The following is a 57,671-nucleotide window of genomic DNA, read 5'->3' on the forward strand; positions in this document are numbered from 1 at the left end:
CCACCCGAGTTCCGGGGGCCCTTCCCGACCCCGACCGCGACCTCGTTCCGCCCGTTTCCCACGTCCGCCCTGTGCCGCTGCTCTGTGCTGCTTTGCTTCTGCGGAGGGTACTTCAGCTTTCAGGCCGCGGCTCCGCGGGCCCAGGACGTCAACTCGTCGCCGCGCAGCGCCAGAAGTCCCGCATCAGGGGCGTCGGGACCGGGTCCGTCATCGCGGTCTGGGTGAGGAGGACGGCGACCGTGCCCGTCCGCGGCACGATGTGGGCCGTCGTGCCGGTGCCGCCGACCCAGCCGTACCGGCCCGGCACGTTCCACGGGTCGATCGCTTCGACGTCGACGCTGCCGCCGTATCCCCAGCCCTGGCCCTCCAGGAAGAGCGCGCCGATCTCCCGCTGCTCCGACGTGAGGTGATTGGCCGTCATACGGCTCACCGAGGTGTGGGACAGGATCCGGCGGCCGTTCGCCTCGCCCCCGTTCAGCAGCAGGCGGGCGAAGGCCAGCCAGTCGTCGGCCGTGGACACCAGCCCGCCGCCGCCCGACGGGAACCGCGGCAGGCCGCTCCACTCGCCGTCCGGGGTGTCCGCGAGTTCCAGCGCGCCCGTGCCGTCGGGGCGGTAGGCGGTGGTGAACCGGTCCCGCTTCTCCTTCGGGACCTCGAACGCGGTGTCCTTCATGCCCAGTGGCTCGAAGAACCGCTCGGCGAGGAAGTCGGGAAGGGCTCGGCCCGAGGCCCGCGCGATCAGCACGCCCTGCAGATCGGACGCCGTGCCGTACAGCCAGGCCTCTCCCGGCTGGTAGAGCAGCGGGACGCGGGCCAGGTCCGCGAGCCAGACGTCCGGCTCGGGGTACGCCTGCGGCTGCCGGCCGTCCTTCTGGACCGCGAACAGCGCCTGGACGGCGGGCAGCGAGAAGTCCGACGGGAAGCCCCAGCCGGGGCGCGAACTCAGCAGGTCCTCCACCGTGATCGGACGGGCCGCCGGGACCACGTCGTCGACCGGCGCGAACGGCGTGCGGACCACCGTCGGCGCCGCCAGCTCCGGCAGCCACTCCGCCACCGGCGATCCGAGGCCGACCGTCCCCTCCTCCACCAGCGTCAGCAACGCCGCCGCCGTGACCGACTTGGTGATCGAGGCGACGCGGAACAGGGAGTCCCGGGTCATCGGGGCGGTGCCGGCGGCGTCCCGCGAGCCGACGGCCACCACCTCCACCTCGTCGCCGCGGGCCACCAGGCCCACCGCCCCCGGCGCCGTGCCGTCGTCGACGTACCGCCGCAGGGTTTCGTGCAGAGCGCTCATGGGCCGGCCTTCCGATGCGAGTCCTTCTCCTGCCTCTCCACCGATACGACCCGCCGGACGCCCGGAAGTCATCGCGACTCGCCGCCGCCTCCCGAGGGATCCACGGTCGCCTGGTGCGCCTGGGCGAGATGCTCCTCCGCCTTCAGCCACGGCAGGAACTGCGCCCCCGTGCGCCAGCCGCACGTCTCGCAGCTGATGGTGCGCTGCACGCCCGCGCGGCGCACCCGGACGACGTGCCGCCGTCCGTGCTGGTCGAAGCGGCTCACCTTGCTCGTGTTGCTCTCCGGCATGACGTCTCCAGCGTCCGAGGGCCATCGCGGCTGCCCCCGCAAGGGCCTCTCGGAGTGTGCAGCACGACCAACATCAACGGGGGTTCCCGGGAGACGACTTGACCAACCCGTTCTCCGACGTCTTCGCGGTGTCCACGCCCGGCCGGCCTCAGCCCACCTTGCGGGGCAGCCGCAGGCTCAGCAGCCCGGTCACGGCCACCCCGGCCAACTGCACGGCCAGCGTGGTCAGCAGGGCGTCCCGCATGCCCATCCCGGGGACCAGGGAGAGGAACAGGGTGCCGAGGGTGGCCACGCCCAGGGCCAGCGAGGCCTGTTGGGTGGTCACCATCACACCGCTGCCGACGCCCGCCCGGGCCGGCGGCACCTCGGACATCACGATCCGCATCACGACGGGCAGTTGGAGCGCCTGTCCCGCACCGGCGACCGCCGCGCCCGGCAGCAGCTCGACGAAGCCGACGTCCGGCCAGTCGGCGCGCACCGCCAGCACGATCAGCACGACGCCCACGCCCTGCAGCACCGCGCCCGCGGTCACCACCCGCGCCCCGAACCGTGCCACCAGGCGCGGCCCGGCCAGCGAGGCGAGGAAGAACATCAGCGCCATCGGCGCGAGTGCGAGACCGGCGCGCACCGGGCCCAGTCCCGCCCCGCTCTGCAAGGCGACGGCGATCACGAACATGAACCCGCTGAAGCCGACCGCGAGCGGCGCCATGATCGTCAGGCCGCGCCGCAGGGTGGTCAGGGCGAACAGACTCGGCGGGACCAGCGGTGTGCGACCCTGCCGGTCGGCCCGCCGCTCCACGGCATAGAACGCGCCGGTGACCAGCGGGAACGCCGCCAGCGACAGCCACGTCCACAGGGGCCAGCCCGAAGCCCGGCCTTCGGTCAGCGGGGCGAGCAGGGTGAGGAGAGCGGCGGCGAGGAGCACGGTGCCGGGTCCGTCCACGGGCTCCGGGCGCTGCGAGCGGGTCTCCGGGACGGTACGGACGGCCAGCAGCAGCCCGACGATCACGAACGGCACGTTGACCAGGAACACGGACCGCCAGCCGCTGCCGGCGATGTCGGCGGCGACCAGTACGCCGCCCAGGATCTGGCCCGCCACCATGGACAGCCCGGCGGTCGCGCCGTACAGACTCATCGCCTTGGCACGGCGCGGGCCCGCGGTGGCCGACTGGATGGTGGCGAGCACCTGCGGCACCATCGCTGCGGCCGAAGCGCCCTGCGCGACCCGGGCCGCGACCAGCGACCACGCGTCGGGAGCGAGCCCACAGGCCAGCGAGGTCAGGCCGAAGGCGGCCATGCCGCCGAGGAAGAGCCGACGCCGGCCGAACAGGTCGCCGAGCCGGCCGCCGAGCACGAGCAGCACCGCGTACGCGAGTCCGTACCCGGCGACGACGAGTTCGAGGACGGACTCGCTCGCGGCGAGGTCCCGGCCCATGGTGGGCAGGGCGACGTTGACGATGAAGAAGTCGATGAGAGGGAGTGCCGCGCCGAGCAGCACCGTGAAGAGTCCGAGCGGGCCGAGGGCGTGGTCCGGCGCAGGGGCGCCGGCGCCCCGACGGGCTGGGGCGGGGACGGTTGCGGGGGTCGAGGTTGTCTGGGTCACGAAGCCGAGCCTGCGCCGCCCCTCAGGCGGGTACCAGAGTCTCCTTATCCTGGTAGAAGGAGTACCTGGCAACAGGATCCGCGCGACGGCAGGCTGGAGACATGACGACCATGGCCCAGGAGACGACGAGCACCGCGACCGCCGCAACGGCGGGGGCGACGCAAGCGGCCGGCACGCCGGGATCGGCTCGGACGCCGGGATCGGCCGGGGCGACGGGATCGGCCGGCACCGCGGGATCGGCTCGAGCGACGGGACCGGCCGCGACGGGCGAAACGACGGGCGGCTCGGAGATCCGGCGCCACGAACTGGCCGCCTTCCTGCGCAGCCGCCGCGAGCGCATCACGCCCGAGCAGGTCGGCCTCCCGCGCGGAGCGCGCCGCCGCACGCCCGGCCTGCGCCGCGAGGAGGTCGCCCATCTCTCTGCCGTCGGCGTCACCTGGTACACCTGGCTCGAGCAGTCCCGGGACATCCACGTGTCGGTCCAGGTACTGGACGCCCTGGCCCGCACGCTGATGCTCGACCCGAGCGAACGGGCCCACCTGTTCCAGCTGGCCGGCGCGACCGACCCGACGCCCGCCTCCTCCTGCGCCGGCGTCACCGACGCGGTGCGACTGATGCTCGACCAGCTCGACCCGCTCCCCGCCTGTGTCCAGAACAGCCGCTACGACATCCTGGCCTACAACCGCACCTACGCCCATCTGCTGTGCGACCTCGACGCGATCCCGCCGCAGGACCGCAACTGCATGGTCCTCATCCACACCCATCCGCAGTGGCGCGAGTCGGTCGTCCACCTCGACGCGTCCATGCGCCTGATGGCCGCGAAACTGCGCGCCTCGATGGCCGGGCACCTCTCCGAGCCCGCCTGGAAGATGCTGGTCAGGCGACTGCAGGCGGAGTCACCGGAGTTCCGTGAGAACTGGGAGCGCTACGAGGTGGTGGTGGGCCGCAGCAAGACCAAGGAGTTCCGCAACCCGCATGTCGGCCTCCTCACCCTCACCCACACCGACCTCTGGCTGAGCCCGGACCACGGGGCGCGCATGGTGACGTACACACCGGTGGACGAGGAGAGCCGGGAACGTCTGGAGAAGCTGCACGTCTACGCCCAGGGCGCGACGCGGTGAAGTACGTGATGGTGCCGGGGGGTTGGCAGGGCGGGTGGGTGTTCGACGCGGTCGCCGCCGAGCTGCGCCGAGACGGTCACCACGTCGAGGCGGTGACCCTGGCGGGGCTGGAGCCGGACGGCCCGGCCGACGTGGACCGTCCGCCGAACCTCGACGACCGCGTCGACCAGGTGACCGAGATCGTCGACGGCGGCGACGGCGGCGGCGGCGACGGCACGCCGGTCGCGCTGTGCGGGCACAGCTACGGCGGGATGGTGATCGCCGGGGTCGCGGACCGGCTCGGCGACCGCCTCGACCAGCTCGTCTTCATCGACGCCTACGTCCCGGACGACGGGGATTCCTGCTGGTCCCTGACCAGCGACCGATTCCGGGAGCTGTTCGTCGCCGGCGCCCGCTCCGACGGCCGATGGGTCGCGGTCCCCGAAGGGCTCGACCCGCGTGCGCGACCGCACCCACTGGCGAGCTTCCTCCAGTCGATCAGGCTGGGAGGCGACCCCGGCCCGTCGCTCGGGCGGACGTTCATCAGCGGTGGCGCGTGGCCGGGCAGTCCGTTCGCGGCGCTGACCGAACGGTTGCGCGACGACCCGGGCTGGCGGGTCCGTGAGATCCCCGTGGGCCACAACATCGCCCGCCGCGACCCGCACAGCCTCGCGGCCGTTCTCGGCGCGTTGCCGCCCCGCTCCGCCTGACGACGCACAGCCGCCGCGCGGCGACCCCGCGCCCGTCCGCCGGTCCGGCCGGACAGGTCCGTAGGCCAGCCCGCACGTCCGTAGGCGGCCATGCGGCACGTCCGTAGGCCCGCACCACGTCCGTAGGCCCGCGGCGCGTCCGCCGGTCGGGCGCTGATGTCTGCCGCCCCGTGGGGGTCGGGTGCTGATGTCTGCCCTGTGGGATCGGGCGCTGATGTCTGCCGGCCCGGGGAGGTCAGGCGCTGACGCCTGCCGCCTCGCGGACGTCCGGGGCCTCCAGCCGCTCCGCGGTGCGCTCGGCCGTGCGCCGGGCCCACCGGCCGGTCGTCAGCGTGCCGAGGACGAGGACGACCGCGCCGCAGCCGGTGAGGATCCACCAGCCGGGGACGGCGGCCTCGGTGAAGGCGGCGCGGTACGACGAGGCGCTCACGCCCGCCGCGAGGACCGCGCCGATCACCGCGACGCCGAGGGTCTGGCCCAGCTGGCGGCTGGTGGAGGCGACCGCCGCCGCCACCCCGGCCTGACTGCGCGGCATGCCCGACACCGCCGTGTTGGTGATGGGCGCGTTCACGAACCCGAAGCCCACCCCGAACAGCACGTATCCGAGGAACAGCGTCGCGTCGGACGTCTCGGCGTCGAACAGGGCGAACAGCAGCCCGCTGAGCGTCATCGCCGTCCCCGCGATCACCAGCGGCAGCCGCGGGCCGCGGGTGCCCACCAGCCGGCCCGACAGCGGCGCGCACAGGAACGTCGGCACCGCCATGGGGAGCATCCACAGCCCTGCGTGCAGGGCGTCGAGGCCCCGCACGTTCTGCAGGTACAGCGTCGACAGGAACAGGAAGCCGCCCAGTGCGGCGAACGCGCTGATCGCGATGACGGTCGCCCCGCTGAACGGTGCCGAGCGGAAGAACCGCAGGTCGATGAGGGGTTCGGCGCGGCGGGGCTCGTACCGGAGCAGCCCCAGGAGGGCGGCGAGAGCGACGGCCGCGAAGGGACCGCTGGTCGCCGCGCCCGCCTCGGGGGCCTCGATGATCGCGTATGTCAGACAGCCGAAGAGGACGATGATCAGCAGCTGGCCGACCGGATCGGGGCGGCGGGCCTTCGGCGCACGCGACTCGGGGACGTACCGCAGGGTCGCCAGCAGGGCCACCAGGCCGACCGGCAGGTTGATCCAGAATATGGAGCGCCAGCCCACCGACTCCACGAGCAGTCCGCCCAGCAGCGGGCCCGCGGCCATCGAGATGCCCACCACCGCGCCCCACACGCCGATCGCGCGGGCGCGTTCGCGCGGGTCGGTGAAGGTGTTGGTGATGATCGACATGGCGACCGGGTTCAGCATCGAGCCGCCCACCGCCTGCACCATCCGCGCCGCGACGAGCAGCTCCAGGTTCGGGGCCAGCGAGCACAGCAGGGAGCCGGCGGCGAACACGACCAGGCCGGCCATGAACACCTTCTTGCGGCCGACGCGGTCGGCGGTCGACCCGGCCAGCATCAGCAGCGCCGCCAGGACCAGGGTGTAGGCGTCGATCGTCCACTGGAGGCCGGCGGTCGTCGCGTGCAGGTCGCGCTGCATGGCGGGCAGGGCGACGTTCAGGACGGTGACGTCCAGGCTCACGATCAGCAGGCTCATACAGCAGATCGCGAGGACCAGGAGACGTCGGCGGGGGCTGAGCTCGGGCATGCGTTCCATCGTACGCCGATATCGATAGTGCGTCTAACTAATGAGTGGTACATGATCCATCGGAGAACAGGAAGCCGGGTACCCCTTCGCGTACGCGACAATGGAGCAATGTCCACGCCCGTGCCCCCCCTGCAGATCGGCCCGCACACCGTCCGGCCGCCCGTCGTCCTGGCCCCCATGGCCGGGATCACGAACGCGCCCTTCCGCACCCTGTGCAGGCACTTCGCCGAAGGCGAAGGCTTCGCCGGAGGCGCAGCGAAGGATGGAGCCGGCGGCGGCAAGGGCCTGTTCGTCAGCGAGATGATCACGACCCGGGCGCTGGTCGAACGCAACGAGAAGACCATGCAGCTGATCCGCTTCGAGGCGAGCGAGAAGCCGCGTTCGATCCAGCTGTACGGCGTCGACCCGGCCACCGTCGGCAAGGCCGTCCGCATGATCGCGGAGGAAGATCTCGCCGACCACATCGACCTCAACTTCGGCTGCCCCGTCCCCAAGGTGACCCGCAAGGGCGGCGGTTCCGCGCTCCCGTACAAGCGCCACCTGCTGCGCGCGATCCTGCGCGAGGCCGTCAGCGGCGCCGGCGACCTGCCCGTCACCATGAAGATGCGCAAGGGCATCGACGACGACCACATCACCTACCTCGACGCGGGCCGCATCGCCGTCGAGGAGGGCGTGACGGCCATCGCCCTGCACGGCCGCACAGCCGCCCAGCACTACGGCGGCACGGCCGACTGGGAGGCGATCGCGCGCCTGAAGGAACACGTCCCGGAGATCCCCGTCCTCGGCAACGGAGACATCTGGTCGGCGCAGGACGCGCTGCGGATGGTCCGCGAGACCGGCTGCGACGGAGTCGTCGTCGGACGCGGCTGCCTGGGCCGGCCGTGGCTGTTCGCCGACCTCGTGGCCGCCTTCGAGGGCCGCCCGGACGACATCGCAGAGCCGTCGCTGCGCGAGGTCGCCGACGTCATGGTCCGCCACGCGACCCTGCTCGGCGAATGGATCGGCGACGAGTCCAAGGGCGTCGTCGACTTCCGCAAGCACGTCGCCTGGTACCTCAAGGGCTTCGCGGTCGGCAGCGAGATGCGCAAACGCCTCGCGATCACGTCCTCCCTCGCCGAACTGCGCGCCGGACTGGACGAACTGGACCTCGACCAGCCCTGGCCCGCCGGCGCCGACGGGCCCCGCGGCCGCACCTCCGGCAACAACAGGGTCGTCCTCCCGGACGGCTGGCTGAAGGACCCGTACGACTGCGCGGGCATCAGCGAGGAAGCGGAACTCGACACCTCGGGCGGCTGAGGGGCCCAGCGGCCCCCGGCCCCTCCCCGCCGGTCAGCCCGTCGGGTGGGGGGTCGAGCCGTAGGCGGTGAGGAACTTGTCGCGGAACGCGCTCATCTTCCATACCGGGGCGTTGTGGGCCGGCTTGAGGCCGTCCGTCCAGTTCCAGCCGGCGATCTTGTCGAGGACCTTCGGATCCTTGGCGATGAGGGAGATCGGCACGTCCCGGCTGGCGTTGTCGCCGCTGACCCGGGCGATCGGCTGGTGGTCGCCGAGGACGACCAGCACCGTGTCGTCGGTGCCGTAGCGCTCGAGCCACTGGGTCAGCGCGGTCACCGAGTACTGGATGGACTTGCCGTACTCCTCCTTGGAGGCGGTGCCGTCGGCGATGACGTCCGACGCCTTCTTGCCGGCCTTCTCGATTCCCTCGAAGACCGAGCCGTCGCCGATGGCGTCCCAGTCCACCATCTTCGGGATCGGGGCCCAGGGCTGGTGGCTGGAGGTCAGGATGATCTCCGACATCAGCGGCTTGTCGCGGTCGGTGCGGCCGTGCTCCAGCCGCTGGAACGCCTCCAGGGCGTACTGGTCGGGCATCGTCGACCAGCTGAACTTCGGCCCCTGATAACCCATCTCGAAAGCGTTGTAGACCTTCTCCAGTCCGTAGTACTTGGCCTCCGGCCAGCCCTTCTGGATGCCCGGCATCACACCGACGGTGTCCCAGGCGCCGGTCTTCTTGAACGCCTTCGTCAAGGACAGGTGGTCGCTGGCCATCACCGAGCGGTAGCGCTGCTGGTTGTCGACCCACAGGCCGGACAGCGTGGTGGAGTGGCCGAGCCAGCTGCTGCCGCCGTACGTGGCCGACGTCAGCCAGCCGCTCTTGGCGTGGAAGCCGGCCTTCGTCAGCGCCTGCGTGCTCGTGCCCAGCGTCCTGTCGACGCCGGGCGCCATGACCGGGTCCTCGATGGCGCTGCGGCCGTAGCTCTCGATGAACGTGAAGATCATGTCCTTGCCGCGCAGGTCCGGCACGAGCTGGTCGGCCGGGGTGGCGCCGAACGTGTCGTGACGGACCTCCTTGCCGAACGTGGCCTCGTCCTTGATGGTCTGCCGCACCTGCCGGGCCTTCTTCACGAGCGTGTCCGCGCTGCGGTGCGAGGCGACGGGCATCCCGGCGATCTGCAGGCCCACGACGGAACAGGTGACCCAGGCCGTGGCCGCGATCAGCGTCGCCCGGGTCGCCCGCCGGGTGTCGCGCGCCATCAGGTTGCCGATCCGGACCGTCGCCAGCGCCATCAGCGCGGACAGCAGCACGACGAGCAGGACGAGGCCGATCGCGGCGCCCACCGCCGTGGCCCGGCCCATCGAGTCGGCCACATACGACTGGGCGTCGTCCAGCAGGCCCCAGTCCAGGACGAGGTCGAAGTCACGGCCCAGATACTCGGTGAACTCCATGTCGAGCACGTTCAGCACGGTCAGCGCGCCGAGGAGCACCCCGCCCAGCACCGCGACCGCCGTCCGCGGCCGCCGGGGCAGCGCCAGCAGCAGGGCCGCCCCGATGATCGCCTCCACGGGCAGCCGCGTGAACCTGTTGACCTCGAGCCCGGCGATCCGGTTGGGCAGCAGCAGAGCCCCGAGCACGAGCCCGAACGCGAGGACGGTCACCGTCCACCACACCACCCGGGCGGCCCGGGGGTGCCGGCTCCGCCACTGCCACCAGCGAGCCTCCGCGACAACGCCCGCCCCGTCCGCGACGTCCCCTGCTGCTTGCACCGCTTCCCCTGCGGGCTGTTCCGATTTCCCTGCGGGCTGTTCCGGTTCCCCTGCGGGCTGTTCCGCTTCCCCCACGGCCCCCGCCGGGCCGGGATCGGTCGTCTCCGCGGGCTCCGCCGCCCCCGCCGTCCCGGTTGCGGGCTCCGCCGCTTCCTCCGCGGGCTCCGCCGGTTCGGTCGTGGACGTCGGCGCCTCCTCGGGGTCCGTCGAGTCGGGAAGCGGGGATGAGGGGGTGGAGGTGGAGACAGGCACCCGAGGGTCCTTCCGTACGAAGCCTGGCGATCGGCGGATCCGAGGCGGGCCGGATCCGCCACAGTTTCGTACGGCCTGCCCCCGGCCCGCGTTCAGCCCCCTCGGCCAGCGCTCGGCAAACACCGCGCAAACGCCACGCCAAACACCTCCGCTCCCGCCCCCGTCACCCCGTCACCCCGTCACCCCGCCACCGCGGCTACGCGCCGCCGACCGCCGTCAGCAGGGCCAGCGGCGCCGCAGCCGACCGGGACTCCCGCGCGCACGCGTGCGGGTACGGCACCGGCACCGCGTGGGTGTCGCGGCCGTAGCCGGCGAGCACCTCGGGGAGCCGGTGGCCCGTCGCGGCCGCCGCGTCGACCAGCGCGTGCGCGACCGTCCGGGCCTCGTCGTGCAGGCCGTAGCGGGCGAGGCCCAGCGTGATCAGCGCGTTGTCGTGCGGCCAGACCGAGCCCCGGTGGTAGGAGAGCGGGTGGTACGCCGGCTGCCCGGCCGCCAGCGTGCGCACGCCCCAGCCGGAGAAGAAGTCCGGCTCGAGCAGGCGCCGGCCCACCACCTCCCCGTACTCCTTGTCCAGCAGCCCGGACCACAGCAGATGCCCGGCGTCCGAGGCGAGCGCGTCCACCTGACGGCCCGCGCCGTCGAGGGCCAGCGCCGGGAAGGAACGGTCCGGCATCCAGAAGTCCTGCTGGAAACGGTCGCGGAGGTCGGCGGCCGCCTGTTCCAGCAGGGCCGCGTACGACGCGTCGCCCCACACCGTGCGCGCCGTCCACGCCGTGCGGCGCAGCGCGTCGTAGGCATACCCCTGCGCCCCGGCCGCCGTCACGGCCCCCGTCGCCCGCACCCCGTCGGCGGAGCAGATGGAACCGGGGGAGTCCTTCCAGTTCTGGTTGGCCAGACCGCCCTGATCGGCCCGGTAGACCAGGTAGCCGCGGGTGGTGAGGCCGCCGTGGTCCAGCATCCAGCCGACCGCCGCCCGAGCGTGCGGCTCCAGCCGCCGGGCCAGCGCGGTGTCCGCGGTCCGTTCGACGTACGCGCCGAGCAGCACGAGGAACAACGGGGTGGCGTCGACCGATCCGTAGTAGCGGCCGAACGGCACCTGCCCGAAGTGCGCGAGCTCGCCGTGCCGTACTTCGTGCACGATCTTGCCGGGCTGGGACACCGTGCGCGGCGACGCCTCGGTGGCCTGGGCCGCGGCCAGCGCCAGCAGCGTGGCGGCGGCCGTGCGGGGACGGTAGGGGAGCGTGAAGAGTGAGGTGAGGAGGGCGTCGCGGCCCAGCAGGGTCAGGAACCAGGGGGCGCCCGCCGCCGGCACGCGCAGCTCCTCGCCGTCCGGACCGTTCGCGAGGACCTGGAGCGCCGCCAGGTCCGCGAGACCGCGGGCACAGGCGGCCGCCAGGTCGGGCCAGCCGGTGGGGAACGCCACCCCCTCGGTGAACTCGTCCTCCAGTGCCTGCAGTTGACCGGCGACCGAGGCCGGCGAGCGAGGCACGCGCAAGGCCCGCCGCTCGCCGTGCGGCCGGGCCATCACCCGCAGGACCAGCTCGGCCGTGCCGTGCGGTTCCAGCTCCAGCCTCCACACCAGACGGCGTGCCCCGGTGCCGGTCTCCTCCACGCCGTCCGGCGCGGGCTCGGCCGTCACCGTCGTGCAGGACGCCCATGCTCCGCGCCGGTAGCCGAACTCCACCCCGTCGTCGAGCACCTGGCGGCGGCGGACGGCCCCGGTCTTCGCGTAGGTGCGGTGGTCGGCGCGCAGCTCGAACTGGTCGGCGAAGTCGGCGTCGGCGGTGACCGCGAGACGTACCGTCGTGGCCACCGGACGGTTGCTGACCACCCGCAGCGACTCCACGAACGAGCTGTCCCCGACGGCCTGTTCGCGGAAGACCGTGCAGGACGGCGGTTCGTCGCGCCCGCCGCGCGGCACCAGCACGCACCGGGCGCCGTCGCCGTCCGTCACCGGCGAGAGCATGTCCGGCACGGCGCCGTCGACGGTCAGCTGCCACCGGCTGAGGTGCCGGGCGTCCCGGACGAACAGTCCCTCCGGGGACCCGGCGGCCGTGCCGGTCCCCCTCACTCCGCTGATGTCCCCGCGGTCGTCCACGGCGGCGAACGTCCCGCCGTACACGAGCAGATGATGCCGGTCCGTCATGCCAGGTCCCCTCCCTTGGTACCGGAGCCCGGCCCGTCCCGGTGGACGAGGTCGAGCGTGAGCGCGGCGGTCCAGCTGAAGCCGGTCGTGCCGCAGGCCTCGCCGGTGTACGGGTCGACGTACTCGGCGAAGTCCGAGGAGCCCGCGAGGTCGAGCACCGCCCGGCGCAGTGCCTCCGCCCCGGCGTGCTCGCCGTGCAGTGCGAGACCCCGCTCCAGCAGCCAGCTCGTGTTGAACCAGGCGGGGCCCCGCCAGTAGCGGTGCGGGTCGAAGGCCTCGCCGAGCAGGTCGTAGCTGGGCACGAGGAGGGTGGTGGAGCCGAGCCCGAAGTGCGGTCCGCGCAGGGTCCGTACGAGGGCGGCGGCGACGTCGCGCGGCAGGCCGGGCACCAGGAGCGGGACGAGGCCGGATACGCCGCGTTCCGGCACCAGCCCCCCGCCGTTGACGTCCCGGCAGAAGAACATGCCCTCCGCGGGATCCCACAGCCGCTCGACGAGCGCCGCCGTCAGCCGCTCCGCGCGCGCACGGCGGGCCGCGCCCGTCGCCCCCAGCTCCTCCGCGATGTGCGCGAGGGCGTGCTCGGATGCGATGAGCAGCGCGTTGAACGAGGGGTCCTCGACGGCGAAGCCGCCGACGTGGTCTGCGTGAGCGTGGCCGGCGTGGCCGGTGTGGCCGGTGTGGTCTGCGTGGGTTCGGGTGTGCGCATGACCTGGGTGGGGGTGGCCCATGTGGGCGCGGTCCATGTGCGCGTGGCCCATGTGGACATGGCCCGTGTCGGCGTAGCCCGCGTCCCGGTATTGCGTCGCCAGCCGCACGTACCGCCCGTAGTCCAGGTCCGTCGGACGGTCCTCGGCCGCCCCGTGGTCGAGGTCGGCGCGGCGGAAGGAACGGGCGGGGGCGGGGGCGATCCGGGCGAGCGGGGCGTCCCAGCTCGGAGAGTTGTCCATGCCCTGCTCCCACGGGTGGACGACCGACGCCAGCCCGCCGCCCCCCAGGTCGCGCCGGTGCACCAGATAGCGGTGCCAGGCGGCCAGCCGCGGGTACACCCGAGCGAGGAAGCCGCGGGCCCGCGAGAGCCCCGGATCGGCGCGGTGCACCAGCCAGGCCGCGAGCGCGTGCACCGGTGGCTGCACGATGCCGGAGGTCTGTACGGTGCGCGGGGCGCCCGCAGCGCGCCCCGCGGTCGAGGAGCGCCAGAAGTCGGGGCTCGGGAAGTACGCGTCGAGCGGCACGGAGGGGTTGAAGACGATGTGCGGGATGCGCCCGTCGCCCCACTGGGCGTTCAGCAGCGTCTCCAGCTCGGTCTGCGCCCGGCGCGGCGAGACGTGCCGCAGTCCGATGGCGACGAACGCCGAGTCCCAGGACCACTGGTGCGGGTACAGGCCGCGCGAGGGAACCGTCGACGTGCCCGTCCAGTTGGCGTCCAGCACCGCCACCGCTCCCCTGTGCAGGGCACGGAGGGAAGCGGAGCCGCCGATCGCGTCAGGGACGTCTCGGAGCTCTGGGAGCCCTTGGAGCCCTTGGAGCTGTGGGGGCTCTGGAACCTCTCGGACGTCCGAGATGTCCGGGGCATCTCGGATGTCCGGGATATCCAAGATGTCGGGGATGCCTGCGGCGTCTGTAAGGCTTGCGGCGGCAGGCTCGGCCGCGCGGCCGACCAGCTGGGCAGTGCGATCCACGCGGGGCTCCCCGAAGACGACGAGACCACCGCGCGCGGCAGTGGCCCGGCAGTGGCTACCGTAGGGTTACGTCTATTTAACACGCAGAACTCAATATGTAATGCAGGCTTGATGAACACAAGGGGGTGCGCATGACGGGACGAGGCCAGGGCAGCGCCGGAGATCTGCTCGAACTGGTGCGCACGGGCCGCGCGACGACCCGCGGCGCCCTCCAGCAGGCCACCGGACTCTCCCGGGCCACCGTGGGCCAGCGCCTGGACCGCCTGTTCCGCGCGGGCTGGCTGCGCGAGGGCGCCGGCGGCCCGGTGGACTCCCCGTTGGGGGGCCGCCCCTCGATCACCCTCGAGTTCGACGACGCCCACGCGGTCGTCCTCGCGGCGGACCTGGACACCAGACACGCGCGCGCCGCAGTGCTGACGCTGACGGGGGAGATCCTGGCGGAGTGCGGCGGCACGCTGGTCGTCGAGGACGGCCCGGACGCCGTGCTCGGCGCGCTCGGCGGCTGGTTCGCCGACCTGCTGGAGAAGGCGGGCCACCGGCCGGAAGAGGTCTGCGGCATCGGACTCGGCGTCCCCGGCCCCGTGGACTCCGGGACCGGGCGGGTCGTCCAGCCGCCGATCATGCCGGGCTGGGACGGCTACGACATACGGGGCCGCCTGTCCCGCGCCTTCACGGAACGGGCCGGGGCGCCGGCCGCGGTCCCGGTCCTCGTCGACAACGACGCGAACCTCATGGCGTACGGCGAACAGCGCACCGGCCACCCCGACTGCTCGGCGTTCGTGCTGGTCAAGGTGTCGACCGGCATCGGCGCCGGCGTCGTGGTCGACGGCGCGATCTTCCGGGGCGTGGACGGCGGAGCCGGCGACATCGGGCACATCCGGGTGGGCGCTGACGCGCTGTGCCGTTGCGGTTCGCACGGCTGTCTCGCGGCCGTCGCCAGCGGAGGCGCCGTGGCCCGCCGGCTCGCGGAGGCGGGAGTGCCGGCCGCGTCCGGCTCGGATGTGCGCGACCTGCTCGCCGCCGGGCACCCCGAGGCGGCCGCACTGGCCCGTGAGGCGGGCCGCAGGGTCGGGGACGTGCTCGCGACGGTCGTGACGCTGCTCAATCCCGGTGTGCTGATGATCGCCGGGGATCTGGCCGGAACCGCTTTCCTCACCGGCGTACGGGAGCTGCTCTACCAGCGGGCGCTGCCCCGCTCCACGGCCCGGCTGGACGTCGTGACCTCGCGGCTGGGGGAGCGGGCGGGCCTGGTCGGGGCGGGCGCGCTGGTCGTGGAGCACCTCTACGCGCCCGAGCGGGCCGAGGCGCGGTTGCTGGCCCTGGGGGTCTGAGGGACGCTCGTGTGACGGGGTGCTCGGCTGACCGGGTGCCCGTGCAACGGGTGCTCGTGTGACAGGTGCTCGTGTGACAGGTGCTGCCGGGACGGGCGCTCGTGCGGCCGGCGCTCGTGTGACGGACGGATTTCCGTTGCCGGGCTCCGTCCGCGGGGGCGTCCGCATGGTGACATCGGGAGGTCTGAGGAAGCGTGATTCTCGCCACCCCTGAGGGGGGCAGTGCTCAGATGAGCAAATCCGGAGCGGCTGCACTTCTCCAAGGGGTGGCACTGAGTGCCACCCCTTGATCGTTCATCGATCGAAAACAATCGCGCCACTCGATGCTCATGTGAGCGCGATAGAAGACGGATGGGAGGTGCTTGCGTTCAAGAGGTGAAAACATCGACTGCTCTGCGCTTGCCAAGCCTTGACTTTCGATCCGCTGGCGGACGGCTGGTTACGCGCGCATGACGCGCAAGTGGACGTACCCAGAAGCCTTTGATCTGGGTATGTTCCTGCCCGTCAGGGCAGCCACCGCGTCCTCGAGGAGTCGAGACCCGTGTCGGAAAACAAAGATCTTCATGGTGCCGAGCAGGCCGCGAGCGTTGAGGGCGTGAAGTTCGTCTACGACTTCACCGAGGGCAACAAGGAACTCAAGGACCTCCTCGGCGGCAAGGGCGCGAACCTCGCCGAGATGACCAACCTGGGCCTCCCCGTCCCTCCCGGCTTCACCATCACCACCGAGGCCTGCAAGGTCTACCTCGACAGCGGCGAAGAGCCGGCGGCACTGCGTGACGAGGTGAGTGCACACCTCGTCGCCCTCGAGGACCGCATGGGCAAGAAGCTCGGCCAGGCCGACGACCCGCTGCTGGTGTCCGTACGCTCCGGCGCGAAGTTCTCCATGCCGGGAATGATGGACACCGTCCTGAACATCGGCCTCTCCGACAAGTCCGTCCAGGGCCTGGCCGAGCAGGCCGGCGACGCCCGCTTCGCCTGGGACTCCTACCGCCGGCTGATCCAGATGTTCGGCAAGACGGTCCTCGGCGTCGACGGCGAGCTCTTCGAGGACGCGCTGGAGGCGGCGAAGAAGGCGAAGAAGGTCGCCGTCGACACCGAGCTGGAGGCGGCCGACCTGAAGAAGCTGGTCACCCGCTTCAAGAAGATCGTCAAGACCGAGGCCGGCCGGGACTTCCCGCAGGACCCGCGCGAGCAGATGGACCTCGCCATCAAGGCCGTCTTCGAGTCCTGGAACGGCGACCGCGCCAAGCTCTACCGCCGCCAGGAGCGCATCCCCGGCGACCTCGGCACCGCGGTCAACGTCTGCTCCATGGTCTTCGGCAACCTCGGCCCCGACTCGGGCACCGGAGTCGCCTTCACCCGCGACCCCGCCTCGGGCCACCAGGGCGTCTACGGCGACTACCTCCAGAACGCCCAGGGCGAGGACGTCGTCGCCGGCATCCGCAACACCGTCCCGCTCGCCGAACTGGAACAGATCGACAAGAAGTCCTACGACCAGCTGCTCGGCATCATGGAGACGCTGGAGAACCACTACAAGGACCTCTGCGACATCGAGTTCACCATCGAGCGCGGCCATCTGTGGATGCTTCAGACGCGCGTGGGCAAGCGCACCGCCGGCGCCGCCTTCCGCATCGCCACCCAGCTCGTCGACCAGGGCCTGATCGACGAGACGGAGGCGCTGCAGCGCGTCAACGGCGCGCAGCTCGCCCAGCTGATGTTCCCCCGCTTCGACGAGGACGCGAAGGTCGAGAAGGTCGGCCGGGGCATCGCGGCCTCGCCCGGCGCGGCCGTCGGCAAGGCGGTCTTCGACTCCTACACGGCCGTGAAGTGGTCGCGCTCCGGCGAGAAGGTCATCCTCGTCCGCCGTGAGACGAACCCCGACGACCTGGACGGCATGATCGCCGCCGAGGGCATCCTGACCAGCCGCGGCGGCAAGACCTCCCACGCGGCGGTCGTGGCCCGCGGCATGGGCAAGACCTGCGTCTGCGGCGCGGAGGAGCTCGAGGTCGACACCAAGCGCCGCCGGATGACCGTGCCGGGCGGCCACGTGGTGGAGGAGGGCGACGTCATCTCCATCGACGGCTCCTCCGGCAAGGTCTACCTGGGCGAGGTACCCGTCGTACCGTCCCCGGTCGTCGAGTACTTCGAGGGCCGCATGCACGCGGGCGCCGACGACGCCGACGAGCTCGTCGAAGCAGTCCACCGCATCATGGCCTTCGCCGACCGCAAGCGCCGGCTGCGCGTCCGCGCCAACGCCGACAACGCCGAGGACGCGCTGCGCGCCCGTCGCTTCGGCGCCCAGGGCATCGGCCTGTGCCGTACCGAGCACATGTTCCTCGGCGACCGCCGCGAGCAGGTGGAGCGCCTGATCCTGGCGGACACGCAGGAGGAGCGCGAGGAGTCGCTGAAGCAGCTGCTGCCGCTGCAGAAGAAGGACTTCGTCGAGCTCTTCGAGGCCATGGACGGCCTCCCGGTGACGGTGCGTCTCCTGGACCCGCCGCTGCACGAGTTCCTGCCCGACATCACCGAGCTGTCCGTACGGGTGGCGCTGGCCGAGTCCCGCCAGGAGTCGCACGAGAACGACCTGCGGCTGCTGCAGGCGGTGCACCGGCTGCACGAGCAGAACCCGATGCTGGGCCTGCGCGGCGTGCGCCTGGGGCTGGTCATCCCCGGCCTGTTCACGATGCAGGTCCGCGCCATCGCCGAGGCGGCCGCGGAGCGCCGCAACGCCAAGGGCGACCCGCGTGCCGAGATCATGATCCCGCTGGTCGGCACGGTCCAGGAGCTGGAGATCGTCCGCGAGGAGGCCGACCAGGTCATCGCCGAGGTCGAGGCTGCCACCGGCGTCGAGCTGAAGCTCGCGATCGGCACGATGATCGAACTCCCGCGGGCGGCCCTCACCGCCGGCCAGATCGCCGAGGCGGCCGAGTTCTTCTCCTTCGGCACGAACGACCTCACGCAGACGGTGTGGGGCTTCAGCCGCGACGACGTGGAGGCCTCGTTCTTCACGGCCTACCTGGAGAAGGGCATCTTCGGCGTCAGCCCCTTCGAGACCATCGACAGGGACGGCGTCGGCTCACTGGTCAAGTCCGCGGCGGAGGCGGGCCGCGCGACCCGCCCCGACCTGAAGCTCGGCGTCTGCGGCGAACACGGCGGCGACCCGGAGTCCGTGCACTTCTTCCACGAGGTCGGCCTGGACTACGTCTCCTGCTCCCCGTTCCGCATCCCGGTCGCCCGCCTCGAGGCAGGCCGGGCGGCGACCCAGTCGGCGGGCAGCGACCACCGCTGAGCCCTGCCGGGCGAAAAACCCCGGAGCCGCCGCCGGTCCCCGACCCTCACCGATCGACGGCGGCCCCGGCCCACAAGAAAGACGGCACCCCTGTGCGGGGGGTGCCGTCTTCTTTTTGCATGGGGTGGCTGGAAGTCGATCACCTGATGTGGTGGTTACGAGGTGATAGATCGTTTCTGTCAACATACGCACCGCTACAGTCCGTTACTCAAGGCGATGACAGCGTCGCTGGTGGTGATGGAGGTACGTGTGAAGAGGGCAGTGCTCGGCGTGGCTTCAGTGGGCCTGGTGCTCAGCGCGGCGGTGGCAGCGTTCGCCTCGCCGGCGAGGGGGCAGATCCCGGTGCTCGAGCCGCAAGGTGTCGCGTTCACCGAGGGGCATTACGTGTTCAACCGACCCGGTGTCAATCACGGAGCATTCGAATGGTGGGGCCAGCTTGAAGACGCCATTGCGACGGACCGACACAACGTCTACGTAGAGGTAAAAGTCCACGGGCACGAGTGGGTCCGCTACTACGGCAAGCAGCGGAGCTCGGTCCGTCTGCATCGGTCGAATTGGGATGGCGCACAGCGGTACACCGGGAAAGTGAAGCTCCGGGTGTGTCGCGATCGAGGATCGCTTCGCCCCGACAACTGCGCACCGGTGCAATCTTTTTCGCATAACTGGGACCAAGGCTGAGCTTGTTGTGAAACTCCGAGCCCAGGTGGACACGCCTGGGCTCGGGCTCTTGATAGGGGAAAGACATCAACACGTCAGAAGTTCTTTCCGCCAACGGCGTTGAGCTCTCGTACGGGGAGACACCCGCTGTCAGGGCCGCTGCGATCAGCCTCTGTCGGGGCGAGATTGCGGCTATCACCGGGCAGAGCGGTTCCGGTAAATCATCCCTCCTGTACTGTCTTGCTGGGGTCTTGCCCGTTGCGCGCGGCGAGGTTCGCTTCGAGGGGCGCGCACTCGGTGAACTCGATGATGAGGAACTCAGCGGTTTGCGTCGTGAGCGCTTCGGATTTGTCTTCCAGTACGGTGAATTGATCCCGGAGTTGACGGTAGAAGAAAACACGGCTCTGCCTCTGAGGCTAGCCGGTCAACGTAAAGCTCCGGCACTTGCGGCCGCTGGCGAAGTCCTGGAACGACTCGGGGTGGCAGATTTGCGGACGCGTAGGCCTTCGCAGGTTTCGGGAGGGCAGAGTCAACGTATCGCTGTAGCTCGGGCTCTGGTGCATAAACCGGCAGTGGTGTTCGCGGACGAGCCCACTGGATCGCTTGACAGTGCCAACGCCACAGCTGTGCTGGGGGAGTTTCTTGCTCTTGCCCGCTCTCAAGGGACCGCAGTTGTGCTGGTGACGCACGACGACCAAGTGGCAGCTCAGGCAGATAGCCTCTACATCATGCGCGATGGCATGCTCGAAGCTCAGGGGACATCGTGAAGGAATTCTTCCTGGGTCTTAGGCTGTTGCTGGGCAGTGGACGCGGTAATCGACTGCGCTTCCTGCTCATGGTCGCAGGTAGCGCTGTCGGAGTGTGTTGCCTCGCGGTTGTTCTCGCGATTCCCGGCATTCTGGCCGCGCAGGATGCTCGCAAAGCAGCGCGTGAGCCGGATTGCGCAAACGGGCGAGGTTCCTGTCTCTCAGTTACCGGCGGCGGCCTGGCGCTCATGCGCCTTGACCCTTATGGCCCAGAATCATTCACCCGAATCTTTATCGCCCTGGGTAACGGTCGCATCGATCCACCGCCAGGCCTGCCCGTCCTCCCCGGACCCGGCGAGATTTTCGTTTCGCCTCGGGTTCATGAACTTCTCGGTAGTGATCCCGGCCTCGCTAAACTCCTGCCTGGGAAAGAGGTAGGCGTCATCTCCGCCGCAGGTCTTGCTCACCCTGATGAGCTCTACGCGTACGTCGGCGTCAGCCGTGACGAAGTGAAGGGCGGCGGGCATTTTTCAGGTTTTGGGGATCTGGAGGCGCGATATCCCACCGTCGAACCCTCGACGCTCGACATCCTTCGCTTCACTCTCGCAGGCGTCGTCCTGCTTCCGCTGGCGGTTTTCCTATCTGTTTGCGCTCGACTGTCGGCTGCCTCTCGAATGAGGAGGCTGGCCGCGTTGCGTCTGCTCGGCCTGAGTCGGAAAGGCACGCAGCGCGTCAACGCCGCGGAGACTGTCGCCGCAGCCCTGCTGGGTGCCGTTCTCGGTCTGGGCGCGTACTGGGTCGTCAACCAGCTGGTGTCACGAGTGGGGCTGCCTGGATTCAAGTGGTACCCGAATGACGGCGCACTGTCTGGGAGTACGGTCCTGGTTTGCCTGGTGGGTTGCCCGGCACTTGCCTGGTTCGTGGGCAGGGCCGGTGCGAAGAAGGCTGCCGCCAACCCACTGGCAGTGCGGCGCAGCGCGGTGGAGAAGCCGCCTCGCCTGTGGGGCCTGCTCCCGCTCGTTCCGGGCATGGGCATCGTCATCGGATATTGCGTGGCCGGAGCTACTGGGCATGCCCCTAGTGAGACCTCGCTGTCCTCGATCCTGATGCCCCTCGCTGTCGTGCTGGTCGGTGCGGGTCTCGTGTTGACGCTTCCGATTCTCTCGCGTGCTCTTGCCCGCAGGGTGGCCCGCGTGACGAGTTCACTGTCCCTCGGCCTGGCCATGCGTCGCAACGAGATGGAGCCGGGCGGAGCTTTGCGTGTGGCGACGGGTCTGGTGCTGCTGGTCTACGCTGCCTCCCTTACGCAGGGGGTGCTCATCGAACTGGACCAAGTGTCGAAGAACACCGCACGGGTGCAGCTCTACACGATGCCACTCGGCGACATGAGTCCTCGTGAGGAGCAGGCCATGAAACGGGTGTCAGGAGTGCGAGGGCACGCCGTCCTCGCGAGCTCATGGACGGACCCCAACAGTGAGAAGTGGCCGAACAGCATCAGTGCGGTGATCGCTACCTGTGACCAGTTGCGCAGCATGGCATCAGTAGTCGAGAACTGTGTGGAAGGGCGTTCCGCGCGGCTCATGATTCCTGACTACTCCATTAATGAGTTCAGCAAGGTCGGGAGGCGCTTTCCCTTCCAGTTGCAGAACGCGGAGGGGGAGCGCCGCTTTGTGACGGTTCAAGTCCCGTCCCGGACGATTCGATATCACGACGACACCGCGACGCAGTTGGCCGGCAGCGGCTCAGTCTTGATCCCGCCCTCCGCCCTTCCCAAAGGCTTCCGTCCGCAGACCAGGGCTACGCTTGCCCTCATCAGCAGCTCAGACCCCGACACCGTGCGCTCCGTGCTTGAGGGCATTGCAGGAGTCGATCCCACGATCGAGGTCGAGTTGGACGGCGTCGACGCCGCTGCCCTTCAGCAGATCACCGTCATCAAGACCCTCTTGGCCGTGGGCATGGTCCTCGGGCTGATCATCGGTGTGGCGGCCTATCTTGTGGCCGCCACGGACAGGGCCGTTGAGCGTCGTCCGCAGGTCACTGCATTGACGTTGCTGGGGGCCAGGCCCCGTACGCTGCAGGCCGTTCAAGTGGCCCAAGTTGTTCTGCCGTTGACGGTCGGCCTGGTGCTGGCCGTGGTGATCGGGAAGATGGCTGAGTCGAGTTATCTGGTCACCGGCGGCGGAGCCGTCTTCTGGGACGGCGACGGGTTGCCGTTGTTGTTGGGGGCGGCTGTCGGGGTCGTTGTCGTCGCCGCTCTCGGGTCCTTGCCGTTGGTGGGGCGGCGGATTGATCCGGAGTTGATTCGGCGGGATTGATGACGGGGGTGAGGCGAGAGGGGCGGTGCCCGGTTGGGGGCCGTCCCTTTCCCTTGCGCTGCGGGGGAGCCCGACTGCGTACCAGGGTCGGATCGGGGTCGACTCAGGGGCCTCCCTGATGGGCTGGGGTGTCGGTGCGGATGAGACTGGTGGTGGGCCGGTCGCTTGCCGGTCTGATCACCACCGTCACCATCCATGGAGCGCCCCACAGTGAACAGCTTTGCGCGTCGAATCAGTTGGATCACCCTTGCCGCCTGCGGAAGCCTGCTGGCCACGGCGTTGGCCGCGCCCGCCTCCGCCGTCACTTCGGGCCCGACACCCGCTGCCGTGACCGCGCCGTTGCCCGGGCTGGATCCGGTCGCGCTCCAGGCGGCCATCGGCGGTTTGCCGAATGCGGACGTCACCGGTGCGCTGTTACGGATCACCGGTCGCGAGGGCCACTGGTCGGGCACCTCGGGGGTGGGCGACCTGAAGACCGGTCAGGGCGTGCCGTCCGATGCGCACATCCGGATCGGCAGCATCTCGAAGGTGTTCACCGCCACGATCGTTCTCCAGCTCGTCGCCGAGCACCGGATCGACCTGGACGAGCCGGTCCAGCGGTATCTGCCGGGCGTGGTGCCTGCCGACCTGCCGCCCGTCACTGTCGGTCAGTTGCTCAACCACACCAGCGGCCTTCCGCGCGGCGCCGCCAGCCCCGACTTCGGGGACGGCAGTTCCGAATGGTTCGCCGACAACCGCTTCAAGAGCTTCACACCGCAGCAGGTGATCGACCTGATGGCGGGCCAGCCCATGCAGTTCGCGCCGGGGACCGCGCAGCAGTACAACGGGATGAACTACTACGTCGCCGGCCTGCTGGTCGAGAAGGTCACCGGGCACGGCTTCGCCGAGGAGGTACGGTCCCGCATCACCCGGCCCCTGGCCCTGCGCGATACGTACGTTCCCGACGCCCACGATCCGCGGCTGCCCAGCCCGCACTCCCATGGCTATCTGACGGTCAAGTCTTCGGACGGCACCACGCATCCGGTGGACGTCACGGAGCAGAGTCCCTGGCCCTGGGCCGAGGGCGGCATGATTTCCACCCCCGCCGACCTCGACCGTTTCATATCCGCGCTCTTCCGCGGGAGCTTCCTTCCGCCGGCCCAGCAGGCCGAGCTCTTCGCGGTCCCGAACGTCCCCAGTTTCCGCAGCAGCCAGTGCCGTACCGAGGCTGACGCCGGGCGGGCCTGTATGACCATGGGCCTGATGCGGGTCAAGGCATCCAACGGTGCCGTGGTCTGGGGCAAGACGGGCTCCCGTCCCGGCTACACCAGCGGTGTGTTCGCCACCCGAGACCTCTCCCGCAAGATCGTCTACTCGATCAACCCCACCGGATTCGACGGTGCCGAGGTCCGCTACGTCCAGAAGATAGCCGCCGCCTCCTTCGGCACTGTGGTCCCGGCCACGGGCTGACTCCCACCAGCTGACTCCCACCAGCCGACTCCCACCAGCCGACTCCCAGGACGAGAGTGTCCGGGGCGAGGAGTGATCAGGTCCGGGTCACCGGGGCCTGTGCCGAGGTGTACCGGGCCCACGGCACGGCCCGTTGGCGGAGGTCCCGGGCGTCGTGATCGCTGGGGCCCTCCGTCGAGAAGGATCGTGGGTGACGGTGGCGACCTGTGCAACGGATGTGCGGGCAGGTCAGGAAGCTGCTGCGTCAACGAGGGCTTGGAGCAGGCGCTGGGGGTCCTCGGCGAGCCTGTTGCAGACGTAGAGCCACCATTCGGTGCCGAAGACGACGTACTCGCGGGTGGGGTGGCCTCGCTCGGCCATGACGTCGAGGCGGTCGGGCCCGAGGCCGAGGAGGGTTTCGAACTCCCAGGGGGCGGCTTCGTGGCCTTTCCCGCCGAGGTGGTGGTCGATGCGGTGGATCAGATCCCAGTCATGGGTGGCGAAGGAGCACAGGTGGCCTGAGTCGGCCAGCTGTTCCGCGTAGTCGACGTAGACAGCGGACAGGGTGGGGGCCCCACGCGGGTAAGCGATGGCCTCGGGTTCGAAGAAGGCGCCCTTGACCAGGCGGATGCGGCCGGGAAGGGCGAGGAGCGCCCGCAGGTCGTCGGCCGTGCGATGCAGTCGCGCCTGGACGGTGACGCCCACGTGATCGAAGCGTTCGCACAAGGCGCGGTGCAGGGCCAGCACTGCGTCCGTGCGGTCGGAGCCTTCGGCCGAGATGACCATCTCCCGCCCGGTCTCGGCGGTGGCCTGCGCGATGCGGGAGGCGTTGGCCAGGGCGAGTTCTTCGTCGACGGCGAGACCGATGTGAGAAAGGTCGAGGGAGATCGAGCAGCCGGGCGGCAGCAGTCGGGCGGCGGTGAGGAACACATCGGTCTCTGCCGTGGCCCGCTGCTGGTCGCGGCAGCTTTCCCCCATGTACTCCACGTTCACGCGGTGGCCGGCGGCGAGGATGCGCTCCGCGCGGTCCAGCGCATCGGTGAGGGCTTCGCCGGCTACGAAGCGCCGGGCGACCTTACGGGCCAGGGGGCCCAGGACCGGGTCTTCCGGGATACGCCACTTCAGCTCCTCGTCCAGCGCGAGCGTGCGTAGGACCTGTGCGGCCTGCGCCGAAATCGCGGTAGTGCCGGTGGAGGGGAGGTTCGTGGTCATCGGGCGCCCAGCTGTCGATGCGGTGGTGGTAGGGCTGCGAGCCTTCCAGGAACCGGGGCCTCAGCGGGAGTGGCAGAAATGCCAGGTAGGCTGAAATTTCTGCCATGTCGTTGTGGTGAAGGAGGCCGGAACTGATGCTTCGCGATGTCGCCGTCCTGGCCCTTGAAGGCAGCCGCGCCTTCGAGCTGGGCGTGTTCTGTGAGGTCTTCGGCATCGACCGGAGCGACGACGCGCTGCCCGCTTACGGCTTCCGTCAGGGAACACGCTGACCGGCTACGCGGACGGCCATCGGGTGGCCGGCGGCTGAGGCCCCTCGCACAGGTCCCCGGGCACGGTCGCCCGTACGCTGTGCCTGCCAACGGGGCGGGGAGTGCGGAGGAAGGACGGCCATGGCTGCCTGGAGTGTGCGTGACATGCCTGATCAGCGCGGTCGCACCGCCGTGGTCACCGGGGCCAACAGCGGGCTCGGGTACGTCACCGCGCGGGAACTCGCGCGGAGGGGTGCACGCGTCGTCCTCGCCTGCCGGAGTGAGGCGCGGGGGAGGGACGCCGTCGAGCGGTTGCGTGCCGAAGTGCCGCAGGCCGAGGTGGAGTTGGGCTCGCTCGACCTGGGGGATCTCGCCTCCGTGCGGGCGTTCGCCGCGTCGCTGCCGTACGAACGGCTCGACCTGCTCGTCAACAACGCCGGTGTGATGGCGATGCCGTACGGCGTCACCGCCGACGGGTTCGAGACGCAGTTCGGGGTGAACCACCTCGGGCACTTCGCCCTCACCGGGCTTCTGCTGCCCACGCTGCTCGCCGCGGGGGACCGGACCCCCGGGCCCCGGGTCGTGACCGTGTCCAGCATGGCGCACTTGCTCGGCGCCGTCGATCTCGATGACCTCGGCTCCGGACGAAAGTACCGGCGTTGGGTCGCCTACGGGCGGTCCAAGACGGCCAACCTGCTCTTCACGCACGAGCTGGCGCGCAGGCTCGCGGCGACCGGCGCCCACGTCGTGGCGGCGGCCGCGCACCCGGGATACGCGTCGACCAACCTCCAGACGGCCGGTCCTCGTGCGGAGGGCCGCCGGGCCGCCGAGCGGATGATGGCGCTCGGCAACCGGGTGCTCGCCCAGTCCGCCGAGGCCGGTGCACTGCCCGCCCTGTACGCCGCGACCGCGCCCGGCGTGGGTCCGGACTCGTTCACCGGCCCGTCCCTCGCGATGTGGCGCGGCGCTCCCGGACCTTCGTGGCGCGCGCCCTGGGCCCTCGACGACCGGGTGGCGGCGCGGCTGTGGACCGCCTCCGAGGAACTGACCGGGGTGTCCTACGACGCCCTGAAGGCCTGACCCCCGAAGGCGCCGCCCCCGGCAAGCCGCCGCGGCCCCCGCCGCGCCGTCCCGTCAGGCTGTGCGGACCTCGTATGTGCGGATGCGTACCGTCTCGTCGTCCAGGCATTCGCCGTTGGTCAGGTCGAAGCGCTGCTTGAGCAGGGGCGAGGCGACGAAGGGGCGGCCGCGGTGGGTGCCCGTGAGGCCGCGGGAGAGGACGGCCGCGCCGCTGAACGGGTCGCGGTTGTCGACGGCGTACAGTTCGCCGGCGCGGTCGCGGAACAGGGCGACCTGGCGGCCGTCCGGCAGCAGCGCGGCCACGCCCCGGCCGGGGACGAGCAGGCTCAGGTCGCAGACCGTGAACCACTCCTCCGCGTGCTGCGCCGGCCGGAGTTGAACCTTCAGGTCGGTGGTCTCGGGCGCCAGTGTCATCGCTGGGCACTCCCTTCCAGGGGTCGGTGGCCGATGGTCAGCAGTGGCAGGTCGGGCTTGATCTGGTCGCGCTCGGGGACGAAGCCGACGACCGGGTCGGGAGTGTCCGGCGCGTTCACGAAGGACACGAACCGCGCCAGCTTCTCCGGGTCGTTGATGGTGGTCGCCCACTCGTCGGCGTAGTGCGCCACGTGTGCCGTCATCAGGGACTCCAGCTCCTCGCAGATGCCGAGCGAGTCCTCCACCACCACGTCCCGGACGTGGTCCAGGCCGCCGGGGATGCGCTCCAGCCAGGTCGAGGTGCGCTCCAGGCGGTCGGCGGTGCGGATGTAGAACATCAGGAACCGGTCGATCAGCCGGACGAGCTCGGCGTCCGACAGGTCCTGGGCGAGCAGGTCGGCGTGGCGCGGGGTGGCGCCGCCGTTTCCGCCGACGTACAGGTTCCAGCCGTTGGAGGTGGCGATGACGCCGAAGTCCTTCGACTGGGCCTCGGCGCACTCGCGTGCGCAGCCCGACACCGCCGACTTGAGCTTGTGCGGCGACCTGAGTCCCCGGTAGCGCAGCTCCAGGTCGATCGCCATGCGGACGGAGTCCTGGACGCCGTAGCGGCACCAGGTCTGGCCGACGCAGGACTTCACGGTGCGCAGCGACTTGCCGTAGGCGTGGCCGGACTCGAAGCCTGCGTCCACCAACCGGGTCCAGATCAGGGGGAGTTGTTCGACGCGGGCACCGAACATGTCGATCCGCTGGCCGCCGGTGATCTTCGTGTAGAGGCCGAAGTCGCGGGCGATCTCACCGATCACGATCAGGCCCTCGGGGGTGATCTCACCGCCGGGGATGCGCGGGACGACCGAGTAGGAGCCGTTCTTCTGCAGGTTGGCCAGGAAGTGGTCGTTGGTCTCCTGCAGCGCCGCCTGCTCGCCGTCGAGGACGTAGCCGCTCGCTCCGATGGTCGGGGCGAGGGAAGCGATGATGGAGCCGATCGCGGGCTTGCAGACGTCGCAGCCGTCGCCGCCCCGGGCGCCGTCGCGGCCGTAGCGGTCCAGGAGGTCCTGGTAGGTGTTGATGCGCAGGGCGAGGACGATCTCGTACAGCTCTTCGCGGGTCTGCGAGAAGCAGCCGCACAGGCCCTTGTCGACCTCGACGCCGCTCGCCTCCAGCTCGGCGGTGACCAGCTGACCGAGCACCTTCACGCAACTGCCGCAGCCGGTGCCCGCCTTGGTGCACTTCTTCACCTCGGGCACGGTCGTGCAGGAGTGCTCCGTCACCGCGCCGCGGATGGCGCCCTTGGACACGTTGTGGCAGGAGCAGACGATCGCCTCGTCGGGCAGCGCGGACGGGCCGAGCTGGACGGCCTCTCCGGAACCGGCCGGCAGGACCAGCGACTCGGGGGAGACGGGCGGCACGGACCCGGTGAACGCCCGCAGGGTGCCGTAGGCGTCCGCGTCGCCGACCAGGATGCCGCCGAGCAGGGTGCCGTCACGGCCGATGACCAGCTTCTTGTACAGGCCGGAGCGGGAGTCGGAGTAGACGACGTCCAGGCAGTCCTCGGCGGTGCCGTGCGCGTCGCCGAAGGACGCCACGTCCACGCCGAGCAGCTTCAGCTTGGTCGACAGGTCGGCGCCGGTGAAGCTGGCGTCGTCGGCCGCGATCGTCGCCGCCACGGTCTCGGCCTGCTCGTAGCCCGGCGCGACCAGGCCGTACACCCGGCCGTCGGCGGCCAGCGCGCACTCGCCGATCGCGAAGACGTGCGGGTCGGCGACGGTCCGGCACTGCTCGTCGACGGTGATGCCGCCGCGCTCGCCGACCGTCAGTCCGCAGTCGCGGGCGAGCTGGTCGCGGGGGCGCACACCGGCGCTGAACACCACCATGTCGGCGGCGAGTTCGGAGCCGTCGGACAGCTTCATGCCGGTGACCGCGCCGTCCTCGCCGACCACGATCTCCTGGGTGCCGACGCCCGTGTGCACGGACAGGCCCATGTCCTCGATGGTGCGCAGCAGGGCCGCGCCGCCGCCCGCGTCGACCTGGACGGGCATCAGCCGGGGCGCGAACTCCACGATGTGGGAGGTGAGTCCGAGGCCCTTGAGGGCGCCCGCCGCCTCCAGCCCGAGGAGTCCGCCGCCGACGACGGCGCCGGTCGTGGCGCGCGTCCTCGCGTACTCCTCGATGGCGAGGAGGTCGTCGATCGTGCGGTAGACGAAGCAGCCCTCGGCGTCCTTGCCCGGGACCGGCGGCACGAACGGGTAGGAGCCGGTGGCCAGCACGAGGACGTCGTAGTCGACGACCAGGCCCGAGCGGGCGGTCACGCGGCGGGCGTCGCGGTCGACGGTCTCCGCGGGGTCGCCGACGTGCAGCTCGATGCCGTGCGCGGCGATGAACTCGAGGTCGGTGAGGGACAGGTCCTCGGGCGTCTTCCCCGAGAAGTACGAGGTGAGGGCGACGCGGTCGTAGGCGGGACGCGGCTCCTCGCAGAGCACGACCACGCGGTGGGTGGCGGTCAGGCCGCGCTCGGCGAGCGCCTCGAGGAAGCGCTGGCCGACCATGCCGTGGCCGACGAGGACGATCGTGGGGGTGGCCTCCGTGGCCTCCGGGGTGGCGGTCATCAGGAGCCTCCATCGTTGGTGAGCAGGTGGAGCAGGGGGCCGCCGTCGGAGGGCAGCGGCTCTGCTCCCTCCCAGGCGCGGGCGAGCGCGCCGACGGTGCCGAGTTCGCCGACGAGGACCCCGCCGACCAGACGGTCGTCGCGGACGACGACCTTGCGGTAGGTGCCCCGGGTGGCGTCGGCGAGCTGCACGACGTCGTCGCCGGGGAGCGGCTCGGTCTCGCCGAAGGCGGCGAGGTCGAAGGCGCTGTTGCCGGCCAGGGTGAGCCGGGTGAGGACGCGGGTGCCGGTGTAGCGGGAGACCCGCCCGGCGAGCGACTCGGCCAGTGCGTCCGCCTGTTCCAGGGCGGGCGCGGCGAGGCCGTACACGGTCCCGTCGTGCTGTGCGCAGTCGCCGATCGCGCGGATGTGCGGGTCGGAGGTGCGCAGCTCGTCGTCCACGAGGATGCCCTTGTGGACGGCGATCCCCGCGTCCTTGGCGAGACCGGCGCGCGGCGAGACGCCGCAGGCCAGCACCACCAGATCGGCGTCGAGGGCGTAGCCGTCGGACATCTCCACCGAGCGGACGGCGCCGCCCAGGCAGCGCACGTCGCGCACCCGGCACTCGGTGTGGACCTCGACGCCGAGGTCCTTCAGGTGCCGCAGGACCAGCCGGGAGGCGCTCGGGTCGAGCTGGCGCTCCATGAGGCGCTCGGCCTGCTGGGCGAGGACGACCTGCGCGCCGCGCACGGCGAGTGCGCGGGCCGCCGAGACGCCGAGCAGCCCGCCGCCGATGACGACCGCCCGGACACCCGGCCGGACCGCCTTGGAGAGGCCGAGGCAGTCGTCCATGGTGCGGAAGGCGTGGACGCCCTCCGGCAGGACGTGGTCGGGGGTGAACAGGCCGCGCAGCGGCGGCAGCACCGGGTTGGAGCCGGTGGCCAGGACGAGCGTGCCGTACGCGATCTCGGAGCCGTCCGCGCAGGAGACGGTCCGCCGGTCGCGGTCGATGCCGGTGACCCGGGCCCGGACCAGTTCGGCGGGCGCGGGCAGCGCGATCACCTCGGGTGCGTACCGGCCGGCCAGCACCTCCGCGAGCAGGACCCGGTTGTAGGGCCGGTGCTCCTCCTCGCCGACGAGCAGTGCGGGCGTGCCCAGCTCGCCGAGCCGGCGGGCGAGTCGGGCGCCCGCGAGGCCGGCTCCGATCACCACCACACGCGAATTCGAGGTCATGTCCAGGAGCGTGCGGTGTCGACGTTACCCGGCCGCATCACGGTTGTTTCCCGCGAGGAACGCTGCCCTCAGCGGGCGCGGGGCGTGGGTGTGAGGGTTCCGGGCCCGGGCCGGATGCCCGGGTGAGCGGGCGGCGGACGGCCGGGTGTGCGGGGCCGCGGAGCATAGGTGAGCGGAGCGGCGGACGGCGGCGCGTGGGGCGGCGGACGGCCGGGTGTGCGGGGCGGGGCCGGGCCGGTCAGCCGCGGGATGACGTCAGGTGGGCGAACACCACGACGTTGCCCTGGTAGCCGGTCGCCTTCGAGTAGCCCCCGCCGCAGGTGATCACCCGCAGCTCGGGTCTGCTCGCCGCCCCGTACACCTTCTCGTCGGGGAAGTCACGGGCCGGGTAGACCTCGACGGCGTCCACGGTGAACACGGCGACGCCGCCGTCGCGCCGGTCCACCTCGATGGAGCTGCCCTTGCGCAGCGCGCCGAGGTCGTAGAAGACGGCGGGACCGTCGGCGTTGTCGACGTGGCCGGCGACGATCGCGGTGCCCGTCTCGCCGGGGGTGGTGCCCGCCTCGTACCAGCCGGCGAGGTTCTCCTTATCGGCGGGCGGGACGTCGAGGCTGCCGGACGGGGTGAGGGCGAGGCCGGTCAGCGGGGCGTCCACGTGGATCGCGGGGATGCGGATGCGGTCGGGCGGAGAGGGCGGCAGCGCCGGGGCGGACCTGCCTGCGCGGTCGGGGCCGACCGCGTGGGCCTGGGCGGCGGACGGCTGCGGCGGGGCGTGCGTCTCGGCGCCGCTGCGCAGCAGCCACGCGCCGCCGCACAGGGCGGCCGCGGTGACGGCGGCTATGGCGGTGTTGCCGACCCTGAGCATCAGGAGCCCCCGTTTCTGCGACGTCCGGTTCTGTCATGTCCGGTTCTGCGACGTCTGTTTCTGTACACGTCCGTCTCTGTGACGTCCGGCATGGTGACGTCCGGCGTGGTGAGTCCGGCGTGGTGAGTCGGGCGCAGTGACGTCCGGCGTGCTGAGTCGAGCGTGGTGCCATCAGGCGGGTGGGCGGCGGCCGGTCGGGCGGGTGCGGGAACTCCCGTGTCCCCCTCCGGGTCGCGAGGGGCGTCGGACCCGGAGGGGGAGGGGTTGCGGTACCGGCGGACGGACAGCGGAGGGTGTCCGTCAGATCCCGTCGCCTCTCGCCCGGCGATGCAGGAGCCAGGTACCGCCCGCGGCGGCGACGGCGAGAGCCGCCACGCCGGCCGCGGTCTGTACGGGGTCGGGGCCCAGTGCGCCGCCGACCCCCGTCTTCACACTTCCTCGCGGCAGCGTCTGCTGCCGGTCAGAGGCCAGCACGACCACCAGGTCCCCGGTGATCCGCCGGCCGTCCGCGGCGCACTCCGCGACGATCTCGTAGGTGCCGGGCTGCGCGCTCGGCGGCACCCCGAACCGTCCGGTCGCCTCGCCCTCGCGGGCGCCGGGCGCGAGCGGGAATCGGCCGGCGCCCACGGCCCCGGCGTCGCCGGACGCCGCGCCCGACCCGCAGTCCGCGGTGTTCACCGAGACCTGCCCGCCCGGCACCGCGGTGGCCGGGTACACCTCCAGACGCCCGGCGTCGGCGCCGGTGCTTCCGCGTGCGGTGACGGCGTGCGCGGGCGCGGCGAAGGCGGCCGCGGCGGTGACGGCGAGCGCGGTACCGGTCAGCAGACGGGCGGTCGGCAGACGGGTGGTCCGTCGTCGCATCGATGCTCCTTCGAGCTCGCTCCTCGAGTTTCCCTGCCCTTCCGAGGTAAGTCGCAGCGGGGCGGACGCGCTTGCTGATGGGGTGTCAGGATTGGGATGAACGGGTGTCGGACGCCCTGTGGCCGGGGTGGTCTGCACTCGCGTTTCACCAGGTCACGTGCGTGCGGACGGTGTCGCGCGGAAAACCGTGCGCGGGAGGTGTGAACGGGTGACCGGTCAGCGCCGGGTGAGCCAGTCGCCGCCCTCGATCGCCTTCCCGCGCACGCGCAGACGGGCGGCGACGGCGGGCGCGGCCAGGTACACCCAGGCGCGGACGGGAGGGGCGCCGGCCGTCCTCGTCACCTCGCGCGTGACGCGCTCGTAGAGGTTGCGCGGGTCGCCTGGCGCGTACTCCTCCAGCCGGTCGAGCTCGGCGAGCAGCCGGGCGTACGCCTCGGGGCGGGCCGTCACGAGGTCCCCGGCGACGGTCGCGCCCGCGTCGCCCGGCTCCTCGACCGCGTAGGGATAGCCGGGCCCGTCGTACAGCACCGCGCCCGGCAGCCGGGCCGGTTCCTCGCGCAGGGTGCGGCCGTGCAGGAAGAGGTCGTGGTTGACCTGGCCGGGGCGCAGGGTGCCGTAGACGAAGAAGGGGAGTGCGGGGGCGGTCACGGAAACGATTCTCTCCCCTCACCGCCCCTGCACGGGTCCCTCGCGTCGATGCTATGGACATGACATGTCGAGGCCTCTTAAATGCCAGGACGACGTCAGCGCCATCCCCACGCGCGCCCCCACGGCGCCTTCCTGAGGAGACCGAAGAGACTGATGAGTCGGATACGGCAGCACGTCCGAGGTTCCCGTCTCGCCACCACCGGCATCGCCGTCACCACGGCCGCACTCCTGGCGGCCGCGCTCTCCCCGGCCGCCGGTGCGGCCGACAGACCGACCCGCGCCACCGCCCTGGACAACGCGGCGGCGGTCCTCGCCGACCGGGCCGAGGCCCTGGGTCTCACCTCCGGGCAGAGCACGTCCGTCCGTGATGTGGTCGTCGACAAGGACGGCGCCCAGCACGTCCGTTACGACCGCACCTACCGGCAACTCCCCGTGCTCGGCGGGGACTTCGTGGTCCACCTGGCTCCCGACGGCACGTACCGCAGCGCGAACCGCGCGACCGGGGCGGCGATCGAACTGCCGAGCATCACCCCGAAGCTCTCCGCTCCCAAAGCCGCCGACGTCGCCGTGAACGCCCTGCGCGCGGCCAACCTCGGCGAACGCCTTGACCAGGTGAAGGCCAAGCCGCAACTGGTCGTCGACGCCCTGCACGGCACCCCGAGACTGGCCTGGCGGACCAACGCCGTCGGCCTGGACTCGCTCGGCAACCCGGTCGCCCGCACGGTGCTGACCGACGCGCGCATCGGCGCCCAGATCGACGCCTGGGACGCCCTGGAGACGGCCACCGGCGACGGCAAGTCCCTGTACGGCGGCACGGTCGCGCTGGAGACGACCCAGTCGGGCTCGACGTACCAGCTCAAGGACCCGACGCGCGGGAACACGTACACCGGCGACGCGGAGAACAAGACCGACCTGTGCATCTTCGGCATCTGCTTCAGCCGCGCCCCCGCCACGCTGTTCACGGACTCCGACAACCACTGGGGGACGGGCGCCGCGGCCGACCGATCGACGGCGGCCGTGGACGCCCAGTACGGCACCGACGTGACCTGGGACTACTACAAGAACGTGCACGGCCGCAACGGCATCGGCAACGACGGCAAGGGCTCCTACAACCGCGTCCACTACGGCAACAACTACGCCAACGCCTTCTGGGACGACAGCTGCTTCTGCATGACGTACGGCGACGGCAACGCCACGCAGCTCGGCCCGCTGGTGGGACTGGACGTGGCCGGCCACGAGATGTCGCACGGCGTGACGTCCAAGTCGGCGAACCTGACCTACTCGGGCGAGTCCGGCGGTCTGAACGAGGCGACCTCCGACATCTTCGGCTCGCTGGTGGAGTTCTACGCCGGCAACTCCTCCGACGTCGGCGACTACCTCATCGGCGAGAAGATCGTCCGCTCCGGGTTCGGCCGGGACGCCCTGCGGTACATGGACAAGCCGAGCAAGGACGGCAGTTCGGCCGACTACTGGAGCAGTTCGGTCGGCAACCTCGACGTGCACTACTCCTCGGGAGTCGCCAACCACTTCGCCTACCTGCTCGCGGAGGGCAGCGGAACGAAGACGATCAACGGCGTCACCTACAACTCCCCGACGTCCAACGGCTCGACGGTCACCGGCATCGGTCGCGACAAGCTCGGCGCCATCTGGTACCGGGCCCTGACGGTCTACATGACGTCCTCCACGAAATACGCCGGCGCGCGGACGGCGACCCTGAACGCCGCCCGTGACCTCTACGGCGCCGGCAGCACGGAGTACAACGCGGTGGCGGCGGCCTGGAGCGCCGTCAACGTGAACTGACCTCCACCGCTCCCCGACGCCGCGGCCCGCCCCGACGACCTCCCGGGGCGGGCCGTGGCGGGCAGTGGCGAGAACACGCTTCCCCCGTGGCCTGACCACCCGCTACGCTCCCTCCGCGCGCATCCGGCGCGAGCTGGGGATACCGGGGGTAATGGGGGAGATGAGCGAGGAAATCGCCGCGGCCGAGAAGGGCCCGAACGCATGGGCGCAGGCCATCGCGGCGCTGGTGGTGGTCGGCGCGCTGGGGGGCGCGCTGTACGTGATCCAGCAGAACGACGCCAAGGCCGCCGACAAGCCGGCCACCTGCCGGGCCGACGACGAGGACAAGAAGGCCGCCGAGGCCGCGAAGGCGGCGCAGCGCGTCTCCGGGACGCAGTTGTGCACGGCGCTCAACCGCACGGACCTGCCGACGCTCCTCGGCACGCCGGCGGAGCACGCGCAGACCGCCTACGGCAGCGACGGCTCGGTCGAGACGGGGGGAAAGAGCATCCCGTCCCCCGAGGGGACCGTCCAACTGGGCACCTACACGGTGAAGTTGTCGCGGTCCTACGACGGCCTGCCGATCGGCGGGATGCAGGACCTGCTGAACGAGGCGCAGACGAAGACGATCGCGGGTCACCCCGCGGTGCTCTACTCGAGCCCGACGATCGCCATCCAGTTCAACCTGGGCGGCGGCAAGTCGAAGTCCGCGCCCGGCGGCATCGCCCGCACCCTGGTCGTCGCCCCGGACGTCAAGGACGGCGGAGGCTCCTACGAGCTCTCCATCTGGCGCCAGGACGATGTGCGTCCGGACGACACGGCACTGCTGCGCGTCGCCCAGCAGGTCCTCCCCACGATCCCCGGCTGGACCACCGCCCGCTGACATGCCGTCAGGCGTCGCCGCACGCCGCCGGGCAGCGCCGTCGTCCTGGATCACGGTGAGGGCGGCCGGAGTCCGCCGGGCATGCCGGACACGCCGAAGGCCGGCGCCCCCGTGGGGCGTCGGCCTTCGCGGTGCGGGAGCCGTGACGGTCACGCGACCAGCTGGGGTTCCTCCGCGTGCGCCTCGGCGACGGGCTGCTGCGGCCTGGCGTCCCGCATGACCAGGGCCGCCAGGACGGCCGCTGCCAGGACGCCTATCGCGCTGATCGTGAAGGTCGTCGTCATCGAGGCGGTGAAGGCCTCCCGGGCGGCCCGCACCAGAGTGCGGTCGCCGCCGGCCGCCGCCAACGCCCCGCCGATCGACTGCCGGGCCGCCTCGGGGGCGTCGGCCGGCATCTCGGCGGCGAAGCCGCTGGTCAGCAGGGAGCCGAGGATCGCGATGCCGAGCGCGGTGCCGGCCTGCTGGACGGTGTCGTTCAGGGCCGAGCCGACACCCGCCTTGTCCGCCGGGATGGTGCCCATCAGCGCGGCGACGGCGGCGGGCATCGCGAGGCCGGCTCCGAGTCCGAGCAGTCCCAGCGCCACGGCCGGGACGGTGAAGCCGGAGTCCGCGCCGACCGTCGCGAGGAGTGCGAAGGAGACGGCCATCACGAGCATCCCGGCCAGGACGACGAATCGGTTGCCGATCCTCCCGGCGAGGTGCACGCCCGCTCCGTTGCCGGCCAGCGCCGCGAGAGCGAACGGCAGGAAGGCGAGGCCGGCCCGGACGGGGGAGTAGCCGAGGACGAACTGCAGGTACTGGGTGAGGACCAGCAGCAGACCGCCGTTGCCGATCTGCACCAGGGCCAGCGAGAGCGAACCACCGCTGAAGTTGCGGTTTTTGAAGAGGACCAGCGGGACCATCGGCGAGGAGGTGACGTTCTCCCAGACCACGAACCCGGCCAGACCGAGGACGGCCACCGCGAGGCTGAGGGTGGATCGCCCGCCGAACGCGCCGTGCAGCGGAAGCTCGATGATCCACCAGACCAGGGCGGTCATGCCGACCGCGGAGAGCACCGCGCCGAGCGGGTCGGGCTTCTGCCAGGGGGCCCTGGACTCCGGCATCAGGGTCACGGCGGCGACGACGGCGAGCACGACGACCGGGACGTTGATCAGGAAGATCGAGTGCCAGGAGAAGTGGTCGATGAGGACGCCGCCCAGGACCGGGCTGCCGACCAGGCCCAGCATGGACACCGAGCCCCATGCCGCCATCGCCCTGCCGCGCTCCTCCTCGTCGAAGACGGTGATGAGGATCGACAGCGTGGACGGCATGATCAGCGCCCCGCCGACGCCCATCGCGGTGCGGACGGCGATCACCTGGCCGGGGTCGGTGCAGAACGTCGCGGCCAGCGAGGCCGCCCCGAACAGCGTCAGGCCGACCAGCATCACCCGCCGGCGGCCGAAACGGTCACCGAGACTTCCCGAGGTCAGCAGCAGGCCGGCGAAGACCAGGATGTAGGAGTCGAGGATCCACTGGGTGTCCTGGGCGCTCGCGCCGATGTCCTCGGTCATCGAGGGCACCGCGACGGTCAGCGCCATGCTGTCGATCGTCAGGACCAGAGTGCTCAGGCACAGCACGACCAGGATCCACCAGCGGCGGGGACTACGGGTTTCCATGACGTCCTGTCCTTTCGTCGTGCGCACGGTGTTCTTGTGATGCGCACACTGTTCCGGCGAGGGTCTGCCGAGCGCTGCGTACGGTGTTTGCTCGGTGCGCACACTGTACGCATGTCGGAACGCTGTGCGCAATGGGGAACTCTGTACGCTGGAAGCGCACGATGTTCGCCCGTTGTCAGTCGACCCCCCTGGGAGCAGAGCCGTGGCCGCCGAGACGAAGAACCCCCGCCCCGTCCCCTCCGTGTGGGCCCGCGGGCGCCGCGAGCCCGACCAGCCCGCGCTCAGCCGGGACGCGATCGTCCGGGAGGCGGTCGCCATGCTGGACGTCGACGGCATCGAGGCGCTCAGCATGCGCAAGCTGGGCTCCCGGCTGAACGCGGGCGCGACCTCCCTCTACCGGCACGTCGCCACCAAGGACGAGCTGATGGAGCTGGCCGTGGACGAGGTCGCCGCCGAGATCCAGGTCCCGTCGGCCGACGGCCCCGACTGGCGCGCCGCCGTCGCCGGGGCCGCGGGCTCCTTCCGCGCGACCGCGCTGCGGCACCCCTGGCTCGCCTCGGTCCTCGGTCAGGCCGGCCTCGCCTACCTCGGCCCCAACCTGATGTCCTTCTCGGAGCGTCTGGCCGCGCTGTTCACGGCCGCGGGGTTCGCCGAACCGGGCCGCGTCGTCGTACCCGTGCTGAGCTACGTCATCGGCGTGAGCACCACCGAGGCGGCCTGGCTCACCACGGTCGCCCGATCCGGCGAGAGCGAGGCGGACTTCATCGCCCGTCTGATGCCCGCGGCCCAGCAGGCCGCCGCCCCCTACGCCCACCTGGCCGACGAGTACGCCGCGAGCGCCGCCGAGTCGGCCGACCCGGTGGCGCTGCGCGAGAGCAAGTTCGCCTACGGCCTGGACGTCGTGCTGGACGGCCTGGCCCTGCGCCTGCCGGAGTAGGGCCCCTGCGCGGCAAGCCCCGGCGCGGCGGCGTCCGGACCAGGGGTTTGCCCTAGACGGACTCGGCCGCGAGTTCCACCCGCACCGCGCACACCTTGAACTCCGGCATTCGCGAGGTGGGGTCCAGGGCCGGGTTGGTCAGGGTGTTGGCCCGGCCCGCGCCCGGCCAGTGGAACGGCATGAAAACGGTGTCCGGGCGGATGCCCGTGGTGATCCGGGCCGGCGCCACCGCCCGCCCCCGCCGGGACACGACGGCCAGCGCATCGCCCTCGGCCGCCCCGAGCCGTGCCGCGAGGCGGGGGTGCAGCTCCACGAACGGGCCGGGCGCGGCGGCGTTCAGCTCGGCGACGCGCCGGGTCTGGGCGCCGGACTGGTACTGCGCGACCACCCGCCCGGTGGTGAGCAGCACGGGGTAGTCGTCGTCCGGTTCCTCGGCGCTCGGCCGGTGCGACACGGGCGCGAACCGGGCCCGGCCGTCCTCGGTGGCGAACCGGTCGAGGAAAAGGCGGGGTGTGCCGGGCGCCGGGCGGCCGTCCCCGTCGGCCGGGCAGGGCCAGAACACCCCGTCCTCCGCCGCCAGCCGTTCGTAGCTGATCCCGGAGTAGTCGGCGATCCCGCCCGCGCTGGCCCGCCGCAACTCCTCGAAGACCTCCTCGGGTTCGACGGGGAAGCCCTTCTCGACGCCCAGTCGCGCAGCCAGTTCGTGCAGCACCGCCAGGTCGCTGCGCACGCCGTCCGGGGCGGTGACCGCCTGCCGGCGCAGCAGCACCCTGCCCTCCAGGCTGGTCGTGGTCCCCGTCTCCTCCGCCCACTGGGCGACGGGCAGGACGACGTCCGCGAGCGCCGCCGTCTCGGACAGGACGACGTCGCAGACGGCGAGGAAGTCGAGGGACTTCAGGCGTTCCTCGATGTGCGCGGCGTGCGGCGCGGACACCACCGGGTTCGACCCCATGAGCAGGAGCGACCGGACGTCGGACCCCAGGGCGTCCAGGAGTTCGTACGCGCTGCGGCCGGGACCGGGCAGCGAGTCCGGGTCGACGCCCCACACCTCGGCCACGTGCCGGCGGGCCGCCGGGTCGTCCAGTTTGCGGTAGCCGGGCAGCTGGTCGGCCTTCTGGCCGTGCTCGCGCCCGCCCTGCCCGTTGCCCTGCCCGGTCAGGCAGCCGTAGCCGCTGAGCGGCCGCCCCGCCCGGCCCGTCGCCAGGCACAGGTTGATCCACGCGCCGACCGTGTCGGTGCCCTTGGACTGCTGCTCGGGCCCGCGTGCGGTGAGCACCATCGCGGCCTTGGGCTCGCAGAACAGCCTTACGGTCTCCCGGAGTTGTGGAACGGACACCCCCGTGATCCGTTCCACGTACTCCGGCCAGTGGGCCATGGCGGCCGCCCGGGCGTCCTCCCAGCCGACGGTGCGCTCGCGCACGTACTCCTCGTCGACCCGCCCTTCGGCGACGATCAGGTGCAGCAGGCCGAGGGCGAGCGCGAGATCCGTCCCGGGCCGCGGCGCCAGATGCAGGTCGGCCTGCTCGGCGGTCTTCGTGCGGCGCGGGTCGATGACGATCAGCGTGCCGCCGTTCTCCCGCAGTTCGCTGAAGAACCGCAGGGCGGGAGGCATGGTCTCGGCGAGGTTGGAGCCGACCAGGATCACACAGCCCGTGCGCGGGATGTCCTCCAGCGGGAAGGGCAGCCCCCGGTCGAGTCCGAACGCCTTCATTCCGGCCGCCGCCGCGGACGACATGCAGAACCGGCCGTTGTAGTCGATCTGCGAGGTGCCGAGCACCACCCGGGCGAATTTGCCGAGCGCGTACGCCTTCTCGTTCGTCAGCCCGCCGCCGCCGAACACGCCGAGTGCGTCGGCCCCGTGCGCGGCCCGCACCCGGCCCAGCTCCCCGGCGATCCGGTCCAGCGCCTGGTCCCAGGAGGCCGGCACGAGCGAGCCGCCGGACCGCACGAGAGGCGAGGTCAGCCGGACGCCCGGGGCCAGCACCGCCGCCGCTGTGCGCCCCTTGCCGCACAGCGCTCCCCGGTTCACCGGGAAGCCGGTGCGCTCGACCACCTCGACGCCCCCCGCGGGCAGAGGCGACAGGGCCATCCCGCACTGCAGGGCGCAGTACGGGCAGTGGGTGGGTGTCGAGGCGGTCGGCATGCCCCCAGCGTGCGTCGCCCGTGTTACACGTCGTGCGGCCTCCTGTTACGGCGGTGTGCTGGCACCCTCCCCGAGCGCCGCGTCCCGGAGTGAGGCACAGGGAGCCCCGCCCTTGAGTCGTCGCCGACCCGCACGAACGTTGCCCCTGTGGACGAAGACGCCACAAGTGACTCGTTCCGTACAGTGGATGTCCGGTTGCGCATGCTTGAAGGTTGAAAAGCCGCCGATACAGTCGAGTGCGCGCACGACCACGCACGGCGCACGACTCCTGCACGGCGCACGACCCCTGCACGGCGTCAGACCGCACGGCGCACGACTCCGTACGGCGCACGCCCCGTACGCCGTACGCCCCCGCACGGCGTTCGCACACCGGGTGAGCCGTCTGACGACGTCCGGGCACGGCCCACCGCCGGCCATGTCACCTGCATCCCGAAGCAGCCTGGAGGTCACCCCACCATGCCTCTGCGCCATCTCACCCCCCGTGACCAGGATCTCTTCTGGCGCTACGGCCGCGGCCCCGCCGTCGACGTCCCGGACCCGCTGGTCCACCGCGCCGTCGAACGGCACGCCGTCGCCGCTCCGCACGCCGTGGCCGCCGAACACCGCGGCACGGCCCTCACCTACGGCGAGCTCAACCGGTACGCCGACGCCCTCGCCGCGCGGCTGGTCCACGAGGGCGTCCGCCCCGGCGACCACGTCGGCCTCTTCGTCCGCCGCTCGCTGCCGATGCTCGTCGGCCTGCTCGGCATCCTGAAGGCGGGCGCGGCCTACGTCCCCCAGGACATCGGCCTCGCGCCCCCCGCCCAGCTCGCCCACGTCGTCCGGGCCGCAGCCACCCGAGTCGTGCTCACCCAGCGTGCGCACGTCGGCCGGATCCCGCGCGGCCCCCGTGTCCTCGCCCTCGACGAACCCCTCCCGCGCGCCCCCGCGCCCCGCCCCCGCATCGATCCCGACGACGGCTGCTACGTCCTGTTCACCTCCGGCACCACCGGCAGTCCCAACGGCGTGAAGGTCACCCACCGCAACGTCGCCAACCTCCTGTGCACCGAACCCGGCGGCCTCGGCATCCGTCCGGGCGACCGGGTGGCCCAACTCCTCAACATCGCCTTCGACATGGCCGCCTGGGAGATCCTCGGCTGCCTGGCCCACGGCGCCACCCTTGTCGTCCGCGGCAAGGACATCGCGGCGGCCGCGCGCAGCGCCACCGTGCTCGTCGCCACCCCGACCGTGCTCGCCGGCATCGACCCGGCGTCCTGCCCCCGGGTGCGCACGGTGGCCGTCGCCGGTGAGCCCTGCCCGCGCCCGCTCGCCGACGCCTGGGCGGCCCGGGCCGCCTTCCACAACTGCTGCGGCCCCACCGAGACGACCATCGTGAACACGATGAGCCGCCATGCCCCGGCCGCCCCGCTGCTCACCATCGGCCGTCCCACCCCGAACAACACCGTCTACGTCCTCGACGCCGACCGCCGTGCCCTGCCCGTCGGCGAGGTCGGTGAGATGTGGGCCGGCGGCGACTGCGTCTCGGCCGGCTATCTCGGCAACGACGAGCTGAACGCCGAGCGCTACGCCCCCGACCCGTTCCTCGGCGGGGGGCGCCGGATGTTCCGCACCCGGGACCTCGGCCGCTGGACTCCCGGCGGCGAACTCGAACACCTCGGCCGCACCGACGACCAGGTCAAGGTGCGCGGGTTCCGCGTCGAGCTGGACTCCGTCTCGTCGGTCCTCGAAGGCGTTCCGGGCTGCACCCGGGCGGTGACCCTGCGGCGCGACGCCCGCAGCCTGGTCTCCTTCGTCTGCCCGGCCGACGTAAATCCGGACGCGGCCCGCCGCGCGGTGGCGGACGCACTGCCGTACTACTGCGTGCCCGAGGATGTCATGCCCATGACTTCTCTGCCGGAGACGGACCGCGGAAAGATCGACAAGGCGGCGCTGCTGAAGCTGGCCCGAGAGCGGACGGCGGTGGCCGCCCGATGACGACGTCCTCCTCCCTGCCCCCGTCCCCGCCCGCGTCCCCGATACCGCCCCCGTCCCCGCTTCCCGCACCCTCCGCCTCCGCATCCGCCTCGGCCTCGGCCTCCGTCTCGCCGTCCCCTGACGAGCGACCCGTCGAACTGCCTCCGCCGCTCTCCGCGCCCCGGCGTCTGCTCAAGCACCCGCGGCTGATGCACCACAACCGCCTCGCGGCGCTGGTGCTGTTGGTCAACCTGGCGTACGCGTACGGGAGTCGGCCCCTGTCCGCGGAGTCCCTGGCGCACGCGTCCCTCGCCAACCTCGCCCTGGCCGTCCTCGTCCGCCAGCAGTACGTCATCAACCTGCTGTTCCGGCTGGCGACCTCGGCACCGACGCACTGGCCGCTGCGGCTGCGCTGGACGCTGGGCAAGGTCTACCACTTCGGCGGACTGCACGTGGGCGGAGCCCTGGCGGGGGCGGCCTGGTTCCTGGCGCTGACAATCCGGACGACCGACGGCTCGCTGCGGGTCGTCGGCTGGACCCTGGTGACGCTGCTCGCGGTGATCGTCGCCACCGCCCTGCCGCCCTTCCGCTCCCGCCACCACGACCACTTCGAGAAGATCCACCGCTTCGGCGGCTGGACCGCCCTCGCCCTCTTCTGGACGCACACCCTGATGGCGGCTCCCGGGCCCGGGCCGGTGTCCGTGCTGGCACTGGTCACCTTCAGCGTCGCGCTGCCCTGGCTGCGGCTGCGCAAGGTGGAGGTGCGCCTCGAACGCCCCTCCCGCCATGTGGCGTTGGCGCGCTTCGACCACGGCGTGACGCCCTTCGCCGGCTCCTCGACCGCGATCAGCCGCAGCCCGCTGAAGGAGTGGCACTCCTTCGCCAACGTCCCGGCCCCCGGCCAGTCCGGCTTCCGGCTCACCGTCTCGCGGGCGGGCGACTGGACCGGCGCCTTCATCGACGACCTGCCGCGGAAGGTGTGGACGAAGGGCATCACCACCGCCGGGGTCGCCAACATCGAAGTCCTGTTCACGAAGGTGGTGTACGTGGCGACCGGCAGCGGCATCGGGCCCTGCCTGCCGCATCTGCTGGCCGCCGAGGTCCCCTCCCGGCTGGTCTGGGCGACCCGCGACCCACGGGCGACCTACGGCGACGCCCTCGTCGACGAGATCCTCGCCGCCCAGCCGGACGCGGTCGTCCGGGACACCTCCCGCGGCGGCAAGCCCGACATGGTGGCGCTCGCGTACGCCGCCTACCGCGACTTCGGGGCGGAGGCGGTGATCTGCATCTCCAACAAGAAGCTGACCTGGCAGGTGGTGCACGGGCTCGAACGGCGCGGGATTCCGGCGTACGGCGCGATCTGGGACTCGTGACCCCGGACAGAGCCCGGATGAGACCGGACGAGAGCCCGGACAGAGCCTGGACACAGAGCCCGGGCAGGGAAGAGGGAAGGCAGGCGACACGATGGACAACCTGAAGCTGGAGCGCGCGGGCGGGGTCGTGACGGTCCGTCTGCACAGACCGCACGTCCTCAACGCGCTGAACGCGGAGCTGCTGGCCGAACTCCTGCACGTCCTGCGCCCGTTGGAAGCGGACGACTCCGTCGGATGCGTCGTCGTCACCGGTTCCGAGCGGGCCTTCGCGGCCGGGGCCGACATCCGGGAGATGGCGGGGAAATCGGCCGTGGAGATGGCGCGGGAGGACTACTTCTCCGCCTGGGAGGACTTCGCCGACCTGCGCACCCCGCGGATCGCCGCGGTGAGCGGAGTCGCCCTCGGCGGTGGCTGTGAACTGGCGATGATGTGCGACCTGGTGATCGCGGGGGAGTCGGCGCTCTTCGGTCAGCCGGAGATCAAACTGGGGGTGATCCCGGGCATCGGCGGCACCCAGCGCCTGACCCGCCTGATCGGCCGCGCCAAAGCGATGGACCTGGTCCTCACCGGCCGCACGATGGACGCCCGCGAGGCGGAACGCGCGGGCCTGGTCTCCCGGGTGGTCCCCGACGACCGGGTCCTGCCCGAGGCGTGGGAGGCGGCGGCGGCCGTCGCGTCGTACGGGGGCGCGGCGGTCCGGGCGGCCCGCGAGTGCGTGGACCGTGCCCTGGAGACCGGTCTGCGGGACGGCATCCGCTACGAACGCCGCGTCTTCCACGCCCTGTTCGCCACGGACGACCAGAAGGAGGGGATGGCCGCGTTCCTGGAGAAGCGCCGGCCGCGCTTCACCGGACGCTGACGCTGCCCGTACGGCGGGCACGAGGAGCACGGGCAGCACGGCGGGCACGGGGCATGCCGGCAAGGGACCCGTCGGCCACACCTCGCGCCCGCCCGCCTGCCCCCCGCCTGCCCCCCCACCTGCCCCTCCCGGGGGCGCCTCACCTGGCCGCCGCAGACGCCCGGGCCACCCCCCGCTCCTTCGGCCCGAGGAAGCGGGGGTCGGGCTCGAACACCGCGTCCAGGGCCGCCTTGCCGGCCGCCAGAACCTCGCGGGCGCCTCCGTAGTACCAGGTGACGTCGTGCTTGGCGGCGACGCCGACGCCGTAGGAGTCGACGCCCGCCGCCTCGCACAGGGCGACCGCCCGCCGGATGTGGAAGTCCTGGCTGATCAGCACGGCCGCGTCGACGCCGAAGATCTTCTTGGCGCGCACGCACGAGTCCCAGGTGTCGAACCCGGCGTAGTCGCTGACGATCCGCCGGTCAGGCACGCCGTGTCTCGTCAGATAGGCGCGCATCGCGTCGGGCTCGTCGTAGTCCTCGCGGCTGTTGTCGCCCGTCACGAGGACGACCTCGATCCGGCCGGCCCGATACAGCTTCGCCGCCGCGTCCAGCCGGTGCGCGAGGTACGGCGACGGCTCGCCGTCCCACAGGCCCGCCCCGAAGACGACGGCGACCTCGCGGCGCGGCGCCTGCGCCGTCGTGCCGATCCGGTCGGACGTCGACACGTACAGCCAGGTGGCCGGCAGCAGCGCCAGCACGCACCCGGCCATCACGGCCTGCACCAGCCGGCGCCGCCCGGCGCGGGTGCGCGGCAGCCGCGGTCGACGGATGTTCATGAGATCCCCCCGGTCGAAGTCAACCTTCGGCCAGGGAAGACGCGGCGGACGGTGATCCGGTTCGCCCTCCCGGCCGTGTGTCCCGCGCCTCACACTCGTCCCGCCCCGGCGGTGAACCCCCGGAAAACAGTCGTGACGGTCAGGCAACGGGGGTGCAACCTCGGCCGGGCAGGATGGGTGCATGAGCCAGCCACGTCTCGTCCACCTCGACGGCCGCCGGCGACCCGGCCCGCCCGCGCTGGTCGTCGTCGCCCACGGCAGCCGTGACCCGCGCGCCCTGAGCACCGTCCGCGCGCTCCTGGACGTCGTCCGCGCCGAGCGCCCCGGCCTGGCGGTCCACCTCGGGCACATCGAGCTGAACGAGCCCCTGCTCACGGACACCCTGGCCGGTCTGGACGCCCACGGCACGACGGACGCCGTCCTCGTCCCCCTCCTCCTCGCCCGCGGCCACCACGTCAAGCGCGACATCCCGGAGACGGCGGCGCGGGCCCGGGTACGCACGCGCGTGGCCACGCCGCTGGGACCGCACCCGCTGCTGGCGCAGACCCTGCACGCGCGCCTGACCGAGGCCGGCTGGCGCGCGCCGGCGACCGAGCGGGAGCGCCGGTCGAGCGCGGTGGTGCTGGCGGCCGCCGGCTCCCGCGACCCGGACGCGGCGACCGACACACGCCGCACGGCACGGCTGCTCGCCGAACGCCTGGGCGTGCCGGTGGTCCCCGCCTACGCGTCGACGGCGGCCCCGACGGTCACGACGGCGCTGCGGGCCCTGGCGGCGCGGGGGCGCGAGCGCGTGGCGGTGGCCTCCTGCTTCACGGCCCCCGGACGCTTCGCGACGGAGGCCGCGCAGGCGGCCCCGTGGATCGCGGCGACCCCCCTGGGCGTCCACCCCCTGATGGCGAGCCTTCTGCTCCACCGCTACGACCGGGCCCTGGCGGCGGACGGCAGGAGCGACGCGGCCTGAGGGGCGCGCGCAAGCACGCGCCCCGCCACGGACGCCACGAACGCGCCCCCCACGGAACCCGGCAGGCGAGTAGCGCCCCGATTGTCACTCCCGCCGCTTACTGTCGAATCATGGAAGGCACCGCACACCCCGACACCGCCTATGACCCGACGTCAGTCGCCCGCTGGGCCCCCGAGCCCGACAAACGCCCCGGCCGTACCGCCTTCCAACGCGACCGCGCGCGCGTCCTGCACTCGTCGGCGCTCAGAAGGCTCGCGGCCAAGACGCAGGTGGTCACCCCGGGAGAGCGCAGCCCTGAGTGGGACGCGACGCCGCGCACCCGCCTCACCCACTCCCTCGAGTGCGCCCAGGTCGGCCGGGAGCTCGGGGCCGCCCTCGGCTGCGACCCGGACCTGGTCGAGGCGGCCTGCCTCTCCCACGACCTCGGCCATCCGCCCTTCGGCCACAACGGCGAGCAGGCCCTCAACGACTTCGCGCGGGACTGCGGCGGCTTCGAGGGCAACGCCCAGTCGCTGCGCCTGCTGACCAGGATCGAGCCCAAGCGCTTCACGGAGGACGGCTCCGTGGGCCTCAACCTCACCCGGGCCACCCTCGACGCCGCCACCAAGTACCCCTGGCCGAGGGGCGGCCACCCCACCGACGCCGGCTCGCCCAAGTTCGGCGTCTACGACGACGACCGGCCCGTCTTCGACTGGGTCCGCCAGGAGGCCCCCGGCACGCGCACGTGCTTCGAGGCCCAGGTCATGGACTGGGCCGACGACGTGGCGTACTCCGTCCACGACGTGGAGGACGGCCTGCACGCGGGCCACATCGACCCCAACTGCCTGCACGCCGAACCGGAACGCCAGGAGATCTTCCGGGTCGCCGTCGGCCGCTATGTGCCCGCCGGCACCGACCCGGCCGAGCTGGCCGCCGCCCTCGACCGCCTCCAGGACCAGGAGTGGTGGCCGCACGGCTACGACGGCACGGCGGTGGCCCAGGCCCGCCTCAAGGACGCCACCAGCCAGCTCATCGGCCGTTTCTGCCTCGCCGCCGAGGGCGCCACGCGCGCGGGGCACCACGCCGGCCGCCTCACGCGTTACGGCGCCGAACTCGTCGTCCCGCACGAGACGCGCCTGGAGTGCGCGGTCCTCAAGGCCGTCGCCGACCGGTACGTCATGCAGCGCGCCGAACAGGAACGCCTGCGCGCCGACCAGCGCGTCGTCATCGGCGAACTCGCAGAGGCCCTCACCGCCCGCGCCCCCGACGGCCTCGACCCCCAGTTCCGCGCGCTGTTCGACCGGGCCGCCGACGACCGCGCCCGCAAACGCGTCGTCGTCGACCAGATCGCGTCCCTCACCGACGCCTCCGCCCGCTCGCTCCACCGCCGGCTGACGGCGCACACCGGACGCTGACCGGGAGCGCCCCGTCCGCCCCGTGCGCCCAAACGGGCCGGAACGCGCCACGGTGTGCCGTGATCGGGCACGTCCCCCTTCCCCCATCACGCTGCGTGCGGGACGCTCGGACATGGCGGCACGCTCAACGAGGAGGCATCACGTGGTCGACGCGGATCAGACATTCGTCATCGTCGGAGGAGGCCTGGCCGGCGCGAAGGCGGCCGAAACGCTGCGAGCGGAGGGCTTCACCGGCCGCGTGATACTGATCTGCGACGAACGCGACCACCCCTACGAGCGGCCGCCGCTCTCCAAGGGCTATCTGCTCGGCAAGGAGCCGCGCGAGAGCGTCTTCGTGCACGAGCCCGCGTGGTACGCGCAGAACGACATCGAGCTGCACCTCGGCCAGACCGTCGACGCGATCGACCGCACCGCGAAGACGGTCCGCTTCGGCGACGACGGCACGCTCGCCCACTACGACAAGCTGCTTCTGGCCACCGGCGCCGAACCGCGCCGTCTGGACATCCCGGGCACCGACCTGGCCGGCGTGCACCATCTGCGCCGGCTCGCGCACGCCGAGCGTCTCAAGGGCGTCCTCGCGGCCCTCGGCCGGGACAACGGCCACATCGTGATCGCCGGCGGCGGCTGGATCGGGCTGGAGATCGCGGCGGCGGCCCGCGAGTACGGCGCCGAGGTCACCGTCGTCGAACCCGAGCCGACACCGCTGCACGGGGTCCTCGGCCCCGAGCTCGGGAGCGTCTTCGCCGACCTGCACCGCGAGCACGGCGTCCGCTTCCACTTCGGCGCCCGGCTCACCGAGATCGTCGGGCAGGACGGCATGGTCCTCGCCGCCCGCACCGACGACGGCCAGGAGCACCCGGCGCACGACGTCCTCGCGGCGATCGGCGCGGCCCCGCGCACGGCCCTCGCCGAGGCGGCCGGCCTGGAGATGGCCGACCGCGCCCACGGCGGCGGAGTCGCCGTGGACGCGACGCTGCGCACCTCGGACCCCGACATCTACGCGGCCGGCGACGTCGCGTCCTTCCCGCACGGTCTGTTCGACACCCGGCTGCGCGTCGAGCACTGGGCGAACGCCCTGAACGGCGGCCCGGCGGCCGCCCGCGCGATGCTCGGCAAGGAGGTCGCGTACGACCGCGTGCCGTACTTCTTCTCCGACCAGTACGACCTGGGCATGGAGTACAGCGGCTGGGCGCCGCCGGGTTCGTACGACGAGGTCGTGATCCGCGGCGACGCGGCCAAGCGCGAGTTCATCGCGTTCTGGGTGAAGTCGGGCAGGGTGCTGGCCGGGATGAACGTGAACGTGTGGGACGTCACGGAGCCCATCCAGAAACTGATCACCGCCCTGACCCCGGTGGACACGCAGGCCCTGGCCGACCCCCACGTCCCCCTGGACGGTCTCCTCCCGTGAGTGTCGGTGCGCCCCCGTAGAATCACCACGTGGCAGGACGGATCAACGACGAGGACGTGAAGGCTGTTCGGGACGCGGTCCCGATCGACGCCGTGGTGTCCGAGTACCTCCAGCTGCGGGGCGCGGGCGGCGGCAACCTCAAGGGCCTGTGTCCGTTCCACGACGAGAAGTCGCCGTCCTTCCAGGTCAGCCCGAGCAAGGGGCTCTTCCACTGCTTCGGCTGCCAGGAGGGCGGCGACACCATCACGTTCGTGATGAAGGTCGACCACCTCACCTTCTCCGAGGCCGTCGAGCGGCTCGCCGCCCAGGCCGGCATCACCCTGCGTTACGAGGAGGGCGGCTACAACCCCTCCCACCAGCGCGGCGAACGCATCCGCCTGGTCGAGGCCCACAAGATGGCCGCCGAGTGGTACGCGGAACAGCTCGCCCTCAGCCCGGAGGCCGACACCGGCCGGCTCTTCCTCGCCGAGCGCGGGTTCGACCAGGCCGCCGCCGTCCACTTCGGCGTCGGCTACAGCCCCCAGGGCTGGGACCACCTCACCCGCTTCCTGCGCGGCAAGGGCTTCACCGACAAGGAACTGCTCCTGTCCGGGCTCGCCCAGGAGGGCCGCCGCGGGCCCATCGACCGCTTCCGGGGCCGTCTGATGTGGCCCATCCGCGACATCGGCGGCGAGGTCGTCGGCTTCGGCGCGCGCAAGCTCTACGAGGCCGACAACGGGCCCAAGTACCTCAACACGCCCGACACGGCGATCTACCGGAAGTCCCAGGTCCTCTACGGCATCGACCTCGCGAAGAAGGACATCGCCAAGTCCAGCCGCGCCGTCGTCGTCGAGGGCTACACCGACGTCATGGCCTGCCACCTGGCCGGCGTCACCACCGCCATCGCGACCTGCGGCACGGCCTTCGGCGGCGACCACATCAAGATCCTGCGCCGGCTGCTGATGGACAACGGCAGCGCCCGCGTGATCTTCACCTTCGACGGCGACGCGGCCGGCCAGAAGGCGGCCCTGCGCGCCTTCGAGGACGACCAGAAGTTCGCCGCCGAGACGTACATCGCCATCGCCCCCGACGGCATGGACCCCTGCGACCTGCGCCTCGCCAAGGGCGACGAGGCGGTCGCCGACCTGACCCAACCCCGCACCCCGCTCTTCGAGTTCGCGCTCCGCCAGATCGTCCTCCGCTACGACCTCGACACCCCGGCGGGCCGCGCCGCCGCCCTCGACGAGGCCGCGCCCATCGTCGCCCGCATCAAGAACAGCGGCGCCCAGCACGAGGTCGCCGTCCAGCTCGCCGGCATGCTCGGCATCCTGGACACCCAGTTCGTCGTCAAGCGGGTCGCCCAGCTGGCCCGGTGGGCCCGCGACCGGGGCGGCAAGGGCCCGGCGGCACCGGCCGGCAGTGGCCCCCGGCAGTACGAGGCCTCCCCCCGCCAGGCCCCCGGCCCGGCCCTCACCCTGCGCAACCCCGTCTACGCGACGGAACGCGAGCTGCTCAAGCTCGCCCTGCAACGCCCGGAGCTGGTCTCCCCGGCCTTCGACGCCTACGGGGCCGACGAGTTCACCGCCGCGCCCTACGCCGCCGTCCGCCAGGCCGTCCTCGACGCGGGCGGCGCCGAGCTCGGCGTCCAGGACGGCTCGGAGTACCTGGTCCGCGTCCGCGACATGGCCCCCGACGACGCCGTCCGCGCGATGGTCACCGAACTCGCGGTGGAGCCGATCATGCGCCGCACGGTCGACGAGGTGTACGCGGGCAACGTCCTGGTGCAGGTGCGCCGCCGCGCCGTCGAGCGCCGCGTCCAGGAGATCCAGATCACCGTCAAACGACTGGAGGCGGGCGGCGACCCCGCGCAGCTTGCCGCGGCGAAGAACGAGCTGTGGGTCCTCCAGCAGTACGACCAGGCGCTGAAGGTGCACGGCCCCGACGCCCTCTGAACAGCACGTCACGGTCCGGAATCAAAAAGTCACCGCACGCCCCTCGTGGCGAGGATGTGCCGTACGCCACACTGGGTCCGGTGCCTGAGTCCTCGGAGCGGCCCCCCAGTACCGCCGCCGCTCACCTCAGCAGCGATCATCCTGGAGGTCGCCCCCGTGCAGACCCAGACCCGGACCCTCACCCCGACCGACAGCACCGCCGACAGCGCGCCCGACGGCACGGAACCGGACGCCGAGTCCGACGTCCTGCTCGCGGTCCCGCCGCAGAACCGCGCCGCGCACCACCCGGAGTCGCAATCCGACGCCGCGACGGACGCCGACCCCGAGGCCGACACCGACGCCGAGCCCGGGGACCCGCCGCCCGAGGCGCTCGCGGAGGCCCCGGAGCACGAACCCGTCGAGGCCCCGCGCCGCGCCCGCGTCACCGAGAGCGCCGGCCCGTCCTCCGACCTGTTCCGCCAGTACCTGCGGGAGATCGGCCGCATCCCGCTGCTCACCGCGGCCGAGGAGGTGGAACTGGCCCGTCGCGTGGAGGCCGGCCTGTTCGCCGAGGAGAAGCTGGCGTGCTCCGCCGACCTGGCCGGTGAGCTCGCCCTCGACCTCGACCGGCTGGTCGTCATGGGCCGGATGGCCAAACGCCGCCTCATCGAGTCCAACCTGCGGCTCGTGGTGTCCGTCGCCAAGCGCTACGTCGGCCGCGGGCTCACCATGCTCGACCTCGTCCAGGAGGGCAACCTCGGCCTGATCAGGGCCGTCGAGAAGTTCGACTACGCCCGCGGCTACAAGTTCTCCACCTACGCCACCTGGTGGATCCGGCAGGCCATGTCCCGCGCGCTCGCCGACCAGGCCCGCACCATCCGCGTCCCGGTCCATGTCGTCGAGCTCATCAATCGGGTCGTCCGCGTCCAGCGCCGGATGCTCCAGGAGCGCGGCTACGAGCCCACGGCGGAGGAGGTGGCCGCCCAGCTCGATCTGCTGCCGGAGCGCGTCGGAGAGGTCCTGCGGCTCGCCCAGGAGCCCGTCTCCCTGCACGCCCCGGTGGGCGAGGAGGACGACGTGGCCCTCGGCGACCTCATCGAGGACGGCGACGCGGCCAGCCCCGTGGAGTCGGCGGCCTTCCTGCTGCTGCGCGAGCACCTGGAGGCCGTGCTCTCCACGCTCGGCGAACGCGAGCGGAAGGTCGTCCAGTTACGTTACGGACTGGCCGACGGCCGCCCGCGCACCCTGGAGGAGATCGGCCGCATCTTCGGCGTGACACGCGAGCGGATACGGCAGATCGAGTCGAAGACCCTCAACAAGCTGCGCGACCACGCCTTCGCGGACCAGCTCAGGGGCTACCTGGACTGAGCCGGCGCCGACCGGGCGGGGCCGCCCGCCGTCACCCGTTGCGAGCGGCCCCCACGACACGGCACGGCACGGCGCAGGGCCGGCCGCGCGCACGTCCCCGGTCAGTCGACCTCCGCCACCGCCTGCGCGAACTGCGCCTTGTACAGCCGGGCGTAGGCCCCGTCCGCCGACAGCAGTTCGCTGTGCGCGCCCTGCTCCACGATCGAGCCGTTCTCCATCACCAGGATCGTGTCGGCGTCCCGGATGGTCGACAGCCGGTGCGCGATGACGAACGACGTGCGGCCGTGGGCCAGCTTCGCCATCGCCTTCTGGATCAGCACCTCGGTGCGGGTGTCGACGGAGCTGGTGGCCTCGTCGAGCACCAGGATCGTCGGGTCGGACAGGAACGCCCGCGCGATGGTGATCAGCTGCTTCTCACCCGCGCTGACCCCGCTGCCCTCGTCGTCGATCACGGTGTCGTAGCCGTCGGGCAGGGTGCGGACGAACCGGTCGGCGTGCGCGGCCCGCGCCGCCTCCTCGATCTCGCCCCGGGTGACCTCCCGCGACGCGCCGTACGCGATGTTCTCCGCGATGGTGCCGCCGAACAGCCAGGTGTCCTGCAGCACCATGCCGATCCCGGCGCGCAGCTCGGCACGGGACATCCGCGCTATGTCGACGCCGTCGAGGGTGATGCGTCCGCCGGAGACGTCGTAGAACCGCATGAGCAGGTTCACCAGCGTGGTCTTGCCGGCGCCCGTCGGGCCGACGATGGCGACCGTGTGGCCGGGCTCCACCGTCAGCGACAGGTCCTCGATCAGCGGCTTCTGCGGGTCGTAGCGGAAGGAGACGCCCTCCAGCGCCACCCGTCCGCGCAGCTCCTCGGGCCGCTGGGCGGCCACCGGGTCCGCCTCCTGCTCCTCCGCGTCCAGGATCTCGAAGACCCGCTCGGCCGAGGCGACGCCCGACTGCACCAGGTTCGCCATCGACGCGACCTGCGTCAGCGGCATCGAGAACTGGCGGGAGTACTGGATGAACGCCTGCACGTCGCCGATGGACAGCGAGCCCGACGCGACGCGCAGCCCGCCGACCACCGCCACCAGCACGTAGTTGAGGTTCGACACGAACATCATCAGCGGCTGCATCACACCGCTGTTGAACTGCGCCTTGAACCCGGCCTCGTACAGCGCGTCGTTCTGCTCGGCGAACTGCTCGGCCGACTGCTGCTGACGGCCGAACACCTTCACCAGGTTGTGACCGGTGTACATCTCCTCGATGTGCGCGTTGAGCTTGCCGGTGGAGCGCCACTGCTGCACGAAGTGCGGCTGCGACCGCTTGCCCACCCGGGTGGCGACGACCGCCGACAGCGGCACGGTGACGAGAGCCACCAGCGCCAGCAGCCACGACACCCAGAACATCATCGCCAGCACGCCGATGATCGTCAGCAGCGAGTTGATGAGCTGCCCCATCGACTGCTGGAGGGTCTGCCCGATGTTGTCGATGTCGTTGGTCGCGCGGGACAGCACCTCGCCGCGCTGCCGCTTGTCGAAGTACGACAGCGGCAGTCGCGACAGCTTCGTCTGCACGTCCTCGCGCATCCGGAACATCGTGCGGTTGACGGTCCTGTTGACCAGGCGCGTCGCCACCGCCATCATCAGCCCGGCGACCAGGAACACCCCGACCGCGACCAGCAGCACCTCGCCGACCGAGCCGAAGTCGATGCCCTTGCCGGGCGTGAAGTCGGTGCTCCTGAGCATGTCGGCGACACCGCTGTCACCGCGCTCCCGAATCGCGTCGAGGGCCTGCTCCTTGGTCGCCCCGGCCGGCATCTCCCGGCCGACGATGCCCGCGAAGACGAGGTCGGTGGCCTTGCCGAGGATCTTCGGCCCCACCACGTTGAGGCCGACGCTCAGCACCACGCAGAACAGCATCAGGCAGAGCGTCAGCCGTTCCGGCCGGAACCGGGCGAGCAGCCGCCTGCCGGACACCTTGAAGTCCAGCGAGCGGTTCTCGGGACCTCCGCCGGCCATCATGCGCCCCATGGGCCCGGCCATCAGGCAGCCTCCGCTTCCGTAAGCTGGGAGAGCACGATCTCCCGGTAGGTCTCGTTGTCCGCCATCAGCTCGCGGTGGGTGCCGGTGCCGACGACCCGGCCCTCGTCGAGGACGATGATCCGGTCGGCGTCGCGGATGGTCGCCACCCGCTGGGCGACGATCACCACGGTGGCCTCGGATGTCTCCCGCCCGAGCGCCGCCCGCAGCGCCGCGTCGGTGGCGTAGTCGAGGGCCGAGAAGGAGTCGTCGAACAGGTAGATCTCCGGCCGCTGCACGAGCGTGCGGGCGATCGCCAGCCGCTGCCGCTGACCGCCGGAGACGTTGGTGCCGCCCTGCGCGACGGGGGAGTCGAGGCCGTTCTCCAGCTTGCTGACGAAGTCCTTGGCCTGGGCCACCTCCAGCGCGTGCCACAGTTCCTCGTCGGTGGCGTCCGGATTGCCGTACCGCAGGTTGCTGGCGACCGTGCCCGCGAACAGGTAGGGCTTCTGCGGCACGAGACCGACGGTCCTCGCCAGCAGCACCGGGTCGACCTCGTCCACGGCCACCCCGTCGACGAGCACCTCCCCCTCGGTGGCGTCGAACAGCCGTGGCACCAGCCCGAGGAGCGTGGACTTGCCGCTGCCGGTCGAGCCGATCACGGCCGTCGTCTCACCGGGGCGGGCCACCAGCTCGACGGCCTTCAGGACGGGCTCCTCGGCGCCGGGATAACGGAACCCGGCGCCCCGGATCTCCAGATGCCCGTGCCGCCGCAGTTCGGTGACGGGAGCCGCCGGCGGAACCACGGACGACGAGGTGTCCAGCACCTCCTGAATGCGCTCGGCGCACACTTCCGCACGCGGCACCTGCATGAACATGAAGGTGGCCATCATCACGGACATCACGATCTGCATGAGGTAGGCGAGGAACGCGGTCAGGTCGCCGATCTGCATCCCGCCGCTGTCGATCCGGTGCGCGCCGAACCACACCACCGCGATCGACGACAGGTTCACCGTGGTCATGACCACCGGGAACATCAGAGCCAGCAGGTTGCCGGTCTTCAGCGAGATGCCGGTGAGATCGGCGTTGGCCTCCCGGAACCGCTGCTGCTCGTACTCGTCCCGCACGAACGCGCGGATCACCCGGTTGCCGGTGATCTGCTCGCGCAGCACCCGGTTCACGGTGTCCAGCTTCACCTGCATGGACCGGAACAGCGGCCGCAGCCGGCGCACGATCAGCGTCACGCAGATGCCCAGGGTCGGCACGACCGCGACGAGCACCGCGGACAGCGGCACGTCCAGGCCGAGCGCCAGCACGATGCCGCCCACGCACATGATGGGCGCCGACGCCATCAGCGTGAACGTCATCAGGGCCAGCATCTGGATCTGCTGGACGTCGTTGGTCGTCCGGGTGATCAGCGACGGCGCGCCGAACTGGCCGAGCTCCCGGGCGGAGAAGGACTGCACCCGGTCGAAGACGGCCGCCCGCACGTCCCGGCCGAGAGCGGCTGCGGTCCTGGCGCCGTAGTACACGGCGCCGATGTTGCACACGACCTGCGCCAGCGACACGGCGATCATCACGCCGCCGAACGTCAGGATGTATCCGGTGTCTCCCTCGACGACGCCGTTGTCGATGATGTGCGCGTTCAGGGTGGGCAGGTAGAGGGTGGCGCAGGTCTGCAGGAACTGCAGCAGCACCAGAAGAGCGATGGGTTTCCTGTAGGGCCTGAGATAGGTCCGCAGAAGTCGTATGAGCACGCTACGTCTCTCGGAGTCGGCGGGAGGGGCACGGGGTAGCCGGGAGGGCATTGGTTGCCCCTGGCCCCTATCGTCCGACACCCCACCCGTGTTACCTCAACCGATTAAGCCGACAGCAGTGTTTTCCCGGCCATCAGGTGCCCGCTGTGCACCCATCTGCACACTCATGACCGGAAAGCTCCGGGATGGGTCTGCTCCCGCACGGAGACGAACTGCTGCCGCACCGCCTGACCCACGGCCAGGTCCTCACCCGGGTCGAGGACCTGCGCCGCCGCTCCCTGCCAGGCGGGCGGCGTCCGCGGGTCGAGCGTGCCCTGCGAGGCCCCGAGCGCCCACGCGGCCTGCCGGGCCGCCCCGATGGCCGCGTAGTCGGCCGGCTGCGGCACGACGACCTGCGCCCCGAACAGTGCGGGCGCCGCCGACTGCACCGCCGGCAGCTCGGCCGCCGCCCCCAGCAGGAAGACCCGCCGCACGTCCACGCCCCGGCCGCGCAGCACGTCCAGCGCGTCCGCGAGCCCGCACAGCATGCCCTCGAAGGCGGCCCGCGCGAAGTGCTCCGGTTTCATCGACTCGCGTCGCAGCCCGGCCAGTGTGCCGGCCGTGTGCGGCAGGTTCGGCGTCCGCTCGCCCTCCAGGTACGGCAGCATGACCAGGCCGTGCGATCCCGGCGTCGACTTCATCGCCAGGTCCGACAGCGCGTCCAGATCGGGCGCCCCGACCAGCTCGGCCGCGCCGCGCAGGGTCCGCACGGCGTTCAGTGTGGTGACGACGGGCAGATGCATGCCGGTCGCGTCGGCCAGTGAGGTGATCATCCCGCTCTGGTCGACGAGCGCCTCGGGATGCACCGCCATCACGGACCCGGAGGCGCCGAGCGACACCACCGCGTCGCCCATCCCCAGCCCGAGGCCCAGCGCCGCCGCCATCGTCTCGCCGGTCCCGGCGGAGATCAGCAGTCCCTCCGGAGTCGTCCCGGCCGCGTCGGAGGGCCCGATCACCTCCGGCAGCATCGCCTGGTGTCCGAGCGCCAGCTCGACGAGATCCGGCCGGTATCCGCCGGTGGCGGCCGACCAGTACCCGGTGCCGGAGGCCCCGCCGCGGTCGGTGGTTCTGCGCACCGGCCGGCCCAGCAACTGCCACACCAGCCAGTCGTGCGCCTGCAGCAGCACGGCGCTGCGTGCGGCGGCTTCCGGCTCGCTCTTCGCCAGCCAGCGCAGTTTCGTCACCGGCTGCGCCGCCTGGGGCACGCACCCCACCGCCTGCGCCCACGCCTCGCGTCCGCCGAGCGCGTCGACCAGATCGGCCGCCGCGACCTGCGCCCGCTTGTCTCCGCCGACCATCGCCGGGCGCACGGTGTTGCCCTGTGAGTCCAGCGGCACGACCGCGTTCTGCTGCGCGGACACGCCGATGGCCTGCACGCCCTCCAGCAGCCCGCCGCCCGCGGCCTCACCCAGGGACAGCAGCCAGGCCTGCGGGTCGACGTCGGACGGCCGGCCGCCACCCTCGGCGCCTTCCACCGGATGCGGCGCGTATCCCTGCCGGAGCACGGCTCCGGTGTCCGCGTCGCAGACGACGATACGAGTGAAATCGGGCGAACTGTCCAACCCGGCGACTATCCCCATGCCGAAAATTCTGCCGCACGCCGGGCCCGGATGCGGCCGTCGGTCGTCTCCCGGGCGGGCGGAACCGCCGAACGGCGCCGCCGTCCGCCGTCACCGGAGGGTCGTCAGGTGTTGCTCGTACCCCAGTCGTCCCCGCTCGCGCCG

42 protein-coding genes and 1 pseudogene (1 of these 43 only partly in view) are annotated in these 57,671 nt (G+C 71.8%); 22 read left to right on the forward strand and 21 right to left on the reverse strand.

Annotated elements, in window-relative coordinates:
* Window positions 1-148: 148 nt before the first annotated feature.
* The 3 genes from ACN6LD_RS00275 to ACN6LD_RS00285 all read right to left on the reverse strand — a co-directional run bounded on the left by ACN6LD_RS00275 (window position 149) and on the right by ACN6LD_RS00285 (window position 3,187).
* Window positions 149-1,294, reverse strand: a complete 1,146-nt coding sequence (locus ACN6LD_RS00275; protein WP_445042139.1) for a serine hydrolase domain-containing protein — start codon at window positions 1,292-1,294, stop codon at window positions 149-151.
* 68 nt (window positions 1,295-1,362) lie between these two features.
* Window positions 1,363-1,584 carry a hypothetical protein gene (locus ACN6LD_RS00280; RefSeq protein WP_319195035.1) on the reverse strand — a complete coding sequence of 74 codons (222 nt, stop codon included), beginning with the start codon at window positions 1,582-1,584 and terminating at the stop codon, window positions 1,363-1,365.
* 148 nt (window positions 1,585-1,732) lie between these two features.
* Window positions 1,733-3,187: an MFS transporter gene (locus ACN6LD_RS00285; protein ID WP_319195034.1), complete on the reverse strand. Its 1,455-nt coding sequence runs from the start codon at window positions 3,185-3,187 to the stop codon at window positions 1,733-1,735.
* A 101-nt stretch (window positions 3,188-3,288) separates the two neighbouring features.
* Between ACN6LD_RS00285 and ACN6LD_RS00290 the strand changes: the two genes are divergently transcribed.
* Together ACN6LD_RS00290 and ACN6LD_RS00295 are read left to right on the forward strand one after the other, a co-directional pair.
* Window positions 3,289-4,308 carry a helix-turn-helix transcriptional regulator gene (locus ACN6LD_RS00290; protein ID WP_445042140.1) on the forward strand — a complete coding sequence of 340 codons (1,020 nt, stop codon included), beginning with the start codon at window positions 3,289-3,291 and terminating at the stop codon, window positions 4,306-4,308.
* Window positions 4,305-4,997 carry an alpha/beta fold hydrolase gene (locus ACN6LD_RS00295; protein WP_445042141.1) on the forward strand — a complete coding sequence of 231 codons (693 nt, stop codon included), beginning with the start codon at window positions 4,305-4,307 and terminating at the stop codon, window positions 4,995-4,997. Before ACN6LD_RS00290 ends, ACN6LD_RS00295 begins: the two co-directional genes overlap by 4 nt.
* Before the next feature lie 235 nt (window positions 4,998-5,232).
* Here ACN6LD_RS00295 and ACN6LD_RS00300 read toward each other — a convergent pair whose 3' ends face one another.
* A complete protein-coding gene (locus ACN6LD_RS00300; protein WP_445042142.1) occupies window positions 5,233-6,678 on the reverse strand; it encodes an MFS transporter in 1,446 nt (481 codons plus the stop codon).
* A gap of 108 nt (window positions 6,679-6,786) precedes the next feature.
* Here ACN6LD_RS00300 and dusB point away from each other — a divergent pair, with 108 nt between their 5' ends.
* Window positions 6,787-7,974, forward strand: coding sequence for a tRNA dihydrouridine synthase DusB (gene dusB / locus ACN6LD_RS00305; protein WP_445042143.1), 1,188 nt, complete (start codon window positions 6,787-6,789; stop codon window positions 7,972-7,974).
* A gap of 33 nt (window positions 7,975-8,007) precedes the next feature.
* Here the strand turns inward: dusB and ACN6LD_RS00310 are convergent, their stop codons facing one another.
* The 3 genes from ACN6LD_RS00310 to ACN6LD_RS00320 all read right to left on the reverse strand — a co-directional run bounded on the left by ACN6LD_RS00310 (window position 8,008) and on the right by ACN6LD_RS00320 (window position 13,596).
* Window positions 8,008-9,720 (reverse strand): alkaline phosphatase family protein, encoded by a 1,713-nt coding sequence (locus ACN6LD_RS00310; RefSeq protein WP_319197567.1) that lies wholly within the window; start codon window positions 9,718-9,720, stop codon window positions 8,008-8,010.
* A gap of 448 nt (window positions 9,721-10,168) precedes the next feature.
* Window positions 10,169-12,118 (reverse strand): amylo-alpha-1,6-glucosidase, encoded by a 1,950-nt coding sequence (locus ACN6LD_RS00315; protein WP_445042144.1) that lies wholly within the window; start codon window positions 12,116-12,118, stop codon window positions 10,169-10,171.
* A complete protein-coding gene (locus tag ACN6LD_RS00320) occupies window positions 12,115-13,596 on the reverse strand; it encodes an MGH1-like glycoside hydrolase domain-containing protein (protein WP_445042301.1) in 1,482 nt (493 codons plus the stop codon). The genes ACN6LD_RS00315 and ACN6LD_RS00320 overlap by 4 nt, the downstream gene beginning before the upstream one ends.
* 332 nt (window positions 13,597-13,928) lie before the next feature.
* Here ACN6LD_RS00320 and ACN6LD_RS00325 point away from each other — a divergent pair, with 332 nt between their 5' ends.
* The 6 genes from ACN6LD_RS00325 to ACN6LD_RS00350 all read left to right on the forward strand — a co-directional run bounded on the left by ACN6LD_RS00325 (window position 13,929) and on the right by ACN6LD_RS00350 (window position 23,584).
* A complete protein-coding gene (locus ACN6LD_RS00325; protein ID WP_266717469.1) occupies window positions 13,929-15,128 on the forward strand; it encodes an ROK family protein in 1,200 nt (399 codons plus the stop codon).
* A gap of 541 nt (window positions 15,129-15,669) precedes the next feature.
* Window positions 15,670-18,417: a pyruvate, phosphate dikinase gene (ppdK, locus tag ACN6LD_RS00330; protein WP_057574767.1), complete on the forward strand. Its 2,748-nt coding sequence runs from the start codon at window positions 15,670-15,672 to the stop codon at window positions 18,415-18,417.
* A 216-nt stretch (window positions 18,418-18,633) separates the two neighbouring features.
* Complete coding sequence (locus tag ACN6LD_RS00335) at window positions 18,634-19,095, forward strand: hypothetical protein (protein ID WP_445042145.1); 462 nt, start codon at window positions 18,634-18,636, stop codon at window positions 19,093-19,095.
* Between the two features lie 65 nt (window positions 19,096-19,160).
* A complete protein-coding gene (locus tag ACN6LD_RS00340; RefSeq protein ID WP_445042302.1) occupies window positions 19,161-19,841 on the forward strand; it encodes an ABC transporter ATP-binding protein in 681 nt (226 codons plus the stop codon).
* Window positions 19,838-22,135: an FtsX-like permease family protein gene (locus ACN6LD_RS00345; protein WP_445042146.1), complete on the forward strand. Its 2,298-nt coding sequence runs from the start codon at window positions 19,838-19,840 to the stop codon at window positions 22,133-22,135. The genes ACN6LD_RS00340 and ACN6LD_RS00345 overlap by 4 nt, the downstream gene beginning before the upstream one ends.
* Before the next feature lie 327 nt (window positions 22,136-22,462).
* Window positions 22,463-23,584, forward strand: coding sequence for a serine hydrolase domain-containing protein (locus ACN6LD_RS00350; RefSeq protein WP_445042147.1), 1,122 nt, complete (start codon window positions 22,463-22,465; stop codon window positions 23,582-23,584).
* Between the two features lie 228 nt (window positions 23,585-23,812).
* Here ACN6LD_RS00350 and ACN6LD_RS00355 read toward each other — a convergent pair whose 3' ends face one another.
* Window positions 23,813-24,775, reverse strand: a complete 963-nt coding sequence (locus ACN6LD_RS00355) for a proline dehydrogenase family protein (protein ID WP_445042148.1) — start codon at window positions 24,773-24,775, stop codon at window positions 23,813-23,815.
* A gap of 134 nt (window positions 24,776-24,909) precedes the next feature.
* On the opposite strand from ACN6LD_RS00355, the pseudogene ACN6LD_RS00360 reads away from it, so the two are divergent.
* Window positions 24,910-25,026: pseudogene (locus ACN6LD_RS00360) on the forward strand (AraC family transcriptional regulator); the annotation flags it as partial.
* 138 nt (window positions 25,027-25,164) lie between these two features.
* Window positions 25,165-26,103 (forward strand): oxidoreductase, encoded by a 939-nt coding sequence (locus ACN6LD_RS00365; protein ID WP_445042149.1) that lies wholly within the window; start codon window positions 25,165-25,167, stop codon window positions 26,101-26,103.
* 54 nt (window positions 26,104-26,157) lie between these two features.
* Here ACN6LD_RS00365 and nirD read toward each other — a convergent pair whose 3' ends face one another.
* The 6 genes from nirD to ACN6LD_RS00395 all read right to left on the reverse strand — a co-directional run bounded on the left by nirD (window position 26,158) and on the right by ACN6LD_RS00395 (window position 32,705).
* Window positions 26,158-26,517, reverse strand: a complete 360-nt coding sequence (gene nirD, locus ACN6LD_RS00370; protein WP_319191116.1) for a nitrite reductase small subunit NirD — start codon at window positions 26,515-26,517, stop codon at window positions 26,158-26,160.
* On the reverse strand, window positions 26,514-29,120 hold the full coding sequence (gene nirB, locus ACN6LD_RS00375; protein ID WP_445042150.1) for a nitrite reductase large subunit NirB: 2,607 nt from the start codon (window positions 29,118-29,120) through the stop codon (window positions 26,514-26,516). The genes nirD and nirB overlap by 4 nt, the downstream gene beginning before the upstream one ends.
* Window positions 29,120-30,331 (reverse strand): NAD(P)/FAD-dependent oxidoreductase, encoded by a 1,212-nt coding sequence (locus tag ACN6LD_RS00380; RefSeq protein ID WP_445042151.1) that lies wholly within the window; start codon window positions 30,329-30,331, stop codon window positions 29,120-29,122. Before ACN6LD_RS00380 ends, nirB begins: the two co-directional genes overlap by 1 nt.
* Window positions 30,332-30,569: 238 nt before the next feature.
* On the reverse strand, window positions 30,570-31,196 hold the full coding sequence (locus ACN6LD_RS00385) for a class F sortase (protein ID WP_445042152.1): 627 nt from the start codon (window positions 31,194-31,196) through the stop codon (window positions 30,570-30,572).
* Between the two features lie 300 nt (window positions 31,197-31,496).
* Window positions 31,497-32,057 carry a hypothetical protein gene (locus ACN6LD_RS00390; RefSeq protein WP_319191109.1) on the reverse strand — a complete coding sequence of 187 codons (561 nt, stop codon included), beginning with the start codon at window positions 32,055-32,057 and terminating at the stop codon, window positions 31,497-31,499.
* A gap of 216 nt (window positions 32,058-32,273) precedes the next feature.
* Window positions 32,274-32,705, reverse strand: a complete 432-nt coding sequence (locus ACN6LD_RS00395; RefSeq protein ID WP_445042153.1) for a gamma-glutamylcyclotransferase family protein — start codon at window positions 32,703-32,705, stop codon at window positions 32,274-32,276.
* 153 nt (window positions 32,706-32,858) lie between these two features.
* Here ACN6LD_RS00395 and ACN6LD_RS00400 point away from each other — a divergent pair, with 153 nt between their 5' ends.
* The gene (locus ACN6LD_RS00400; protein WP_445042154.1) at window positions 32,859-34,505 is read left to right on the forward strand and encodes a M4 family metallopeptidase; all 1,647 of its coding nucleotides are present in this window, start codon (window positions 32,859-32,861) and stop codon (window positions 34,503-34,505) included.
* A gap of 160 nt (window positions 34,506-34,665) precedes the next feature.
* Complete coding sequence (locus ACN6LD_RS00405) at window positions 34,666-35,367, forward strand: DUF6215 domain-containing protein (RefSeq protein WP_319191103.1); 702 nt, start codon at window positions 34,666-34,668, stop codon at window positions 35,365-35,367.
* A 149-nt stretch (window positions 35,368-35,516) separates the two neighbouring features.
* Here the strand turns inward: ACN6LD_RS00405 and ACN6LD_RS00410 are convergent, their stop codons facing one another.
* The gene (locus ACN6LD_RS00410) at window positions 35,517-37,022 is read right to left on the reverse strand and encodes an MFS transporter (protein WP_445042155.1); all 1,506 of its coding nucleotides are present in this window, start codon (window positions 37,020-37,022) and stop codon (window positions 35,517-35,519) included.
* Between the two features lie 202 nt (window positions 37,023-37,224).
* On the opposite strand from ACN6LD_RS00410, the gene ACN6LD_RS00415 reads away from it, so the two are divergent.
* The gene (locus tag ACN6LD_RS00415; protein WP_445042156.1) at window positions 37,225-37,959 is read left to right on the forward strand and encodes a TetR/AcrR family transcriptional regulator; all 735 of its coding nucleotides are present in this window, start codon (window positions 37,225-37,227) and stop codon (window positions 37,957-37,959) included.
* A 52-nt stretch (window positions 37,960-38,011) separates the two neighbouring features.
* Here the strand turns inward: ACN6LD_RS00415 and ACN6LD_RS00420 are convergent, their stop codons facing one another.
* Window positions 38,012-40,102 (reverse strand): molybdopterin oxidoreductase family protein, encoded by a 2,091-nt coding sequence (locus tag ACN6LD_RS00420; RefSeq protein ID WP_445042157.1) that lies wholly within the window; start codon window positions 40,100-40,102, stop codon window positions 38,012-38,014.
* A 456-nt stretch (window positions 40,103-40,558) separates the two neighbouring features.
* Here ACN6LD_RS00420 and ACN6LD_RS00425 point away from each other — a divergent pair, with 456 nt between their 5' ends.
* From ACN6LD_RS00425 to ACN6LD_RS00435, 3 genes are all read left to right on the forward strand, one after another.
* Entirely contained in the window at window positions 40,559-42,076 is a 1,518-nt protein-coding gene (locus ACN6LD_RS00425; RefSeq protein ID WP_445042158.1) for an amino acid adenylation domain-containing protein, read from the forward strand.
* Window positions 42,073-43,428, forward strand: coding sequence for a hypothetical protein (locus ACN6LD_RS00430; RefSeq protein ID WP_445042159.1), 1,356 nt, complete (start codon window positions 42,073-42,075; stop codon window positions 43,426-43,428). The genes ACN6LD_RS00425 and ACN6LD_RS00430 overlap by 4 nt, the downstream gene beginning before the upstream one ends.
* A gap of 91 nt (window positions 43,429-43,519) precedes the next feature.
* Window positions 43,520-44,287, forward strand: coding sequence for an enoyl-CoA hydratase-related protein (locus tag ACN6LD_RS00435; RefSeq protein ID WP_319198359.1), 768 nt, complete (start codon window positions 43,520-43,522; stop codon window positions 44,285-44,287).
* A 139-nt stretch (window positions 44,288-44,426) separates the two neighbouring features.
* Here ACN6LD_RS00435 and ACN6LD_RS00440 read toward each other — a convergent pair whose 3' ends face one another.
* Window positions 44,427-45,104, reverse strand: coding sequence for a SanA/YdcF family protein (locus ACN6LD_RS00440; protein WP_319197547.1), 678 nt, complete (start codon window positions 45,102-45,104; stop codon window positions 44,427-44,429).
* 181 nt (window positions 45,105-45,285) lie between these two features.
* Here ACN6LD_RS00440 and ACN6LD_RS00445 point away from each other — a divergent pair, with 181 nt between their 5' ends.
* The 5 genes from ACN6LD_RS00445 to ACN6LD_RS00465 all read left to right on the forward strand — a co-directional run bounded on the left by ACN6LD_RS00445 (window position 45,286) and on the right by ACN6LD_RS00465 (window position 52,145).
* Window positions 45,286-46,065, forward strand: a complete 780-nt coding sequence (locus ACN6LD_RS00445) for a sirohydrochlorin chelatase (RefSeq protein ID WP_445042160.1) — start codon at window positions 45,286-45,288, stop codon at window positions 46,063-46,065.
* A gap of 110 nt (window positions 46,066-46,175) precedes the next feature.
* Window positions 46,176-47,459 (forward strand): deoxyguanosinetriphosphate triphosphohydrolase, encoded by a 1,284-nt coding sequence (locus tag ACN6LD_RS00450; protein ID WP_319197549.1) that lies wholly within the window; start codon window positions 46,176-46,178, stop codon window positions 47,457-47,459.
* Window positions 47,460-47,601: 142 nt separating this feature from the next.
* Window positions 47,602-48,867, forward strand: coding sequence for an NAD(P)/FAD-dependent oxidoreductase (locus tag ACN6LD_RS00455; RefSeq protein WP_319197551.1), 1,266 nt, complete (start codon window positions 47,602-47,604; stop codon window positions 48,865-48,867).
* Between the two features lie 29 nt (window positions 48,868-48,896).
* On the forward strand, window positions 48,897-50,798 hold the full coding sequence (gene dnaG / locus ACN6LD_RS00460) for a DNA primase (RefSeq protein WP_445042161.1): 1,902 nt from the start codon (window positions 48,897-48,899) through the stop codon (window positions 50,796-50,798).
* Between the two features lie 54 nt (window positions 50,799-50,852).
* A complete protein-coding gene (locus ACN6LD_RS00465) occupies window positions 50,853-52,145 on the forward strand; it encodes an RNA polymerase sigma factor (protein WP_319189011.1) in 1,293 nt (430 codons plus the stop codon).
* A 101-nt stretch (window positions 52,146-52,246) separates the two neighbouring features.
* Here ACN6LD_RS00465 and ACN6LD_RS00470 read toward each other — a convergent pair whose 3' ends face one another.
* From ACN6LD_RS00470 to ACN6LD_RS00485, 4 genes are all read right to left on the reverse strand, one after another.
* Window positions 52,247-54,175, reverse strand: a complete 1,929-nt coding sequence (locus tag ACN6LD_RS00470) for an ABC transporter ATP-binding protein (RefSeq protein WP_319189013.1) — start codon at window positions 54,173-54,175, stop codon at window positions 52,247-52,249.
* Window positions 54,175-55,908 carry an ABC transporter ATP-binding protein gene (locus ACN6LD_RS00475; protein WP_445042162.1) on the reverse strand — a complete coding sequence of 578 codons (1,734 nt, stop codon included), beginning with the start codon at window positions 55,906-55,908 and terminating at the stop codon, window positions 54,175-54,177. Before ACN6LD_RS00475 ends, ACN6LD_RS00470 begins: the two co-directional genes overlap by 1 nt.
* Before the next feature lie 164 nt (window positions 55,909-56,072).
* Window positions 56,073-57,527, reverse strand: coding sequence for a xylulokinase (locus ACN6LD_RS00480; RefSeq protein WP_319189014.1), 1,455 nt, complete (start codon window positions 57,525-57,527; stop codon window positions 56,073-56,075).
* A gap of 104 nt (window positions 57,528-57,631) precedes the next feature.
* A protein-coding gene (locus ACN6LD_RS00485; protein WP_319189016.1) for a YtxH domain-containing protein crosses the window boundary here: on the reverse strand, window positions 57,632-57,671 show its 3' portion. Its footprint extends 266 nt past the window's final position; only the last 40 of its 306 coding nucleotides appear in the window; its start codon lies off the right edge, out of view; it ends in the stop codon at window positions 57,632-57,634.

This window comes from Streptomyces sp. SAS_272 (assembly GCF_052543235.1).

Excerpts from the sequence above, each read along its gene's own strand:
- ACN6LD_RS00275 (WP_445042139.1), bottom strand. The coding sequence starts at position 1,294 with ATGAGCGCTCTGCACGAAACCCTGCGGCGGTACGTCGACGACGGCACG.
- ACN6LD_RS00280 (WP_319195035.1), bottom strand. The coding sequence starts at position 1,584 with ATGCCGGAGAGCAACACGAGCAAGGTGAGCCGCTTCGACCAGCACGGA.
- ACN6LD_RS00290 (WP_445042140.1), top strand. The coding sequence starts at position 3,289 with ATGACGACCATGGCCCAGGAGACGACGAGCACCGCGACCGCCGCAACG.
- ACN6LD_RS00300 (WP_445042142.1), bottom strand. The coding sequence starts at position 6,678 with ATGCCCGAGCTCAGCCCCCGCCGACGTCTCCTGGTCCTCGCGATCTGC.
- dusB (WP_445042143.1), top strand. The coding sequence starts at position 6,787 with ATGTCCACGCCCGTGCCCCCCCTGCAGATCGGCCCGCACACCGTCCGG.
- ACN6LD_RS00315 (WP_445042144.1), bottom strand. The coding sequence starts at position 12,118 with ATGACGGACCGGCATCATCTGCTCGTGTACGGCGGGACGTTCGCCGCC.
- ACN6LD_RS00325 (WP_266717469.1), top strand. The coding sequence starts at position 13,929 with ATGACGGGACGAGGCCAGGGCAGCGCCGGAGATCTGCTCGAACTGGTG.
- ACN6LD_RS00335 (WP_445042145.1), top strand. The coding sequence starts at position 18,634 with ATGACAGCGTCGCTGGTGGTGATGGAGGTACGTGTGAAGAGGGCAGTG.
- ACN6LD_RS00355 (WP_445042148.1), bottom strand. The coding sequence starts at position 24,775 with ATGACCACGAACCTCCCCTCCACCGGCACTACCGCGATTTCGGCGCAG.
- ACN6LD_RS00365 (WP_445042149.1), top strand. The coding sequence starts at position 25,165 with ATGGCTGCCTGGAGTGTGCGTGACATGCCTGATCAGCGCGGTCGCACC.
- nirD (WP_319191116.1), bottom strand. The coding sequence starts at position 26,517 with ATGACACTGGCGCCCGAGACCACCGACCTGAAGGTTCAACTCCGGCCG.
- nirB (WP_445042150.1), bottom strand. The coding sequence starts at position 29,120 with ATGACCGCCACCCCGGAGGCCACGGAGGCCACCCCCACGATCGTCCTC.
- ACN6LD_RS00380 (WP_445042151.1), bottom strand. The coding sequence starts at position 30,331 with ATGACCTCGAATTCGCGTGTGGTGGTGATCGGAGCCGGCCTCGCGGGC.
- ACN6LD_RS00385 (WP_445042152.1), bottom strand. The coding sequence starts at position 31,196 with ATGCTCAGGGTCGGCAACACCGCCATAGCCGCCGTCACCGCGGCCGCC.
- ACN6LD_RS00390 (WP_319191109.1), bottom strand. The coding sequence starts at position 32,057 with ATGCGACGACGGACCACCCGTCTGCCGACCGCCCGTCTGCTGACCGGT.
- ACN6LD_RS00400 (WP_445042154.1), top strand. The coding sequence starts at position 32,859 with ATGAGTCGGATACGGCAGCACGTCCGAGGTTCCCGTCTCGCCACCACC.
- ACN6LD_RS00405 (WP_319191103.1), top strand. The coding sequence starts at position 34,666 with ATGAGCGAGGAAATCGCCGCGGCCGAGAAGGGCCCGAACGCATGGGCG.
- ACN6LD_RS00410 (WP_445042155.1), bottom strand. The coding sequence starts at position 37,022 with ATGGAAACCCGTAGTCCCCGCCGCTGGTGGATCCTGGTCGTGCTGTGC.
- ACN6LD_RS00420 (WP_445042157.1), bottom strand. The coding sequence starts at position 40,102 with ATGCCGACCGCCTCGACACCCACCCACTGCCCGTACTGCGCCCTGCAG.
- ACN6LD_RS00425 (WP_445042158.1), top strand. The coding sequence starts at position 40,559 with ATGCCTCTGCGCCATCTCACCCCCCGTGACCAGGATCTCTTCTGGCGC.
- ACN6LD_RS00430 (WP_445042159.1), top strand. The coding sequence starts at position 42,073 with ATGACGACGTCCTCCTCCCTGCCCCCGTCCCCGCCCGCGTCCCCGATA.
- ACN6LD_RS00435 (WP_319198359.1), top strand. The coding sequence starts at position 43,520 with ATGGACAACCTGAAGCTGGAGCGCGCGGGCGGGGTCGTGACGGTCCGT.
- ACN6LD_RS00440 (WP_319197547.1), bottom strand. The coding sequence starts at position 45,104 with ATGAACATCCGTCGACCGCGGCTGCCGCGCACCCGCGCCGGGCGGCGC.
- ACN6LD_RS00445 (WP_445042160.1), top strand. The coding sequence starts at position 45,286 with ATGAGCCAGCCACGTCTCGTCCACCTCGACGGCCGCCGGCGACCCGGC.
- ACN6LD_RS00450 (WP_319197549.1), top strand. The coding sequence starts at position 46,176 with ATGGAAGGCACCGCACACCCCGACACCGCCTATGACCCGACGTCAGTC.
- ACN6LD_RS00465 (WP_319189011.1), top strand. The coding sequence starts at position 50,853 with ATGTGCCGTACGCCACACTGGGTCCGGTGCCTGAGTCCTCGGAGCGGC.
- ACN6LD_RS00470 (WP_319189013.1), bottom strand. The coding sequence starts at position 54,175 with ATGGCCGGGCCCATGGGGCGCATGATGGCCGGCGGAGGTCCCGAGAAC.
- ACN6LD_RS00480 (WP_319189014.1), bottom strand. The coding sequence starts at position 57,527 with ATGGGGATAGTCGCCGGGTTGGACAGTTCGCCCGATTTCACTCGTATC.